Source organism: Aeromonas sp. L_1B5_3, from assembly GCF_963866575.1.
GTDB lineage: Bacteria > Pseudomonadota > Gammaproteobacteria > Enterobacterales > Aeromonadaceae > Aeromonas > Aeromonas jandaei.
The window spans coordinates 1-57671 of sequence record NZ_CAWMDN010000024.1 but is presented as its reverse complement, the minus strand read 5'-3'; the positions used below and the strand labels follow the sequence as shown (position 1 = coordinate 57671).

The window sequence follows — 57671 nt, the reverse complement described above, 5'->3', positions numbered from 1 at the left end:
CTTCGGCCCGCACGGTGGGCACGCCGACGATCTCGATGGGCATCGCCATGTCGGCCACCATCTTGCGAATGAGCGCCAGCTGCTGGTAATCCTTCTGGCCAAAGCAGGCCACATCCGGCTGTACCAGATTGAACAGCTTGGTGACGACGGTGCTGACCCCGCGGAAGTGACCCGGACGCAGCGCCCCCTCCAGCAGATTGGAGAGACCCGGCACCTCGACGAAGGTCTGGCTGGCCAGCCCCTGCGGATACATGATCTCCGGGGTCGGGGTGAACACCATATCGACTCCGGCCGCTTCCAGCGCAGCGCAATCCTGCTCCAGAGTGCGCGGGTAGTTGGCAAGATCCTCGGCCTTGTCGAACTGCATAGGGTTGACGAAGATGCTGACCACCACCTTTTCGGCGTGGCTGTGTGCCTCCTTCACCAGCGTCAGGTGGCCCTGATGCAGATTGCCCATGGTGGGCACGAATGCGATGGCACGCCCTTCACGGCGCCATTGGGAGATCTGCTCACGCAGAGCGGCAGGATTGTTAACAACCAACATCGGCAGTTCACCTTCAGATGAATCAAAAAGATACGGGTTACATCAGCCTGACAGGATGACGAAACGGGGGCACTGGCCCCCGCTCTCATCGATAGGGCATCACATCAGTTGAAGCAGTGTTCCGGGCCGGGGAAACTCCCCTCGCTCACCTGCTGCACATAGAGGCGCACGGCGGCGCGCACGTCGCCGGTCTCGGCCAGGAAGTTCTTGGTGAACTTGGGCACATAGCCGGAGGTGACGCCAAAGGCGTCGTGCATCACCAGAATTTGACCGTCGGTCGCAGGGCCGGCACCGATGCCGATCACCGGGATCCGCAGCGCCTTGCTGATCCGCTCGGCCAGCGCACTGGGCACGCACTCGAGCACCAGCAGCTGGATACCGGCCGCCTGCAGTTCGAGAGCCTGACGGTAGATCTCCTGGGCCTGAAACTCGTCGCGACCCTGCACCTTGAAGCCGCCAAAGACGTGGACGGATTGCGGGGTGAGGCCGAGGTGACCGCACACCGGCCCCCCGTTGCGGGTGAGGTGGCGGATGGAGTCGCAGAGCCAGTCGCCCCCTTCCATCTTGACCATGCGAGCACCGGCTGCCATCAGGCGGGCGGCGTTCTGGTAAGTCTGCTCGGGGGTGGCGTAACTCATGAAGGGCATGTCGGCGATGATCAGCGCATTGCTGGCACCGCGAGCCACACAGCGGGTGTGATAGACCATCTCATCCATGTTGACCGCCAGGGTATCCTGACCCCCTTGCAGCACCATGCCCAGCGAATCGCCGATGAGCAGCACATGGGCCCCCTCGTCGTCGAACAGCTTGGCAAAGGTGGCATCATAGGCGGTGATGGCGGTGAACTTTTGACCATCCTGCTTCATCTTCAGCAGGCTGGCGGTGGTGATCTTGCTCATAAAGGCTCCTGTACGTCTGCACTCGGCGCAATGATGGCGAGATCATTGCTCGGGCAGCGGGCAACCAGTTGTGCGAGCGGGGTGCCGCAGGGCAGCACCAGAGCGGGCGCGATTTCGGCCAGGGGCAGCAGCACGAACTCCCGCTCCTTCATGCCGTAATGGGGAACGATCAGGCGCTCGTGGTTGATCACCTGATCGCCAAAGAGCAGCAGATCGAGATCCAGGGTTCTGGGTCCCCACCGCTCCTCTTTGCGCACACGTCCCTGTTCCAGCTCGATTTTTTGTAGTTGATCCAGCAGCGCCAGCGGCGTCAGCCGGGTGTTGAGCCGGGCCACGGCATTGACGTAGTCCGGCTGATCAGCAGGCCCCATGGGGCGGCTGCTGTAAAACGACGAGGCCTGCACCAGCACAGATTCCGGCAAGGTCGCCAGCGCGGCGACCGCGCGGCGCGCCTGACCCAATGGGTCAGACAGGTTGGAGCCAATGGCGATGAAGACCTCGGTCATCACGTCTGTGATCACTCGGCCGCTTTCGGCTTGCGACGGCGCGGGCGGCGGCGATTGCGGCTGTTGCTGCTGCGCTTCTCGCCATCGTGGCTACGGCTCTCACCGCGCTCACCGCTGGCCGGGCGACGGGTCGCTTCCCGTTGCAGCTGCGGGCGCACATCCGGATTGGAAGCAACATAGCGCTCCCACCAGCTGGCCAGCTCGCCGAGACCGCGCTCGACCCGGTTGCGCAGCAACAGGAAGTCGAACGCCGCGCGGAACTTGGGATGCTCCATGGCGCGCTCGGGGTGCTTGCCCTGACGACGGGTCAGGCGCTGTTGCAGTGCCCAGATGTCGCGGACATCTGTCGTGAAACGGCGGGGAACGGCGATGATCCGCACCTGATTGTCGAGCACCTCGTTGATCGCCAGCATGAAGGCGTCATACCAGGGCAGGCCGCTCTCGTTCTCCAGCACCCGACCACGGGCCTCGACGCAGCCCCACAGCAGGGTGGCGTAGAGGAAGGCGGGGGTGACGCGTTTATCTTCACGAACGCGAGTGTCGGTATCGATCAGCGCCTGCTCGATAAACTGCTCGTAAGGCGAGTTGCCGTGCGGGGTAAACAGCGCAGCCACTTGCGGGAAGAGCTGCTGGAACAGGCCGTACTCGCGCAGCAACTTGTAGGTAGTCAGGGCATCGCCAGCCAGGAACAGCTTGAGGGTCTCCTCAAACAGGCGGGCCGCCGGAATATCCTGCAGCAGCGGCGCCAGCTCCCGGATGGGGGCAGCGGTGCGCGGGCTGATGGTCATGTCGAGCTTGGCGGCGAAACGCACGGCGCGCAGCATCCGCACCGGATCTTCGCGGTAGCGGGTTTCGGGATCGCCGATCAGCTCCAGCTTGCGCTCGGCCAAATCTTCCAGCCCGCCCTCAAAATCGTGCAGGGTGAAATCCTTGGCGCTGTAGTAGAGGGCGTTGACGGTAAAGTCGCGGCGCTCGGCATCCTCTTCGATGGTGCCGTAGACGTTGTCGCGCAGCAGCATGCCTTCATCGGACTGGGCCGACACATGTTTGCTGGTATTGACCTGATGGTGGTGACCGCGGAAGGTGGCCACTTCGATCACGTCACGACCAAAGACAATGTGGGCCAGGCGGAAGCGGCGGCCAATCAGGCGGCAGTTGCTGAACAGCGCCTTGATCTGCTCCGGCGTCGCATCGGTAGCGATGTCGAAATCCTTGGGCGTCTTCCCGAGCAGCAGATCCCGGACTCCGCCGCCGACCAGGTAGGCTTCATAGCCGCCCTTGTTCAGGCGATAGAGCACCTTGAGTGCATTCTCGCTGATCTCTTTGCGCGAAATCGGGTGCTGGTCACGACTCAGGGTTCGACGTTGTCCGGCAACACGGGCCGGAATGGGGGACTCCGCCGACTGCTCGCCCTCATCCTTGCCGAGCACTTTGCGGCAAAAGTTTGCGATCTGGGAAAAAATGGTACACCTCGTTATGACTTCAAATTGACGGGAGGCCAAAAAAATAGCGGCCTATCATAGCTCACGCCTAACCAAATGAAAAACCGTGACGGTAATTGATCCCGTTTGAATCGGCGTTGCCGGAAAAAATAGCGGTCTATTCCCATAGCTCACACCTGACCAAATGAAAAACCGTGACGGCAATTGATCCCGTTTGAATCGGCGTGGCCGGAAAAAATAGCGGCCATTCACTGAAAGCAAACCGGCCATTGCCCTTTTAGCGCCTGTCGGCACGGCAACAAGGCGGCTATGGCGCCAACCCCGCCACTATAAATTTAATTTATGGTTTTTCGTTAAATGACCCAATTCTACCTTATACCTAACCGGATCCGCGGCGCAGGGTCCGTTGCTCTCTCTTGCCTGCTCTCGAAAGCCAGCGCCCGATCCGCTCAAGCCGACTCGCGCAGCGTTTCACCTTGTCACCTTGCTTTTGGCTTTGGTTGCCAGATTTAGCCGGCAACCAACGGGATCTTCTCGCTGGCGGGCACCCGGGCCAGCTGCCAGTTGGCGATGCCCCAGCCGATGATCTCGTCGATCCGGCTTGCCATCAACTCGGGCGGCGGACACTGACCGAGAAAGTGCAGCGCCTGCCAGAGGGCCGGGCGCACCTCATCCAGCGCCAGTGCCGGCGCATGGTTCTGCTTGGAGAGCTTGTTGCCATCGGCCTGTACCACCAGCGGCAGATGCACCCAGTCCGGCACCGCGGCCCCCAGGGTCTGGTAGAGGGCAATCTGACGCACCGTCGGCTCCAGCAAGTCGGCGCCGCGCACTATCTCGGTGATGCCGCTGTCCATGTCATCCACCACCACCGCCAGGTTGTAGGCGTAGAGCCCGTCGCGGCGGCGGATGATGAAATCCTCCTCGGCGAGCGCCGCCGGCACCGCGATATGGCCCTGCAAGCGGTCATCGAAGTGGTAGACCGGATGGTGCTGGCGCAAGCGGGCGGCAGAGCCCTCTGCCGTCAGCCCCAGGGTGCGGCAGTGGCCGTTGTAAAAACCGCCGCTCGCCATGATTTCGCGCCGGGTACAGCGGCACCAGTAGAGATCGCCCGCCCGGTAGAGCTGGTCGATGATCTCGTCATAGCGGCCGTGGCGCGCGCTCTGGAACATCACCTCGCCATCCCACTCAAGACCGTATGCCTCAAGGGTTTTGAGAATAAGGTCGGCCGCCCCCGCCATCTCCCGCGGCGGATCGATATCCTCGATGCGCACCAACCAGCGCCCCTGTTGCGCTCTGGCCTGCAAAAAGCTGCCGAGGGCCGCAATCAGCGAACCGAAGTGGAGCGGGCCGGAAGGGGACGGCGCAAAGCGGCCCACATAGGGGCGAATTTGGGGGGAGGAAGGGGTATTCACAGCCATGACGGTTCGGATAAGCAGTTCAGTGAGGCGCATTTTGGGACGCCCCGCCCAAAAGCTCAATAAAAAAGGGAGCCCGCAAGCTCCCTTTTTCATATTGCAGCGGGTCGGTATCAACCGGCCATCTGCTTTTCCTTGATCTCGGCCAGCGTCTTGCAGTCGACACAGAGGTCGGCTGTCGGACGGGCTTCCAGACGGCGGATACCGATTTCGATACCGCAGTGCTCGCAGTAACCGAAGTCGTCATCTTCCAGCAGCTGCAAGGTCTTCTCGATCTTCTTGATCAGCTTGCGTTCACGATCGCGGGTACGCAGTTCGAGAGCGAACTCCTCTTCCTGCGCGGCACGATCCACGGGATCCGGGAAGTTGGCAGCCTCGTCCTTCATGTGATCAACGGTGCGGTCAACTTCCTGCATCAGTTGGTTGCGCCAGGCACCCAGGATCTTGCGAAAATGCGCCTTCTGTTGGTCATTCATGTACTCCTCACCCGGCTTTTCCTGGTAAGGCGCGACACCCGCAATGGCCAGGGGGCCCAGAGATTTCCTGTTTTCGCCTGTTGGCATGCCCTGTCTCCTAATTCAGCACGCTACCCGTGCCATCCATAAATTGAGGGCGACATCTATAGCAGAAGGGTAACGGGTAAGCAAACGAGCCGTACCAATAATGTTACCCACTCCAATATTTATGAACTCCCCTCGGGTAACAGGTGGCTGGATTCAAACGGGATAAATCCTTGTGCCACCATGCCTTGCACCCCAACATGGGGCCGATAGCATAAAATTTCAACCCCCGCCGCAATTGCCTGTTCAATTAGCAGACTATAGTGCGGATCTATGTGCGCTGCAGGGCGCATCCGGCTTATTCCGGAGTGCAACACCATAAATAGCAGCACGGCTCTGTGACCGGCCGCTTTCATGGCCATCAATTCACGTAAATGCTTGGCGCCACGGGCAGTTACCGCATCGGGGAAGTAGCCCATGCCGGCCTCTTCCCGCTCATCGAGCAGGGTGACCGATTTTACCTCGATGTAACAGTTGCCCTTCTTCTCATCTTCCAGCAAGAGGTCGATGCGACTGTTCTCTTCGCCATATTTCACCTCGGTGCGCAGTCTGGCATAGCCGCACAGCGGTGCGATGGCATCCTGCTCGATCAGCTCGCGGGCGATCTGGTTGGCGCGCGCGGTGTTGACGCAGATAAAGTGGCCGGCCGGGCTCTCGGCGATCTCCCAGCTATGGGGCAGCTTGCGCTTGGGGTTGTCGGAGGTCGAATACCAGACCCGGGTGCCCGGATCGGCGCAGCCGGTCATGGCGCCGGTGTTGGCGCAGTGGATGGTGATCACCTCACCATTGGCCAGTTCGACATCGGTCAGAAAGCGCTTGTAGCGGGCGACAAGTTGCCCGGATTGCAGTGGCGGATCAAATATCACGGGTTCGCCCTCCGCGCCTGTTCGTTGTCCCACTCATCCCGAGCCCCCTCATCCTTGGCTCTGGCCCGCAGCGGCCAGCAGGCAAGCGGCTGGTAGCGCACCCCATCCGGGGTCGAGATCGACTCATAGAGGCAAAATTGATCGGCCCTGAGCAGAAAATCGGGGGCCGGCAGGGTGGCTGGCGCCTCACCCGCCTTGCGCGACAGGGTGACGTGAGGGCGATATCCCTGCTCGCCATTGCCAAGCCCCAGCTTCTCGCCGTGACGACGCAGTGCCTTCGCCAGCACGGTCAGCTCGTTGGGCCACTCCTGCGGGCCAATCCAGCCTGCCTTGGCGCGGCTGAACCAGCCGGTCTCATCCAGCCTGATGGTGAGCGGCGGACAGTGCTGGCGCTCAACGGCGGCGATCAGGCGGCGGGTGGTCACCTCGTCCGCTTCACCGAGGAAGGCGAGGGTGAGGTGAAGATTGGCTTGCGGCACCGGTTGACCGGGCCAGGGGCGTTGATCACGCCAGCTGATGAGTTCGGGAGCGAGCTCCCCGACGGGCAGAGCAAAGAAGAGTTTGGCCATTCGGGTGAAGATGCCTTTATCCAGACAGAGAGGGTGGCCCATTCTATGGCAGCCATCTCCTCCTGTCTCGCCATCCGGGCCGAGGGCCATCTGCTCCCCTACATCTGCTCACGGTGGCCGTGCTGGCTGTGGCAGAATAGGCGCCGTTTTACCGGTTGCAACAGAAGGTGTTGATCGTTTTGTCCCCACTCCCCATCGTTTCGGTGCTGCCCGAACTCTTTGCCGCCCTCGACCGCCACAACAGCGTGATCCTGCAGGCGCCCCCCGGCGCGGGCAAATCGACCCTGCTGCCGCTGGAGCTGGTACGTCAGAACCGGCTGCCCGACCGCATCATCATGCTGGAACCAAGACGGCTGGCGGCGCGCAATATCGCCAGCTTTCTGGCACGCCAGCTCGGGGAGAAGGTGGGCGAGCGCATCGGCCTGCGGGTGCGCGGCGAGAGCCGCACCAGCTCCGCGACCCGGCTCGAGATTGTCACCGAAGGGGTGCTGACCCGGATGTTGCAGCAGGATCCCGAGCTCGGCGGCGTCTCGCTGGTCATCTTCGATGAGTTCCACGAACGCAGCCTGCACGCCGATACCGCGCTGGCCTTCGCCATCGAGAGCCAGCAGGGATTGCGGGATGACCTCAAGCTCCTGGTGATGTCCGCCACTCTGGATGGCATGGCGCTGGAAAAGCTGCTGCCGGATGCGCCGGTGATCCGCTCGGAAGGGCGCGGCTTTCCCATCGACTACCACTACCGCCCCGCCAATCGCCAGCAGTGGCTGGAGCCGCAAGTCGGCGCCGTGGTGCTCGAAGCGCTGGCCGAGCAAGATGGCAGCCTGCTGGTCTTTCTGCCGGGACAGGGAGAGATCGAGCGGCTGGCGCAGTGGCTGGAAGGACGGCTGCCGGATGACGTGACCCTCGCCCCCCTCTACGGCCGCCTCGACATGGCCGCCCAGCAAGCGGCCATCGAGCCGGCACCTGCGGGCCGCCGTAAGCTGGTGCTCACCACCAATGTGGCGGAGACCTCCCTCACCATCGAAGGCGTCTCTGTCGTGATCGACAGCGGGCTGGAGCGCCGTGCCTCGTTCGATCTGAAAAGCGGCGTCACCCGACTGGAGACCCGCCCCATCGCCAAAGCCTCCGCCACCCAGCGGGCGGGCCGTGCCGGTCGTCTCGGCCCCGGTGTCTGCTACCGGCTCTGGAGCAACGAAGTGCAGGAGCGGCTCGCCGAGCAGAGTCCGCCCGACATCCTCACTCAGGAGCTGACCGGTCTGCTGCTGGATGCCGCCCAGTGGGGGGCAAAGGTGGAAGATCTACCGCTGCTCGACATGCCGCCGGCGGCGGCCGTCGCCAGTGCCCAGCGGCTGCTGGTGGCCCTCGGCGCCATGAAGCCGGGGGGTGAGCAACAACTTACCCCGGCTGGCCGCGCCATGGCGGCCTTCGGTACCCATCCCCGGCTCGCCCGCATGCTGCTGCGCGCCCGCGAGCTGGAAGCTGAAGGTCTGACAGGGATTGTCGCCGATGCCGCATATCTGGTGGCGTTGCTGGAAGAAGATCTGCGAGGATCGGAGCGTCTCTCGGTGCTGTTCCACCGCTGTCAGGGAGCCCTGCGCCAGAGTGCGGCCCGCTGGTTTGAACGGCTCGGCGCTCGCCCGGCCAATCCACAGGGACAGTGGCTCGGGCTGCTCTGTGCCCTCGCCTGGCCGGATCGCATCGGCAAGCTGCGCAGCGGCAGCCGTTACCAGCTCAGCGGCGGGGTGAGCTGCGATCTGATCGAGGGTCACCCCTGTCAGGGTCAAAGTGCGCTGATTGCGGTGGAGATGGGTCAGAACGAACGCGGCAGCCGCATCTTTATCGCCGAACCGATAGAGCTGGATGAGTTGGCGCGTCTGCTGCCGGAGCTGGTAAGCGAGCGCCAGTGGTTCGACTGGGACGAGCGCGAGGAGCGGGTGCGCGCCGAACGCCAGCAGGTGATCGGCGAGCTGGTGCTGAGCCAGCGACCGCTGACGGACCTTTCGGATGAGCAGAAGGGGCGCTGCCTGCTGCAAGGCATCCGCCGCAAGGGGCTGTATGTGCTGCCGTGGGACGAGAGCAGTGAAGGGCTGCTGGCCCGTCTGCGCTGCGCCCGCGACTGGTTGCCCGATGAGGAGTGGCCAGCCATGGATGACGACAGCCTGCTGGCCACCCTCGAACAGTGGCTGCTGCCGGCGGTGAGCGGCATGACCCGACTGGAGCAGTTGAAAAAGCTCGATATGAGCGACATCCTGCGCCAATCTCTGCCCTGGCCACTGCCCAAACGGCTGGACGAGGCACTGCCCGGCCACTTTACGGCACCGACCGGCAGCCGGGTACGGATCCGCTATCAGCCGGGGCAGGCCCCGGTGATCCCGGTGCGAATTCAGGAGATGTTCGGTCAGGCGGCAACCCCCTGCGTGGCCGATGGCCGGGTGGCGCTGGTGGTAGAGCTGCTCTCCCCCGCCCAGCGACCGCTGCAAATCACCGCCGATCTGGCCGCTTTCTGGGCTGGCTCCTACGAGCTGGTGAAAAAAGAGATGAAGGGGCGCTATCCCCGCCACTACTGGCCGGACAATCCGCTGGAGGCGATGCCGACCAGAGTCACCAAGAAGAAGATGGGTATCTAGGTTCGATTGGCCAGGCCCGATCGGACGTTCGCGAATGCGACATAACAAGTAGAAAGGAAAGCAAAGAGGATTTATGGCAACCCAACGACGCAAGCGCGCCCCCAAGAAAGCGCCACCCAAGCGTACCATCTGGCGCAAGCTGTTCTGGCTTGGCTTCAAGCTCTCGCTGGTGGTAGCGGCCTTTATGGTGGTGTTTGGCATCTACCTCGATACCCAGGTGCGCGAGCGATTTGACGGCGAGAAGTGGCAGCTGCCGGTGATGGTCTACAGCCGTCCGCTGGAGCTCTATCCGGGTCAGCGCCTGTCGCGCGACCAGATGCTGCGCGAGCTCAACATGCTGAGCTACAAGCAGGTGCGCCAGCCCCATACTCCGGGCGAATACACCATCATCGGCAACCGCATCGAGCTTATTCGCCGACCATTTGCCTTCTACGATGGTACCGATGGTGCCCGCGGCCTGCGCCTCACCTTCAACGGCCCGCGCCTCGAGGGGATCCAGTCGCTGGAGAACCAGCGCCAGCTCGGTTACGCCCAGATGGACCCGGTGCTGCTCGATCGCCTCAACACCGAAGATCGGGAAGACCGCCTGCTGGTACGCCTCGCCGAGGTGCCGGACAGTCTGCTGGTGACCCTGCTCACCACCGAGGATCGCGACTTCTATCAGCATGGCGGCGTCTCCCCCATCGCCATCATGCGCGCCATGTTTGCCAACCTGATCGCCGGCCGCACCGTGCAGGGCGGGAGTACCCTCACCCAGCAGCTGGCCAAGAACTTCTTCCTGACCCGTGAGCGCAGCCTGTGGCGAAAACTGCAGGAAGCCTACATGGCGGTACTGATCGATTACCGCTACAGCAAGGACGAGATCCTGGAGTCCTACCTCAACGAGGTCTATCTGGGGCAGAACTTCTCGCAAGGGGTCTATGGCTTCGGCCTCGCCTCCTACTTCTACTTCGGCATTCCGGTCAACGAGCTGGATATTGATCAGGTCGCCCTGCTGGTCGGTCTGGTAAAAGGCCCCTCCTATTACGATCCCTGGCGCTTCCCCGATCGGGCCAAGGTGCGCCGCGATCTGGTACTGAAACTGCTGATGGATCACGGCAGCCTGACCCAGGCCGAATATGATCTGGCCAGCAAGCAGCCGCTCGGCATCATCGCCCGCGGCCAGATGAGCTACGGCCGCACCCCGGCCTTCATGGGGCTGCTCAAGCGCGAGATCCAGAGCCGCTTCGGCCCGGATCTGCTCAAGCAGTCCGGCCTCAAGATCTTCACCAGCCTCGACCCCATCGCCCAGCATGCCGCTGAACAGGCGGTCGCTTCTGGCCTCGCCGACATCGAAAAACTGCGCGGCAAGAAGAAGCTGGAAGCCGCCATGGTGGTCTCTGACTGGCACAAGGGCGAAGTGGTGGCGCTGGTCGGTGGTCGCGATCCTCGCTACGCCGGTTTCAACCGGGCGCTTGATGCCCGCCGCCAGATCGGTTCGCTGGTGAAACCTGCGGTCTACCTGACTGGCCTCTCCAACGGCCTGACCCTGGCGACCCCGCTCAAAGATCAGCCGATCCGCATTCGCGGTCAGGATGGTCAGGTCTGGACGCCGCAAAACTACGATCGCAAGTTCCGCCAGAGCGTGCCGCTGATGGATGCGCTGGCCAGCTCCCTCAACGTGCCGACCGTCAATCTTGGTCTGCAGGTGGGGCTGGAGAAGGTGGTCGACACCCTGCACAAACTGGGGGTGCAGCAGGAGATCCAGCCCTATCCGTCGCTGGTGCTGGGGGCCGTGGCGCTCTCGCCGATGGAGGTGAACCAGATGTACCTGCCCATCGCCAATCAGGGTCTGACCCAGCCGCTGTCGGCGATCCGCGCCGTGGTCAAAGGGGATGGCAGCCTGCTCTATCAGCATGATCAAACCGCCAAACGGGTTACCGACAGTCAGGCGAGCTGGCTCACCCTGTTCGCCATGACCAAGACGGTGAGTCAGGGGACGGCACGCTCGCTGGGTGCCAAGTTCCCGGGCGCCACCATGGCGGCCAAGACCGGCACCACCAACGAGCTGCGCGACTCCTGGTTTACCGGGCTCGACAACAACGAGCTGGTCAGCATCTGGGTCGGCCGCGATGACAACACCCCGGCGGGTCTCACCGGTGCCAGCGGCGCCCTGCAGCTCTTTACCGGCTACATGAGCCAGCGCGGCGTCAACAGCCTGAGCCTGCAGATCCCGGAAGGGGTTACCTGGGCTAACTTCTCTCGCACCAGTGGCACCCGGGTCACCAGCGACTGCCCGGGCAGCCTGCAGGTGCCGGCCAAGGTCTCGACCATGGGCTCACCGACCAGCTGCAGCAGCCCAGGTACGCCACGCAGCGCGCTGGACGACTGGTTCGGCGGCTTCTTCAACTGACCGAGGGAGACGGGTAGCCCGGGCTGCCCATCTCGCCATCCCGCTTACAAGGAGTCACCATGCACCAGCCGCTGTTTGAGGCCATCCACCACGTTGCCATCATCGCCAGCGATTACGCTCGCTCGCGCCACTTCTATCACGAGGTGCTGGGACTTCCCATCATTGCGGAGACCCTGCGCGAGGCGCGCCAGTCGTGGAAACTGGATCTGGCCCTGCCGGATGGCAGTCAGCTGGAGCTGTTCAGCTTCCCCATTACGCCCAAGCGCCCCTCTACGCCAGAGGCATGCGGCCTGCGTCATTTGGCCTTTCGGGTCGGCGACCTTGACCGCGTCATCACCCATCTGCATGCCCACCAAGTCGCTGTGGAACCGGTGCGGGTGGATGAGCTGACCGGCAAGCGCTTCACCTTTTTCGCTGACCCCGACGGCCTGCCGCTGGAGCTCTACGAAGCGCCGCGCTGAGTCCGCATCGGCCAAACAAAAAGCCGCCCGGCGAACCGGGCGGCTTTATTATTTATTGCTGGCGTTATATCAGGCGGTGGTCAGCATGGCGACAGCCAGTGCCATCACCATCATGCCGGCCCAGCCGATGGGCTTGAGGCGCTCGCGGAAGATGAGCAAGCCACCCAGCGCAGTACCGAGAATACCGATGGCGCCCCAGGTCGCGTAGGCCACGGCCAGGTCGATCTTGCCACCGCTTACAGCCTCCGAGAGCAGGGTAAAGGCCATCAGCACCAGCAGGATGCCGAGGAAACCCCACCTCTTGTAGCGAAAGCCGACCGAGCGGTTGATCGCCATGTTGGCGCCGATATCCAGCAGAGCTGCGCCAAAAACGATGATTAACGGGTGCATACAACCTCCTCGCCATTGCGGGCGTCATCGTGAGCACTTGTCGGCTCATCGTGGCACTCCCCCATGGTCACCATAACAATACCCACTATCGCCAGCCCCAGACCAACCAACTCCTGAGCACTCAGGTTGTAGTCAAGGAACATCACTGAGACGACGGTGATCAGCGCAATCCCCAGCCCCTCCCACAACGCAAAGGCAATACCAATGGAGATTGTTTTGGCGGCTTTGGCCAGTAGCAGATACGAGAGCGAAATCAGCACCCACATCGGCAAATAGTTGAGCCATCCGGCATCGTTCTCGGGGATCATCGCCATACTCGAGGTGCCTGCGACCTCGGTCACTATGGCGCCCGTCAAAAATATTCGAGCTAAAAGCATGCGACTGAATAACATAAAATTTCCTTTTGTTGCTGCGACGGGAGAGATGGTAGCTCGGACATTCTCTCCGGCGGGAGTCGCTAAGCGTCGACAATATCGACGCTACTCGTTTGCCTTGTCAGTCGGGGGCAGGGTAAGGTGAAGATGGGATCACTGTGTCATATGCCGTAAACCATGAAGCTTTATCAGATAGAACTCTTTGTCGAGTCTGCCAATAGTGGCTCCATCGCCAGCACTGCCCGCCGCCTTGGCAAGAGCCGCAGCGCAGTCAGTACCGCAATTGCGGCTCTTGAAGTCGAGCTTGGCGTCGAACTTTTTGAACGCGGTGCCAACCAGAGTCGGCTGACTGAAATCGGCGAGCTGGTGCTGGATGACTGCACCCGCCTGCTGCAGGCCGCCAACAGCCTGCAACAGAAATGCGAGCACTACGCTTCGGGGGCCGAAGTGGCACTGCGTATCGCCCGCGATGACGCAATTCCCGAGCAGGTATGGCGCGAGATGCTGGCTGGACTGCACAACCAGTTTCCCGGCACCAGCATCTCGCTGGTGCTCGCCTCCCCGCCCGAGCTGCCGGCGCTGGTCGAGGAGGGATTTGTCGATGCCGCTTTCGGCCTCATTACCGAAGATCAGGAGCGCAGCGGCCTCCACATCGATCTGCTCAACCCGATCCGCACCCTGATGGTGGTCGCCCCCAACCACCCGCTGGCGGCGCTGAAACGGGTGGTGCAGCAGGATCTCACCGATCACACTCAGGTCACACTCTCCTATGTGGATGAGTTTTCTGTAAAAAGCCTGCTGCCAGTGGGCGGCAAGCATATCGGTCTCTCCAGCTTCGAGTTGATGCGCAATGCGGTGCTGGACGGCCTTGGCTGGGCGGTGCTCCCCTCCCCCCTCATACAGAGCCAGCTGAGGCAGGGTTCGCTACTGACACTGAAACACAAGTTCAGCCTGCAGTGGCGGGATTACGGGGTCTATCTGGCGCAGAACGCCTATCACGGCAAGGCACTGGCCTGGCTGAAGAAGTCGATCCAGACGTATCTGGAACCGTTCGAGTAAGCGCAATGGCAGAGCAAGCTCACGATCTGCATTTAAGCTGATGCGTCTACCGAGCATGATCGTGCATACTGTTTACATACTCATTGAACGCCGGAGGCGTAACCGATATGAGCAGTGCCCAAGACAAGGACGACATTTGGCTGGATGACGACATCATCGAACTCGATGACGAAGAGGTCGTAACCCCCAAGGCACTCAACCCCTGGCAGGTGCTGATCGTGGATGATGAGCCCGACATTCATCATGCCACCCGGCTTGCCCTCTCCAATATTCAGTACAAATCCCGCCCGCTCGAACTGCTCAATGCCTACAGTGGTGCTGAAGCTGCCACCATGCTGGAGGCCAATCCCAAAATTGCCCTGATCCTGCTCGATGTGGTGATGGAGACAGAAGACGCCGGCTTGCGGCTGGTGCACAGGATCCGCAACGAAATGCATAACTCGCTGGTGCGCATCGTGCTGCGAACCGGCCAGCCCGGTCAGGCGCCAGAGCAGCGGGTGATCCTCGATTACGACATCAACGACTACAAGACAAAGACCGAGCTGACGGTGCAAAAGCTCTACACCACTGTCATTGCCTCCTTGCGCTCATATGAGACGCTGAGTGCCATCGACAAGAGCCGGCAAGGTCTTGGCAAGATCCTGGAAGGGGCGGGAGACCTTTACCATCTCCATTCGCTCAAGGAGTTTGCCTCCGGCGTGCTCAAGCAGATCAGCGCGATTCTGGACGTCGGCACCGAAGGGGCCATCTGTGCCGAGCGCCGCCCGGGGGAACAGAAACTGGAGATCCTGGCTGCCACCGGTGACTATGAAACCCTGCTGAGTCAGGGTAGTCTCACCGACTTCCCGACCCTCAACGAGTCGGTGACCAAGGCGCTGGCAGCCCGCTGCAACCGCTTTGAACACCCGCAGGACTCGCTCTATATCGCCGCCCAGAATGGCCGGGAGTTCGTGCTGAGCTTTACCCCTACCCAACCCCTCGATCCTTTAGAGTGCGATCTGCTGGATGTGTTCTGCCAGCGTATCTCCGCCGCCTACGACAACCTCTATCTCTACAACCAGTTGCTGCGTGCCCAGGAAGCGACCGTGGTGGCGCTGGCTGCGCTGGCGGAGTTCCGCGACTCGGACACCGGCGAACACGTCTTGCGCGTTCAAAAGCTCTCCGATGCCATCGTGGCCGAATTGAAGCAGATGGCGGCCTATCCCGAGCAGCTGACCCCGGAGTTTGTCGAAATGATCGGCATGGCCTCCATCCTGCACGATGTGGGCAAGGTGGGCAAGGTGGGCACACCGGACCATATCCTGCACAAGCCGGGGCGTTTCGATCCCGACGAGCGGGCCATCATGGAGCAGCATGCCGGCATCGGCGCCAACATACTGCACAAGGCGGGCGAAATGGTGGAAGGCACCAGCTACCTGTCGCTCGGAGCCGAGATTGCCCGTGGCCACCACGAGCATTTTGACGGCAAGGGTTACCCCGAACGGCTGGCTGGTCAGCAGATCCCGCTCTCGGCGCGGATTGTGGCGGTGGTCGATGTGTTCGATGCCCTGCTCAGCAAGCGCCCCTACAAGGAGCCCTGGACGCTGGAGCAGACCATGGAGTACATCCAGTCGCGCTCCGGCACCCAGTTTGACCCCCATGTCGTGGCTGCCCTCGCCCGACTGGTCAACGAATCGCGGCTTCCCTACTCGCTCTGAATCTCATGCCATACCGGTGACGCAACCCACCGGTATGGCATCAAAACAGCCAATTTGTTGCATTTTGCGCACACCTACTATCCCCCCGCGATAAACATCCCCTCTCTTTGGCGGCGATATCTGCTGAAATATGGTCATTTAACATCACATCGCTATAATGTCGGCCTGCAAACCCGATATTAAAACCAAGGAAATATCATGAGCCTGAACCTGGTACCGGCCGGCAAGAGCCTGCCCGACGATATCTACGTCATCATCGAAATCCCGCAGAATGCCGACCCGATCAAATACGAAGTCGACAAGGATAGCGGCGCGATTTTCGTGGATCGCTTCATGTCCACCCCGATGTTCTATCCGTGCAACTACGGCTACGTGAACGCGACCCTCTCGCTGGATGGTGACCCCGTCGACGTACTGGTTCCGACCCCCTACCCGCTGCTGGCGGGCTCCGTCATCCGCTGCCGCCCGGTTGGCGTGCTGAAGATGACCGACGAATCTGGCGAAGATGCCAAGATCGTTGCCGTACCGCACTCCAAGCTGACCAAGCAGTACGACCACATTCAGGATGTGAACGATCTGCCGGAACTGCTGAAAGCACAGATCCAGCACTTCTTCGAGCGTTACAAAGAGCTGGAAGCAGGCAAATGGGTCAAGGTTGAAGGTTGGGGCGACAAGGCCGCAGCCGAAGCCGAGATCAAAACCTCTGCCGAGCGTTACGCTGCCAAGTAAGCGCAACCCCTCAGATGAAAAAGGCGCCTTATGGCGCCTTTTTAGTGGGTTGTTGCGGCAAATTTTGGGGTGTTTCGCCAGCAGGATCCCCCTGAATATATATTTCACGACCATCTTGTTGCTGGTAGGGACGGTAATAATCGCTCCCACAGCGATACCCTCCCTCCTTCTGACTCACCAGCTCGCAATTGACCGGCAGCACCTCCAGCCACTTGATGGCCTGCTGGAAGCGCAACCACTCCTGCCACTCATGTTCGCGCGCCAGCTTGTCGCGCAGGGCAAAGGCATCGATACCGTCATCTCCCTTGCTGACGATGACAGGCCCCGCCACTGCCGGCAGGCTCATCACCACCAGCCATCCCAAGAGCCACAGCTTCATAACCCCTCCTCGTGACTTTTTTTCACAATTAAATTTAAAGCCACATCAGTCTGTTATCCGGTTCACAAAACGAAACATCGCCAAACTGGCCCCGCCTCACCTAGTTGTTAATTATCATCCCCGGCAGGAAACACCGCCATGAAGCCAATCGCCGCGCTGTTGCTCGCTTTGACCCTCTCTACCACAGCTCATGCCAGCGAGATCCAGATGAGCTGGCAGTGGCAATCGCCGGGCGGTCAGCACCAGCACTTTCAGCTGACTACGGATGATCAGACCCTGGCAGCGAGCCAGCACGAGATGCAACTGCTCGATGCCTCCCTCACCAAGCCGCTGGAGACCCTGTACGCCTACATCGGACCCAGGCTCTACAACAGCATCAATCTCATCAATCAGTACAGCCCCGAGACCGCTACCAAGTTTCGCTCGCTGGAGCAGGCCTTCACCCTGCACGATGACAGCATGGAGTCGCAACTCTTCTGGCAGGCGTACCAGCAGTATCAGGATGACGCTTTCTACCAGATGATGGTGGTGCCCTGCGTGCATCCCTCCAATCGCAAACTGCCCTGCGTGCGGCCCGACTACTCGCGGCTCTTCTACCACTTCAAGGATTCCCTCAAGCCGCTGGCCCGCCAGTTTGCCGCCAAGGATCTCGCCACCAGCGTCAGCCTGCTGCAGGAGTGGCTGAACGCCATCCCGACCCAGCCCGAGCAGATGGATCACTTCGCCCCTCCGCTGCAGGCGCTGCAGGAGAACAAGGCAGACAGCGACGAGAAGGCACTGCTGATGGCCAGCTTGCTGGCCGAGCTGGCGCCGCAATATGTGCTCAGCATCATCTATCCCGATATCAGCATCGGCAGTGTCTCGCCCGCCTGGCTCGCCATCACCGCCGACAGCGGCCTCAAGGGCGATACCCTGATGATCAACAACCAGCGTCAGGTATTGCTGACCGGATCTCCGCTGATGGTGCAGCAGATGGCGCTGGCCAGGATCCCCCTCGTCAGCCAGCCGCTCTACTGAACCCGAGAGCTCAGACCAGCTGCCAATTCATTGATTTTTATCGATGCCATGCCATCCTAGCCCACCTCGTCAAACAGACGGGGTGGTGGCACTTCCGAATCGCGATTCTATTTAACACTTTTTAAACAGATCCGATCAGTTTAGGATGAAGCTCGCCCATTCCCTCAATCTGAAACTCGTTATAACATAACAAATGGAGTGTCATCAGGATGAAACATCTCGTACTTACTTTGGCGCTGCTGCCCTGCCTCGCCTTCGCCAGCAACATCAAGGAAGCGAACCCGGTTCCGCTGGTCAATATCAGCGACAAGGGTGAGCTGGTACTCAGCGGCAAGGAGATCAGCTACCAGCCGTGGCAGAGCAAGGCGCTCACCGGCAAGGTCTTCCTGATCCAGCACATCGCTGGTCGCACCAGTGCCAAAGAGCTGAATGCACCGATGATCGAGGCGATCAAGGCAGCTCATCTGCCCCATGACAAGTACCAGACCGTCACCATCATCAACAGCAATGACGCCATCTGGGGTACTTCCGGCTTTGTGAAGAGCAGCGCTGAAGATACCAAGAAAGAGTTCCCCTGGTCCGCACTGGTGCTGGATGCCAAGGGTATGGCGCGCAACGCCTGGGATCTGGCGCCGGAGAGTTCAGCCATCATCCTGCTGGATAAAGAGGGCAAGGTGCTGTTTGCCAAAGATGGCCAGCTCGATGCCAACAACATCGCAACCGTGATGGGGCTCATCAAGTCCCATCTCTAATCAGAGTGAAAGGGCGCTGATGGCGCCCTTTCCATAAGGGTCTATGGGTCGTATCAAGCTGAAAATCTGGATCCTGCTGCTGGGCTGGTTGTTGCTACAACCCCTGCTCGCCCGGCATCAGCTTGACTCCGCCCTACCCGGTCACGACAACCACCACTGTCTGGTCTGTGCCCTCCATCTGGATGGCAAACAGGCGATCACCCCTGCCCCATATTGTTACGCTGATAAAACGGCCGACACGCCTGTTGTTGCACTCATGCAACACTCGGCAGATGCCACCCCTCCCCACAGCTACGCAATCCGTGCGCCACCGCTCTCCGCTTTTATCTATCCCTTTGTTTAAGTTATCTTTTTGTTATTAAAAGGATTCAAGATGAAAGCAGTTACCCTGTTGCTGGCGGTAGCCACCTTTGCCGCGCACGCCAATCACGATGAACACGAAAGTCACAGCCACGGCGCCCACGAACATGGCCACGGCCACCTCAATCTGGTGGTCGATGGCGACCAACTGATGATCGAGCTGCAAGCCCCTGCCGCCGATCTGGTGGGCTTCGAGCACGCAGCCAAGAGCGACGAAGAGAAGGCACAATATGCCAAGGCCATTGCCCGCCTCCAGCAGCCTGACACCCTGTTCCGCTTCGACCCGGCCGCCGGCTGCAAGCTGACCCAACAGGAGCTGCAGGCCGCCAAAGAAGATCACGACCATGACCATGACCATGACAAGGCTGCCAGCGGCGAGCATGAGCACCACCATGATCATGACGAAGCGGGTCACGCCGATATGGGCGCCATGTATACCTACACCTGCGCCACCCCGGCCAAACTCACCGGCCTTGAGGCGACCCTGTTCAGCGTCTATCCAAGCCTTGAGAAGCTGAGCGTGCAGGGGATCCTGCCCACCGGCCAGACCGCAGCCGAACTGACCCCGTCCGCCAACAAGCTGAGCTGGTAACGCCATGAAAAACGCCGTGGTTGAGATCCGCGATCTGGCCTTTGCCTGGCCGGGTCACGAGGTTGTACTCGACCTGCCCACCCTGACCATTGCAAAGGGCGAGCGGGTCTTTATCAAGGGGCCGTCGGGCTCCGGCAAATCGACGCTGCTCGGCCTGCTGGCCGGGATCCAGACCGCCAACCACGGCACCCTGGAGGTGCTGGGCCAGCCACTGGCCCAGCTCTCTGGCCGCGCCCGTGACCACTTCCGGGCGGCCAATCTCGGTTACATCTTCCAGCAGTTCAATCTGCTGCCGTTTCTCTCGGTGCTGGATAACGTCACCGCTGCGCTCACCTTCTCCCCCGAGAAGCGAAGCCGGCTGCAAGCCTCGCCACAACAGGAGGCGCGCCGCCTGCTGGCAGAGCTGCAACTGCCGGACGAAGCGCTGCATCGTCCCGTGCACGCCCTCAGCATCGGCCAGCAGCAGCGGGTCGCTGCAGCACGCGCTCTCATTGGCTCGCCACCGCTGGTGATTGCCGACGAGCCCACCTCGGCCCTCGACACAGACAACCGTGCCGCCTTTATCAAGCTGTTGTTCGAGGAGTGCGACAAGCAGGGTTCGACCCTCATCTTCGTCAGCCACGATCCTCATCTCGAACCCCTGTTCCCGCGGGTGGAGAACCTACAACAGCTCAACCGGAGGGCATCATGCTGACTCTCGCCCTGCAAAGTCTCTGGGCCCGCCGCCTCACCGCCGGGCTTACCCTGCTGGCCATCGCCATCAGCGTCACCCTGCTGCTCGGGGTGGAGCGGGTGCGCAATCAGGCGCGCGACAGTTTTGCCAATACCGTCTCAGGCACCGATCTCATCGTCGGCGCCCGCTCCGGTCAGGTGAATCTGCTGCTCTACTCGGTGTTTCGCATCGGCAACCCGACCAACAACGTGGGCTGGGACTCCTACCAGGCCATCAAGCAGCGCCCCGGCATCGCCTGGACCATCCCGCTCTCCCTCGGTGACTCCCACAAGGGATTTCGGGTGCTCGGCACCAACGGCGACTACTTCACCCACTTGAAGTACGGCCAGCAGCAGTCGCTGCAGTTGCGCGAGGGGCGACCGTTCGACACACCGTTTGAAGCGGTACTCGGCGCCCAGGTGGCCGAGAAGCTCGGCTATCACCTTGGCCAGTCCATCGTCATCGCCCACGGCGCCGGCAACACCTCGTTCAGCCAGCACGACAACCTGCCGTTCAAGGTGGTGGGCATTCTGGCACCGACCGGTACGCCCATCGATCGCACCATCCATGTGCCGCTGGCGGGGATCGAGGCGATCCATCTCGGGTGGGATACCGGCCGACACAGCAAGAACGTCACCCCTGAGCAGGCGCTGGCGCAGGATCTCACCCCGAAAACCATCACCGCCTTTATGGTGGGGTTGAGCAACCGGATTCTGGCGTTCCAGTTGCAACGCACCATCAACACCTATCCCAGAGAGCCGCTGATGGCGATCCTGCCGGGCGCCGCCCTGCAGGAGCTGTGGAGCCTGATGAGCGTGGCGGAAACCGCCCTGTCGGTCATCGCCGGTTTTGTGGTGGTGGCGGGCCTTATCGGCATGCTGACCACCTTGCTCGCCGGGCTTAACGAACGGCGCCGGGAGCTCGCCATCCTGCGCTCCCTCGGTGCCGGCCCTGCCCACCTGTTCCTGCTGCTGGCGCTGGAGGCGATGGCGCTGACCACGATTGGCATCGCGTTCGGGGTGGCGGTGCTCTACCTCGGGCAGGGGCTTGCTACCCCCTGGCTGCTCAGCCACTATGGCCTGCAACTGAGTCTGGGGCTGCCAAGCGCCTACGAGTGGCAGTTGCTGGGGCTGGTGTGGCTGGCGGGCATGGTGATCGGCCTGCTCCCGGCAGCCCGCGCCTACCGCTACAGCCTGAGCGATGGCATGAGTATTCGCGTCTAGCGAGACGCCCAAAAGAGAAACAGAAGGACAGATGATGAAGTGGAAAATAGTGGCGCTGCTCGCCAGCCTGCTGGCACTGCCCGCCATGGCCGCAGACGATTACAAGACCATCGACTGGGACGTGCTCATCCCGCAGGGAGAGAAGATCCAGCCGCCCCCGCCGATCAACCATGACGGCAATTTTGCCTCGGTGCCGCAACCTGTGGGTGGCGTGAACAAAAAGCTGAATGAGCAGAATGTACGACTGCCGGGCTTCGTGGTACCGCTGGAGGGGGATGCCAAGAAGATCACCGCCTTCCTGCTGGTTCCCTACTTTGGCGCCTGTATCCACGTACCGCCCCCGCCCACCAATCAGGTGGTCTATGTGAGCTACCCCAAGGGAGCGCCGGTGGATGACCTATGGGACGCCATCTGGGTCAAGGGCAAGATGCGCACCGTCAGCTCCAGCCACGAAATGGCCACCGCCTCCTACGCCATGGATGCGGTGGAGGTGAGCGTTTACGAGGAGTAATCCTCCCTTTGCAAAAAAAGCGGCCTCCACGGAGGCCGCTTTGTTATCTTCAAACCTGGCTTGGAGTAACATTCACCTCCTGCACCTGTGCGAATGGAGTCAGCATGGCCGATCTGCCCCCCCCCAAGAAAGAGAGTTCGATCCTGAGCAGTCAGGAGCAGACTCTGCGTCTGGCACGCAGCCGCGGCATCGACGGCATGCTCACCCGCAACACCGACAGCACCTTCGAACAGCGCGCCACCTTTCGCCATCTGGCGGATCAGGCCGCCCGCCAGCGCAATCTGGAAGCCATCATGGTGATGGCCTCCCGTCACTGCGAAGAGACCGCCGCCGGCGGCGAGATGGACAGCGACTGGCTGACCCGCTTCCTGCAACTGGCCGAAGATATCAGCATGGTGCCGATGCAGCAGCTGTGGGGGCGGATCTTCGCGCTGGAGGTTGCCACCCCGGGTCGCTTCTCCATCCGGGCGCTCTCCACCCTGAAGGAGATGACCCAGCGCGAAGCCCAGCTGTTCCAGCGCATCTGCTCCCTCACCTGCCACTATGCGGGCAGCGACGAGCAGCGCCTGCTGCTGGGGCTGCACAAGGGCGCCAGCCTGCTGAGCCGCGCCAAGGCAACCCGGCTGGGGCTCGGCAAATATCGCCTCCCCTACAGCGCCCTGCTGCAGCTGTTCGAGCTGGGTCTGCTGCACAAGGGCGAACTGGAGTCCGGCCCGCTGCCCGCCGATGGCGTGGAGCTGGAGTTTGGCAACCAGCGCTGGCGGCTGCAGCGCAAGCAGAACAACATCACCCTGCTCTACTACCGGCTCACCCCGGTGGGCAACGAGCTGGCCCAGCTGCTCACCGATGCGCCGCTGGATGAGTACCTGCAGGATCTGAAAACCGTGCTGGTGCAGGGGATGCAGATAGAGGTGCAGCAACAACCGAGCGAGCCGCCCCCCTCCACCACAGAGCCCACTCCCGCAAGCCATCCCTGAACCCGTTCCTGGATACCCCGGGGAGGCAAGCCCTCCCTTATTGCGAATAGGGCGATCTGCATTGGTCTCATATTCAAAATGATGTGCAAAATGCAGATCGCTCTCCCCTCTCCACCCCCATTTTTTGCAACTTGCAAAACAAAATCCCCACCACCACGCTCACCAGCCCTTTAATGACATAAAAATCATTAAAGGCGGCATATGGCCCATCCTTTGCACACACTCTTGATGTAGATCAAATTTTAGCCACCACAGTTCGGGAGCAACGCCATGAGAGTCAATCAACCGGTTACCCAGCGCGAACGTCTCTATCCGGATCACCAGAGCCTCATCTCCACCACGGATCTGGAGAGTCGTATCACCTACGCCAACGACGAGTTCTGCGAGATTGCCGGCTTCCAACTGGATGAACTGGTGGGGCAACACCACAATCTGGTGCGCCACCCTGACATGCCGAAACAGGCCTTCGCCGATCTGTGGAACCATATCAAAGAGGGCAAAGTCTGGATGGGGCCGGTGAAGAACCGCTGCAAAAATGGCGACCACTACTGGGTGAGCGCCTTTGTCACCCCCATCAAGGATGGCAATGGCCGGGTCGTCGAGTACCAGTCGGTACGCTCTGCTCCGAGTGAAGAGATCAAGCAGCGGGCCGAGAAGATCTATGCCGACCTGCGCAATGACAAGCTGCCGCTGGCGCTGAAACTGCCGACCTTCTCCCACACTCTGGCCATCAACCTCTGCCTGCTGCTGAGCGTGGTCGCCATGTTTGCGCTGGGCTACAACCACGATATGAACTGGCAACTCGCTCTGGCCGCCATTCCGCTGGCCGTGGCCGCCATCACCCTCAACGCCCTCTCCCGGCGCCTCGGCAAGCTCAACAAGATGGCCCGCAGCCGCTTCGACAACCCGCTGATGCAGCTGCTCTACACCAACAAGGTGGACAACATCGCCGCCATCGAGCTCTCGATGGTGATGAATCAGGCCGAGTTCAACGCCGTGCTGGCCCGTACCCAGCAGACCTGCAGCCGGATCCTGCAAGCCGCCGAGGGGGATCTGCGCAACGCCGAATCCATCACCGAAAACCTGCAGCAGCAACAGGCCGAGACCAATCAGGTAGCGACCGCCATCACCGAGATGTCCGAGTCCATTCGCGAGGTATCACAAAGCTCCAGCGACTCCTCCAGCCTGCTGGACGAGACCGCCGATCTGTTCAAGAGCGGCAACGACAGCGTCACCGAAACCGTCGCCGCCGTTGCCGGCATGAACAGCGAACTGACCACCTCCAGAACGGTTATCAGCGCGCTGGTCGGCCACTGCCGCGATATCGACGGCATCCTCGATGTCATCAACAACATCGCCAACCAGACCAACCTGCTGGCCCTTAATGCCGCTATCGAAGCCGCCCGGGCCGGTGAAGCGGGTCGTGGCTTCTCGGTGGTTGCCGACGAGATCCGCTCGCTCGCCATCAAGACCCAATCCTCTACCAGCGAAATCCAGAAGATGATCACCGAACTGCAGAACAGCTCCGGCGAGGCTGAGCAGGCGATGGAGAAGGGTTGCCAACTGGCCGAGAGCTGCCAGCAGAAGGCATCGGTCACCGGCACCATCCTGCAGCAAATCAACAACATGCTGCAGCAGGTTGCCTCCGGCAGCGGCCAGATTGCCCAGGCTGTGCTGGAACAGTCCCACGTCACCGACGAGATCAACCGCAACGTGCTCAGCATCAAGACCCTGGCCGATGACTCCAGCGTCGGCAGCCAGCACGCCGTCCACGGCATCACCCAGCTGGTGACCCAGCTGAGCGAGCTCAACCGTTTGGTACGCCAGTTCCAGAAAGGGGCTCCGGCAACCCAGAGCCGCTACGAGATGCCAGCCGCCCGCGTGGTGCCGGTTCGCTAAGCCAGATAAATACAAGCAATCACCGCAGAAAAACCATATGGGCCCTTGGGCCCATGTGGTTTTTTAATGCCTGCCAATAAGAGGACGAGACTGCCGTTACACCTTCCAATCTTCCTCTGCGCTGATGGGCGCCGCTGTTGAGCGACCATATCGCCGCCCGTAACAGAGTAGTTTGTTGATCTTGCTCAGGAAATTTTCCACATCCACTTTCTTCCATAGCCCCGTTCGGTAACATAGCCGCTTGGCAACCTCTTGTCGGAGTCAGCCATGAACCACGCCAGTGCTACATCGCAGGTAAAAGCAGCAAGCTGGAGGCTGGAATTCAGGGGCGGTAGCGTGGTTGTTGCTAGTTGACACAGAGCGTAGCAAAGCCCAACAGATGAGCATAATCACCGCAACCAGAGCGGAATAAACACGGGTTGGAGCGTTCGGTAAAACAGATGTGCAGATACGTTTCGCGGTAAACATTGGGCTTCACTTCGTTCAGCACCAACCTACGATTTTTAGCCCAACATACGAGATGGCGCAGAGCGTAGCCTAACATACTAGATATTGAGACAGGCCCTTGTTATCTGACAACCCCTTTGGGGATAGGTTCTAAGCCAAGTATCAATGAGCAAGTTTCAGAGTTATAACACCAGCCAAAATGAGCGTAACCCCCAAATAGCGGAGCAGCGATGTTGGATCGCCATATACCATAATTCCAATAAGAAAGGTTCCTACGGCACCGAGACCTGTCCAAACAGCATACGCAGTCCCGATCGGGATCTGCCGTTGCGCTAGAAACAACAACCCACCACTTGCGATCATGAATATAACTGCAATCAATATTCCAGGAACTGTTTTCCCCGGCACCTGTGCCATTTTCAACCCCACTGGCCATCCTATTTCAAGCAATCCAGCCGCAATAAGATAGATCCAGCTCTGCAGGCCAATCCCCATCATAAAACCCCTACATCTTTTAACTTCTTACTTATTTACAGTATTTTCCCCAGCCAAAATGTGAGCAATAACATGTTAATGCGATCCCCCCACCAACAAGCCCCCTTTGGAACCCACACCAATTAACTGCTGATGCTGACTCTCACAAACCCACAACAACACCATAAAAACGTTGATGTGACCCATCCAATCTTCAGCCCGTAGGTTCGAATAGCGCAGCGTATTCGGACAATCGCGAATAACCCCGCCGCGATATAAGCAAGGATCGGAAGTTCCCCTTGCGGGGTTGCTATCGACCGCCTTGGGGTGGGTCAAGACTTGCCGGTGCCACTATAAGCTGGATTTATGGGTTTTCCGATAATGACCCAACTTTTGCTTATAGTGGCTGCCGCCAGCCCAGCAGCGCCTGTGGTGGCCAGCCTTAATGGCCGCCTGGCGCTTGTTATAGGTTCTTCCGATCCAGCTACAGGTAGTTCCCCTGCCGCAGGGCGGTCAGCAACTCATCCACCAGCGCGGCAACCGGCTTGCCGGCGTTGAGCAGATGGATTTCCGGCTGCTCGGGCGCCTCGTAGGCGGAGTCGATACCGGTAAAGTTGCGAATTTCCCCGGCCCGCGCCTTTTTATAGAGCCCCTTGGGGTCGCGCTCTTCGCAGATGGCGAGTGGCGCATCGACAAACACCTCGACAAACTCCCCTTCCTCCAAGAGACTGCGCACCAGCTCCCGCTCGGCACGAAACGGCGAGATAAAGGCGGTGAGCACGATCAGGCCCGCATCCACCATCAGTTTTGCCACCTCGCCGACCCGGCGGATATTCTCCTGCCGCGCGGCATCATCGAAACCGAGATCGCCGCACAGGCCGTGGCGCACATTGTCGCCATCGAGCAGATAGGTGTGCTTGCCCTCGGCCGCCAGCGCCTGCTCCAGCGCCCCCGCCAGAGTCGATTTGCCCGCCCCCGACAGCCCGGTAAACCAGATCACCAGCGGTCGCTGCCCCTTGGCCTCGGCCCGGCTGGCCTTGTCCACCGCATGCGGGTGCCACACAACGTTATTCATCCTGACTCCTTCTTTTCGGCACAATCCCGCCCCTCACCCTGACCCTCTCCCAAAAGGAGAGGGAACACTCCCTGCCCCCTCTTTGTCCTCGGCGGGATCAGGCCCCTCACCCTAACCCTCTCCCAGAGGGAGAGGGAATATTTGCCTCTCCCAAGGGAGAGGCACCAGGCGCTATGACTTGCCGCTGTCGTTGCCGATGGCCAGCGCCTGCCAGTGGGGGAAGTGCTTGCGCACCAGCGCGTTGAGCTCGATTTCGAACTCGCTGTAGTGCCCTTTTACCGCTTTGGCGGCCAAGCCTTCCACTATCATGCCGGCGCCGACGGTGACGTTGGTCAGCCGATCGATAAGGATAAAGCTGCCGGTATCGCGGATCTCCTGATACGGGTCGAACGCCACCGGGTCGGTGAGGCTCAGCTCGCACAGGCCGATCTCGTTGAGCTTGAGCTCGCTGGCGGGCAGCTCGTCAAGCTTGTTGATCTCGATGCGGTGGCGGATGGCCTCCACCTGACCGCGACTCTTCTTGGTGGCCAGCTTGACGTCGTAGACCCGGCCCAGTTGCAGGGACTCCTCCCCCATCCAGACAATGTGGGCCAGCAGGTTCTGGGTCACTTGCGGACGGTTGGCGGCATCCACCAGCAGGTCGCCGCGGCTGATGTCGATCTCGTCGGCGAAGGTAACGGTGATGGCCTGACCCGGCAGGGCGTACTCCAGATCGCCGTCGAAGGTGACGATGCGGGTCACCGTACTCTCCTTGCCGGACGGCAACACAGCAAGCCGGTCGCCCACCCGCAGGATGCCGGAGGCCAAGGTCCCCGCGAAGCCGCGAAAATCGAGGTTGGGGCGGTTCACATACTGCACCGGCAGGCGTACCGGATGACGCTCCAGCTCGCGCTCCACCTCGGCGGTTTCAAGCAGGGAGAGCAGGGTTTCGCCCTGATACCAGGCCAGCTTGTCGCTTGGGTTGACCACGTTGTCGCCGTCCAGCGCCGAGACCGGCACGATATGGATGGTGTCGACGCTGAGCTTTTTGGCGAACTCGCGGTAATCGGCACTGATGCGCTCGAACACCTCCTGACTGAACTCCACCAGATCCATCTTGTTGACCGCCACCACGAACTGCTTGATGCCGAGCAGGCTGGCGATAAAGCTGTGGCGACGGGTCTGATCCAGCACGCCTTTGCGGGCGTCGATCAATATGATGGCCAGATCGCAGGTGGAAGCGCCGGTGGCCATGTTGCGGGTGTACTGCTCGTGGCCCGGGGTATCCGAGATGATAAATTTGCGCTTGGCGGTGGAGAAATAGCGGTAGGCCACGTCGATGGTGATGCCCTGCTCGCGCTCCGCTTGCAGGCCGTCGACCAGCAGCGCCAGGTCCAGCTTCTCGCCTGTGGTGCCGAGCTTCTGGCTGTCGGACTCCAGCGCTTTGAGCTGATCTTCATAAATCTGCTGGGAGTCGTGCAGCAGGCGACCGATAAGGGTGCTCTTGCCGTCATCCACGCTGCCGCAGGTGAGAAAACGCAGCAGACTCTTGTGCTGCTGGGCGTGCAGATAGGCTTCAATGCCCTGTTCGGTGATGGCGGTCTGAATATGGCTGTTCATGCTGACGACTCCTTAGAAATATCCCTGACGCTTCTTCTGCTCCATGGAGCCGGCCTGATCGTGGTCAATCAGCCGCCCTTGCCGCTCGCTCGAGGTGGTGAGCAGCATCTCTTCAATAATTTCCGGCAAGGTGGTGGCAGCGGACTCGATGGCTCCGGTCAGCGGGTAGCAGCCGAGGGTGCGAAAGCGCACCAGCTCCTGCTTCACCTCATCCTCGGCGGTCAGCGGCATGCGCTCGTCATCCACCATGATCTTGATGCCGTTGCGCTCCACCACCGGACGGTAAGCGGCGAAGTAGAGCGGCACTATGTCGATCTTTTCCAGATAGATGTATTGCCAGATATCCAGCTCGGTCCAGTTGGAGAGCGGGAACACCCGGATACTCTCCCCCTTGTTGACCTGGCTGTTGTAAACGCGCCACAGCTCCGGGCGCTGGTTTTTCGGATCCCAGCGGTGGGACTTGTCACGGAAGGAGTAGACCCGCTCCTTGGCGCGGGACTTCTCCTCGTCGCGGCGCGCGCCACCGAAGGCGGCGTCGAAGCCGTATTTGTTGAGCGCCTGCTTGAGCCCCTCGGTCTTCATGATGTCGGTGTGCTTGCCGCTGCCGTGCACGAAGGGGTTGATGCCCATGGCGAGGCCGTCCGGGTTCTTGTGGACGATGAGATCCAGCCCGTACTTTTTGGCGGTCTCGTCACGGAACTTGATCATCTCCTTGAACTTCCAGTCGGTGTCGACGTGGAGCAAGGGGAAGGGGATCTTGCCCGGATAGAAGGCCTTGCGGGCCAGATGCAGCATGACGGAGGAGTCCTTGCCGATGGAGTACATCATCACCGGGTTTTCAAATTCGGCAGCCACCTCGCGGATGATGTGGATGCTCTCGGCTTCCAGCTGCTGCAAGTGGGTCAATCTTTCACGATCCATGTTGGTCCTCGGGTCATTGCTTATGCGCCTGCTCGGGGCGCTTGGTGGTTCAGTGCGCGGCCGCACCGGCAGCCGCATCAAATAGCTCTTTGTGCTCAGGCCAGCTGCACCAGCTTGAGGTCGCAGCCATCGAGATCCGGGTTGGCGCGCTGCTGCTCGCCACTCTGCTCCCCAAACCAGGCGAGCCGCTCGCGCAGGGCTACTACCTCGCCGATGACAATAAGCGACGGGCTCACCGCCTGTTTGGCCAACTCGGCCAAATCGGCCAGAGTACCGGTCAACACCCGCTGGCGGGATGTGGTTCCTCGCTCGATGATGGCGATGGGAGTGGCTTGGCTGCGGCCGTGATCCACCAACTGCTGCTGGATGTGCTCGGAGCGCATCAGCCCCATGTAGATGACCAGGGTCTGACTGGTGGCGGCGAGCTGCGGCCAGTCGGGCTCCTTACCCTCTTTTTGGCAGTGACCTGTGATAAAGACGGCGCTCTGAGCGTAATCACGGTGGGTGAGTGGAATACCGGCATAGGCGGTAGCACCGGCAGCGGCCGTGATGCCGGGCACCACCGAGAAGGGGATACCTTCGTCGGCCAGCACTTCCAGCTCCTCGCCGCCACGGCCAAACATAAAGGGATCGCCCCCTTTCAGCCGCACCACCCGGTTGCCCGCCTTGGCGTAGTCCACCAGCAGGCGATTGGTCTCCTCCTGCGGCACGCTGTGGGCCCCCGCCTTCTTGCCGACCGACACCAGAGTGGCATCGCGGCGCACCAGATCGAGGATCTCGGCAGAGACCAGCTGGTCGTAGAGCACCACTTCAGCCTGTTGAATCTGTTGCAGCGCCTTGAGGGTCAAGAGGCCCGGATCGCCGGGGCCCGCGCCGACCAGCACCACTTCCCCCACTTCGCTTTTCGCCTGGTCGAGGCCATCGCTCAGCCACTGCTCGGCCCCTTGCCAATCCTCTTTCTCAATCAGGCTGGCGAGAGTGTTGGAGGCAAAGGCGCGCTCCCAGAAGCGGCGACGATCGGAAATCGAGGAGAGTACCCGCTTGGCCTTGTCACGCACCCGGCCGGAGAGCTCGGTAAGTCCGCCGAGATGGCGCGGCAGCAGGCTCTCCAGCCGCTCGCGCAGCAGGCGCACCAGCACCGGCGCCTTGCCGCCGCTGGAGACCGCCACCATCAGCGGCGAGCGATCGATGATCGAAGGGAAGATAAAGCTGGAGCGCTTGGGGTCATCCACCACGTTGACGAACAGACCCAGCTGATTGGCACTCTGATAAACGAGGGCGTTGACTTCGATGTTGTCGGTCGCCGCCACTACCAAAATCTGGCCTGCCAGATGGGCCGGGGTGAAGCGCTCGGCAAGATGGGTAAAACGACCGGAAAATTCCGAAAATTCCGGTTCAAGCTCCGGGGAGACGATGGTCAGTCGGGCACCGGCCGCCAGCAGCAGGCGCGCCTTGCGCAGGGCCACCTCTCCCCCGCCCACCAGCAGCACCGGGCGCCCGTCCAACTTGGCAAACATCGGCAAATAATCCATTTCGACCCATCCCTCGGAATACGACTAATATGGGGCGACTATAGGCAGGGCCACTTATCCCTCAAAATAATAAAAAATGCTTTTTAAGACACTTTGGTAATTAACAAAGCCATTTACTGACTAAAGAGAGCGAAAGTCGCTTGTAGTGCCAAAGGGCAAACCCTAGGCTATGGACTGTGTTTCATAAGGAGCTTAATGATGAACGAATCATTGATTGTGCTAGGGATTTTTGTATTTCTGGTCATCGCAACCCTGAGTGCCGGCATCAAGATAGTGCCACAGGGCTTCAACTGGACTGTCGAGCGCTTCGGCCGCTACACCCGCACCCTGACCCCGGGCCTCAACCTGCTGATCCCCTATGTGGATCGGGTCGGCCACAAGATCATCATGATGGAGCAGGTGCTGGACATCCCGGCACAAGAGGTGATCTCCCGCGATAACGCCAACGTCACCATCGATGCAATCAGCTTTGTGCAGGTGGTCGATGCCCGAAAAGCGGGCTACGAGGTCAACGATCTCACCAGTGCCATCCGCAACCTCACCATGACCAATATGCGTACCGTGCTCGGTGCCATGGAGCTGGACGAGATGCTCTCCCAGCGCGACACCATCAACGAGAAGCTGCTGCGCACCATGGATGCCGCCACCGCCCCCTGGGGCATCAAGGTGACCCGCATCGAGATTAAAGATGTACGCCCGCCGCTGGCACTGGTCGAAGCAATGAACGCCCAGATGAAGGCCGAGCGCCAGAAACGGGCCGAGGTGCTGGAAGCCGAGGGGGTGCGCCAGTCCAAGATCCTGAAAGCGGAAGGTGAGAAACAGTCCCAGATCCTGAAAGCCGAGGGTGAGCGTCAGGCCGCCTTCCTCGCCGCCGAAGCGCGCGAGCGGGCTGCCGAAGCGGAAGCCAAGGCGACCCACATGGTCTCCAAGGCCATCGCCGAAGGGGATCTGCAGGCCATCAACTACTTCGTGGCCCAGAAATACACAGAAGCGCTGGCCCGCATCGGTGAAGGGCCCAACAGCAAGGTGGTGATGATGCCGCTGGAAGCGGGCAGCCTGATTGGCGCCGTGGCCGGCATGGCCGAGCTGTTCAAGGATGGCAAGGGCGGCAAGTCATGATCACCCTGTTCGAGGGGCTGACCCACTGGCACTGGCTGGGGCTCGGCTTCGTGCTGCTGGCCATCGAGGTGTTGGGGTCGGTGGGTTTTCTGCTCTGGACCGGCATAGCCGCGCTGGAGGTGGGCCTGCTGCTGCTAGTCTGGCCCTTCGGCTGGCAGGCGCAACTGCTGCTGTTCGCCCTGCAATCCCTGCTCACCACCTGGGTCTGGTGGCGCTGGCAACACAATAGGGATCGCTCGGGAAAAGATGCCGCCGCCCCCATCAACGAGCGGATGCAGAGCTATCTGGGCCACGAGCTGACCCTGATCGATGATGTCGTGCAGGGCACCAGCCGGGTGCATCTGGACGATACGGTCTGGACGGTGCGCTGCAGCCAGCAACTGCCGGCAGGCACCCAAGTCAGGGTGGTGGGAGCCGACTCCCATATCCTGCTGGTTGAACCGCTCTCCTGACCGCCCGCAAGCCCTAAAAAAGCCCGCGATATCGCGGGCTTTTGTTTGCATCACCATCAGGTGCGCAGCCGATCCAGCTGGCTGGCCAGTGCCGTTGCCGCTTGCTCCAGCGTTTCGCTGAGCTGATGACTGGCATTGGCCTCCTGACCAATCACGTTGGCGGTGTCGCCGATACGCATCAGGTTCTGGTTGATGTCGTCGCTGACGGCGCTCTGCTGTTCGGCCGCCGTAGCGACCTGGCTGATATGGTCGTGGATCTGCTGGATCTGGGAGACGACCAGATTGAGCGCCTCGAATGCCTGCTCGGTTCCCTGCACGGTAGAGCTGGAGCGCTCGATGCCGGTATTCATCAGGCGCTGGCTACTGTTCACCTCGGCCTGCAAGCTACCAATCAACTGACCTATCTCGTCGGTTGACGCCCTAGTCTTGGTCGCCAGTGCCCGCACCTCGTCAGCAACAACCGCAAAGCCGCGCCCCATATCGCCAGCGCGGGCCGCCTCGATGGCGGCGTTCAGGGCCAGCAGGTTGGTCTGCTCGGCGATGGCACGGATCACATCGAGGATCCGGCTGATATTGGCGCTGCGCTGGGCCACCAGTGCCACCGCCTTGTCAGCCTCGTGCATATCCTCAACCAGGGTATGGATCTCCTGCCGCGCATTGCTCAAGGTCTGCTGGGCACTGTTGATGTGATGGGTCGCAGCCTCCGACTCCTCGGCTGCCTGCTCGGCATAGCCTGCGACGCTGACCGCGGTAGTGCTCATCTCGTGCATAGCGCTGACCACGCTCTCCAGCTCCAGATGCTGTTCATCCAGACTCTGGCGCATGGTGTTGGCAGTCTGCTTCATGCCTCTGGCCTGATCGTTGACCTGCTGGCCTATCTCCTTGCTGCTCTGCACCATACCGCGCAGCTTGCCAAGGAAAGCGTTGAGATGCCTTCCCAGCTCTATCAGTTCTGCGTGGGTATCAATCTCGATCTTCTGGGTCAGGTCTCCCTCATTGCTGGAGAGATGGGATACATGACGGCTGATCAGAGCCAGCGGCGCAGTAATAGTCTGGATAAACCAGATCAGCAGGCCAAGCACCAGCAGCGTGATAACTCCCATGGCCATCACCTGCTGCTGCTGGGCATTCTGCAGCAAGGCGCCCAGATCGTTACTGATGCTGCGCGCCTTGCTCAGCGCCAGCGCCTTGGGCACCTTGATCATCAGCCACCACTGGGCATTGGCGACATCGACCCGGATCGGCTGCTCGAGGATAAAGTCACTGTCACTGCTGACCGGCTGGCCAGTCGGCAGGGCTAGGCCCACCTCCTTGAGCGGACGACCCAGCTTGTTGGCGTAGCGGTTGCTGCCCACAATCAACCCCATCTTGCTGACGATGGTGACATCCGCCTTGTTGTCATAAAGGCTCTTGCCCAGCGTTTCGGCCAGTTGCTGGAAGATGGGCAGGTTCATATCGACCCCGGTCAGACCGACAAATTTGCCGTCGTGGAGAACAGGCACGGTCAGACTGGTCATCAGCATCTTGTTGCCCGGGCTTATCTCGTAGAGGTAGGGCTCCATCAGGCAGGGTTGGCGGGTATCGCGGCCACAGAGATACCACTCGCTGTTGCGGATGCCAAATTCGTTGACGGATGTATCGAATTTGGCCTCGCTGGCAGCCGCATCGATCGGCTGCTGGGTAACGGCGCCCCCCTGCCCCTTGGTGAAATAAACCTCCAGGCTCCCCTTGCCCGCCACCGAGTGGCTGGCTCCGGCCACCCAGTTGGCATCCTCGCCATCGTAGCCGTTCGGTTCAAACTGGGCATAGATGGAGCTGATCCCGCTCGCCTGCTGCAAGCTGCTGCCGAGCAGCGACTCCACCTGTGGCCGCGAGAGACGTTGTTCCGGTTTGGCCATGGCCGCTTCAATCTGGGCAGTGACCGTCAGGGGGATCTGGTAGGAGTTCTGCATCAGAGAGGAGATCTGGATGGCATAGCGCTCAGCCTGATATTGCAGGCTGTGGGAGACTTCCTGCTCCAGCGCATCGCTGGTCTGGGTCATCACCATGGTACGAAGAGAACTGAAAGAGGCCGATTGCAACAAGGTCATGGCCAGACCGGTCAGCAGAAAGAGCCCCATGGTCAGACACAAGAGCTTGAACTTGAGTGAACGTTGCTTCATGCGGCAACTCCTTATGGCAAGAGTAACAACGAATAAGTTGAGTATATTCCCCTACTTGCCACTCACCCGATTTGTTGATGGGTTTGCAGCCGGCTTCTGGTTATAATTTTTGCCTTCCCGAGCGTTGATGGAACAGTCGCAAATGAGCAATGCACTGAGCAGTATCCCACCGGTAGTCGAAATGGACTACCCCTTTCCGGCCAAACCGCAGCCCCTGAGTGCCGAGCAGAGAGCCGCCCTGACGACAGAGATCAAGGCACTGCTCAAGGAGCGCAAAGCGGTGCTGGTAGCCCATTACTACACGGATCCCGAGATCCAGGCGCTGGCCGAAGCCACCGGCGGTTTTGTTGGTGACTCGCTGGAGATGGCCCGTTTTGGCCGCGATCACGAGGCGCAGACCCTGATCGTCGCCGGGGTGCGCTTTATGGGCGAAACCTCCAAGATCCTGAGCCCCCACAAGCGGGTACTGATGCCGACGCTGGAGGCCGAATGCTCGCTTGATCTGGGCTGCCCCATCGAGCAGTTCTCCGCGTTCTGCGATGCCAACCCGGATCATACCGTGGTGGTCTATGCCAATACCTCGGCCGCCGTCAAAGCGCGGGCTGACTGGGTCGTTACCTCCAGCATCGCGCTCGAGATCGTCGAACACCTCGACAGTCTGGGTCACAAGATCATCTGGGGCCCGGATCGCCATCTGGGTGCCTATATCGAGAAGAAAACCGGCGCCCAGATGCTGCGCTGGCAGGGCCACTGCATCGTCCACGACGAGTTCAAGGCCCGCGCCCTGCGCGAGCTGAAAGAGCAGAGTCCGGACGCCGCCGTGCTGGTTCACCCGGAATCCCCCGCCTCGGTGATCGAGCTGGCCGACGCGGTCGGCTCCACCAGCCAACTGATCAAGGCAGCCAAAGAGCTGCCCCAGCAGAAACTGATCGTGGCGACCGACCGGGGCATCTTCTACAAAATGCAGCAGGCTTGTCCGGAGAAAGAGATGGTGGAAGCCCCGACCGGTGGCGATGGTGCCACCTGCCGCAGTTGTGCCCACTGCCCCTGGATGGCGATGAACGGTCTGGTGGCGATCAAGGAGGCGCTCACCGATGGTGCCGAGCGCCACGAGATCCATGTCGATGAAGCGCTGCGGGTTAAGGCCCTCATCCCGCTCGACCGCATGCTCAATTTCGCCGCCGAACTCAAATTGAAAACCCAGGGCAACGCCTGATTGCCGGAATAACGAGATGCAAAGAGGGCTCCCGCGGGAGCCCTCTTTATTTAGCTGAACCTCATCCTGCTCAGATGATCACGGTAGAGAAGCTGTGCTCCTCATCCGGTGCGACGGTCACCCCCGCATCGCCGGCAATGGCAGCTTCGACACAGAGCATGGTGCGATAGCCGTCATCGCTCATATCGGCCATGGCGGTAGCCCCTTCCAGCCAGGGGGTCCAGACCACTGTGCTGTCATGGTTGCCACTCACCACCCGGATCTCGCGATCGCCATCCTGTACGCTCACCAGCGCCTCAGGCTGCCAGTAGACCCGATCCAGCGGCCCGTTCAGGGTCAACGCCCCCTGCTGCTGGCCATTCAGACCGGTCAACTTGTCGGCATAAGGCTCGCCAAGGCCGGTGACGCTCACCGCCTCCGGTGCGCTGATCTGCAAATAGGTGTGCAGCGCCCCGCTATAGACCAGCAGCTGGCTACCGGTATTGCGAGTGGTCAGCACCAGCGAGAGCTCCTTGCCGACCAGCACATCCAGCTCCAGCTCGAAGGCGTGATCCCACAGGCCGCGGGTAGCATCGCTGTCGCGCAGAGAGAGATGGACGAGCGTGCCGTCGGCATGGTCGGAGACCCCGTCCAGCATCCAGAGGGTGGTGCGGGCAAAACCGTGGGAGGGTTTGCCGCTACCGACACGGGCCGGCGCCGGGCCAAACCAGGGCCAGCAGAGCGGAATACCGCCACGGATCGGTTTGCTGCCATCCAGCACCGCCTTGTCGCTCAACCAGATGGAGGCTGGCTCGCCATGGCGCTGATAGGTGAGCACGTGACCGCCGAACAGGCTGATCTCGGCCTTGGCATAGTCGTTGTTGACGGTGAGAACGGGCAGGCCGGCTGCATTGTTGGCGAGCTGGCAGCTGGCTGTCAGGGGACGAATGGATTGCATGAGGACTCCTGTCATCAGGGAAACCGGAAAACAAAAAGGCGGCCCATGGCCGCCTTTTTCAAGCTACGCGATTGCGCATCCCAAATTACTTGGTGATGTGAGCGATCAGGTCCAGAACTTTGCTGGAGTAGCCCATTTCGTTGTCGTACCAAGATACAACTTTAACGAACTTGTCGGTCAGCTGGATACCAGCTTTGGCGTCGAATACGGAGGTCTGACGCTCACCCAGGAAGTCGGTAGATACAACTTCGTCTTCGGTGTAGCCCAGAACGCCCTTCATGGAGCCTTCGGAAGCAGCTTTCATCGCTTCGCAGATTTCTGCGTAGGTGGCAGCTTTCTTCAGGTTAACGGTCAGGTCAACAACAGACACGTCCGGAGTCGGAACACGGAAAGCCATACCGGTCAGCAGGCCTTTCAGTTCCGGGATAACTACGCCAACAGCCTTGGCAGCACCGGTAGAGGACGGGATGATGTTCTGAGCCGCGCCGCGGCCACCGCGCCAGTCTTTGGCAGACGGACCATCAACGGTCTTCTGGGTAGCAGTGGTAGCGTGAACGGTGGTCATCAGACCGGATTCGATACCGAAGGTGTCGTTCAGTACTTTGGCGATCGGAGCCAGGCAGTTGGTGGTGCAGGAAGCGTTGGAAACGATGTCCTGGCCAGCATAGGTAGCGTGGTTAACGCCCATTACGAACATCGGGGTCGCGTCTTTGGACGGGCCAGTCAGAACAACTTTCTTGGCACCGGCAGCGATGTGCTTGCGAGCAGTCTCGTCGGTCAGGAACAGACCGGTAGCTTCAGCAACAACGTCAACACCGATTTCGTTCCAACGCAGGTTGGCCGGGTCACGCTCAGCGGTAACACGTACGGTTTTGCCGTTTACAACCAGGTTGCCGTCTTTAACTTCAACGGTACCTTTGAAACGACCGTGGGTAGAGTCGTACTTCAGCATGTAAGCCATGTAGTCAACATCGATCAGGTCGTTGATACCAACAACTTCGATGTCAGAACGCTCGCAAGCCAGACGGAATACGAAACGACCGATACGGCCAAAACCGTTAATACCTACTTTGATAGTCATATTTAGTTACCTAACTGTTCAGTAGTCAAAGAAAATTCCGCTTGTAAATTTACTAGAACTCTCTGGTGAGTCAACCAACATTCTGTCTGAAATTGCGCTATATCATGAAAAACTGTGAAATTTATTTTCTGTTTATGTAACTGATTACCACGTTTTGTCGAAAAAGAGGTCAGTTGTTGCATCGCCCGGAGATCGACAATAGTGCCTGCCACGTCACACAACCGTGATGATGGATATGTAAAAATGTGCGCGGTTTAGCATGGCCCATAGAGCCACTGTTCAAGTACCACCCCATAAAAATCAAACAAAATAGTATAGATAGAATCCACAGCGGGAATTCTCAAACTATGACCACCCTGATTGAACAGCTGGCTGCCGCAAAAGGCATTGCCAGCGAGTATGTCGATGCCTGGGGCCAGCCGGCTCAGGTATCCGAAGAGAGCAAGGCCGCCATGCTGGGCGCCATGGGCTATCGCGTCGATGACGAAGCAGCCCTGATGCAGCAGCTGGAAGAGGAACATCGCCAGCACTGGCTGCGAGCGCTGGATCCCGTCATGGTGGTTCGCACCGGTGACGCCGTCACGCTCGAAGTCCGTCTCCCCATCGAATTCGTCAATGACGCCCTCACCTGGCAGCTCAAGCTGGAACAGGGCGGCGAGCTCTCCGGCCAGTTCACCCCCATCGAGGGCGAGCTGGTTGGCGTGGCCGAATTTGAAGAGATGGAGTGCCAGGCCTACCGCGTGACGCTGGAGATGGCCCCTGAACTGGGTTATCACGAGCTGGTGTTGCTGGAAGATGGCAACGACGAGCCGCTGGCCACCATGCGCCTCATCGTTGCACCCAAGGCGTGCTACAAGCAGGCACCTATCGCCAATGGTCGCAAGGTGTGGGGCCCGAGCGTGCAGCTCTACTGCCTGCGCAGCCGCCACAACTGGGGTATCGGCGATTTCAGCGATCTCGGCCAGCTGGTCGAGAAAGCGGCCGACTGGGGGGCCCACTTCGTCGGCCTTAACCCCATCCACGCCCTCTATCCGGCCAACCCGGAGAGCGCCAGTCCCTACAGCCCCTCTTCCCGTCGCTGGCTCAACGTGGCCTACATCAATGTGGAAGCGGTGCCCGAATTCCAGAGCAATGCGCGCCTGAAAGCTGACGTGGCGAGCCCCGCCTTCCAGCAGCATCTGGCCGATCTGCGCGCCAAGGAGAACGTTGATTACACCGGCGTCATCGAGACCAAGATTGGCATGCTGCGTCAGGTGTTCGACGATGCCACCCTGAGCGCCGAGCGTCAGGCCACCTTCGATGCCTTCGTCGCCGCCGGTGGCGACAGCCTGCAACAGCAGGCTGCTTTCGATGCCCTGCAAGCCTATTTCTATGGCAAGGGCGAGAATGCCTGGGGCTGGCCGGTATGGCCGGAGCAGTTCCGCGACTACCATAATCCCGCCGTTGCGAAGTGGATGGCCGAACACCAGCAGGATGTGAACTTCTACCTCTACCTGCAATTCCTGGCCGACGAGCAGCTGGCACAAGCCGATGCCCGTGCCAAGGCTGCCGGCATGGTGATGGGTATCTACCGCGATCTGGCGGTTGGCGTCTCCGAAGGCTCCACCGAGATCTGGGCCAACCAGGATCTCTACTGCCCGAAAGCCTCGGTCGGTGCGCCGCCCGATATCCTCGGCCCGCTCGGTCAGAACTGGGGCCTGCCCCCGATGAACCCGAACAAGCTGTTTGAAGCGGCCTACCAGCCGATGGTGGATCTGTTCCGTGCCAACATGCGCTCCTGTGGTGCACTGCGCATCGACCACGTGATGGCGTTGCTGCGCCTGTGGTGGGTACCGCCCGGAGAGTCTGCCGCCAAGGGCGCCTACATCTACTATCCGGTCAACGATCTGCTGGGCATCCTGGCCCTCGAATCCCACCGCAACCAGTGCCTGCTGATCGGCGAAGATCTGGGTACCGTGCCGGAAGGGATCGACGTGACCCTGAAGGAGAACGGCGTCCACTCCTACAAGGTGTTCTTCTTCGAGCGCTCCAAGGCCGATGGCGGCTTCATCTCTCCGGCCCACTATGCCGAGCAGGCGATGTCTGCCCTGACCACCCACGACATGCCAACCCTCAAGGGCTTCTGGCACTGCGATGATCTGGCGCTGGGCCGCCAACTGGGTTTGTATCCAGATGAAGATGTGCTGAAGAGTCTGTATGCTGATCGCCACCAGGCCAAACAGCGGATCCTCGACAGCCTGCATGGCCACGGTGTCATCCCCGAGAGCATCAGCCATGACGTGAACTGGGTCGGTATGAATACCGAACTCAACCACGGTCTGCAGATCCACATGTCCCGTGGCAGCTGCGCCCTGTTCAGTACCCAGCTGGAAGACTGGCTGGAGATGGACAAGCCGGTCAACGTACCGGGCACCAGTTACGAATATCCCAACTGGCGCCGCAAGCTCTCTACCGACCTGGAAGATATTTTTGCCAATGAGGCTCTCAAGGCACTGGCCGGCAAGATGAGCCGCGCCCGTGATGAGGCCAGTCGTTGAGCGGTTGTCCGCTACAGCCGACTCACCTAAATCCGCTCCGGCCTTGGCCGGAGCGGACGCTCTGTCATGAAAGGAAATCTCGATGCTCGTTGAACGTTTGGTTGCTGCCCGCTGTTCCGATCCCTTCTCACACTTAGGCCTGCAGGCCAATCCGGATGGGCCCGGCCTCAAACTGACTGCCTGGTTGCCTGATGCCGTTGAAGTTCGCGTCAAGGATCTCAAGTCGGGCAAAGTTGTTGCCACCCTGGCGCCCACCGATGAATCGGGTCTTTTTGAAACTGTTTTCACCCGCCGCAAGAACGCCTTCCCCTACCAGTTGCTCGTCAGTTACGCAGAAGCGACTGCCGAAGTCATCGATCCCTACCAGTTTCAGGATGCCGCCTGGGCAGGCCTGGCCGAACTGACCGCCCAGCCGGAAAACCTCTACCACACCCTTGGCGCCCAGCTGCGCATCGTGGATCATCTCGGTCAGCAGGTGGAAGGGGTCCGTTTTGCGGTCTATGCGCCGAGCGCCACCTCGGTGAGCCTGATCGGCGATTTCAACTTCTGGGATGGCCGCCGTCATCCGATGGAGCGCAGCCAGTGTGGTCACTGGGTGCTGTTCGTGCCGGGCATCAAGGCCGGGGATCGCTACAAGTTCGAGCTCAAGGATCCCATGGGCAACCGGCTGCCGCACAAGAGCGACCCGGTCGGCTTCTACTGCGAGCAGTATCCCTCATTCGCCTCTGTGGTTTATGACCACGACCAGTACCAGTGGCAGGATGCCGCCTGGCGCGAGAGCCAGCTCAACGACAAGCGCGAGCAGCCGCTCTCCATCTATGAGCTGCACGTCGGCTCCTGGAAGCGTCACCCCAACGGCGACAGCCTGAGCTGGCGCGAGCTGGCGGTGGAGCTGGTCGCCTACATCAAGGAGATGGAGTACACCCACATCGAGCTGCTGCCGGTCTCCGAGCACCCCTTCAGCGGCTCCTGGGGCTACCAGCCGGTGGGCATGTTCTCCCCCACCAGCCGCTACGGTACGGCCGATGATTTCAAATACTTCGTCGATCAGTGCCACCAGGCCGGCATCGGCATCATTCTGGATTGGGTACCCGCCCACTTCCCGTCCGATGCCCACGGGCTGGCCCGCTTCGACGGCACCCCGCTCTACGAGTACGAGGATCCACGCCGTGGCTGGCACCCGGACTGGAACTCCTACATCTACGACTTCGGCCGCAATACCGTACGCCAGTTCCTCGTAGCGAGCGCCCTGTTCTGGCTCGACAAGTTCCACATCGACGGCCTGCGGGTGGATGCAGTCGCCTCCATGCTCTATCTGGACTATTCGCGCAACGCCGGCGAGTGGGTACCGAACGTCGATGGCGGCAACCACAACTACGAGGCGATCAGCCTGCTCAAGTGGACCAACGAGGTGGTCTATCGCAAGTACCCCCACGCCATGACCATCGCCGAGGAGTCCACCGCCTTTGCCGGCGTCTCCCGTCCCACCTTCCTCGGTGGTCTCGGCTTTGGCTTCAAGTGGAATATGGGCTGGATGCACGACACCCTCACCTACATGCAGAAAGAGCCGATCCACCGTCGCTACCACCACAACGACATGACCTTCTCCATGGTTTACCACTATGACGAGAACTTCATCCTGTCGCTCTCTCACGACGAGGTGGTGCACGGCAAGCACTCCATGCTCTACAAGATGCCGGGCGACGAGTGGCAGCAGGCCGCCAACCTGCGCGCCTACATGGGCTTCATGTACGGCCACCCGGGCAAGAAGCTCAACTTCATGGGCACCGAAATTGCCCAGAGCAACGAGTGGAACCACGATGCCCAGCTGCCCTGGCACCTGCTGCAATATCCCAAGCACGGAGGCCAGCAGCGGTTGATCCACGATCTCAACCACCTCTACCGTCATGAGCCTGCCTTGTATCAGGCGGACTATGAGCAGAACGGCTTCCGCTGGCTGGATCACAACGATGCCGACAACAGCATCTTTGCCTGGCTGCGGGCGGATAAAGAGGGCAAACAGGCCATCATGGTAGCGTGCAACTTCACGCCGGTGCCGCGCATCGAATACCGGATTGGTGTACCGGCGGCGGGCCACTATCGGGTGGTGCTCAATACCGACAGCGAGTATTACTGGGGCAGCAACTATGATGTGGGTCTGGTCTTCGCGGCCGAGCCGACCCCCTGGCAGGGGATGGCACACAGCATAGTGCTGGATCTGCCGCCACTGGCGACCTTGTTCATCAAACAGGAGTCCTGATGCTGGTAATGGAAAAAGGGTCGGGCTACCCGCTGGGGGCCCGTCTTGACGAGAACGGTTGCAACTTCTGCGTCTGGGCTCCCCAGTCGGACAAGGTGGAACTCTGTCTGTTCGACGAACAGGAGCAGGAGCTGGCGCGCCTCGAGCTGCCCGGCCGCCGTGGCCAATATCGTTTTGGCTATGTAAGCGGCGTGCAAGCCGGCCAGCGCTACGGCTACCGGGTTTATGGCATCCCCCAGGAGGGGATGCTGTTCGACCCGCAAAAGCTGCTGATCGACCCTTATGCCCGGGCGGTGAGCCGCCCCACCTACTGGGACAACGCCCTCTATCAGGGTGACAGCGCCGCCATGATCGCCAAGTCGCTGGTGGTGGATGACGCCTTTGACTGGCAGGGGGTGAGCAAACCGGCCATCTGCCACTCGCGCACCATTCTCTACGAGGCCCACGTCAAGGGCTTCACCCGCCAGCACCCGGGGATCCCCAAGGAGCTGCAGGGCACCTATCTTGGCATCAGCCACCCGCTGATGATCGAACACATGAAGTCCCTCGGCATCACCTCGCTGCAGCTGATGCCGGTGGCCGCCTTCATGTCGGAGCCCCGGCTGGAAGAGCTGGGACTGACCAACTACTGGGGCTACAACCCCATCGCTTTTTTTGCCCCCGAGCCCCGTTACGGCACCAGACAAGACGATGCCGTGACCGAGTTCAAGACCATGGTGCGCGAGCTGCACCGGGCCGGGCTCGAGGTGATTCTGGATGTGGTCTACAACCACACCGCCGAGTCGGGCTTCGACGGCCCCATGCTCTCCTTCAAGGGCTTTGACAACGCCGGTTACTACGCCTTCGAGGCGGGCTCCCACGGTCCCGATTACACCCGTCACGCCAACGTCACCGGCTGTGGCAACAGCGTCAATCTGGATCACCCCAACACCCTGCGACTGGTGCTCGATGCCCTGCGCTACTGGGTGACCGAGATGCAGGTGGATGGCTTCCGCTTCGATCTGGCGGTGACGCTGGCCCGCGAAGCGGGCGAGTTCGACCCCATGGGCGCCTTCTTCAAGGCGGTGATGGCCGACCCCGTGCTGTCACAGGTCAAACTCATCGCCGAACCCTGGGATATCGGCCCCTTCGGTTATCGCCTCGGCCAGTTCCCGAGCCAGTGGCTGGAGATCAACGACCGCTACCGTGACACGGTGCGCTCCTTCTGGCGCGGCGATGCGGGCAAGATGGGCGACTTTGCCACCCGACTGGTCGGCTCGCGGGATCTCTTCCCGAAGAACTGGCGCTCGCCCCACACCAGCGTCAACTACCTCTGCTATCACGACGGCTTCACCCTGGAGGATCTGGTCTCCTACAACCAGCGCCACAATCAGGCCAACGGCGAGGATAACCGCGACGGCCACGGCAACAACCTCTCCAGCAATCACGGCGTCGAGGGGCCGACCCTGGATCCACGCATCAACAACCTGCGCCAGCAGCAGAAGCGCAACCTGATCGCCACCCTGCTGCTGTCGCAAGGCACCCCGCACTTCCTTGCCGGCGACGAGATGGGCCGCAGCCAGCTTGGCAACAACAACGCCTACTGTCAGGACAACCAGATCAGCTGGGTCAACTGGCAGTGGCGGCCGGAGGATGAGCGGCTGTTCGCCTTCACCCAGCAGATGATGGCGCTGCGGGCGGAGTCCACCGTCTTCTCCAACCTGCAACTGAGCGATGACAGCTGGCACGGCACCGCCACCAGCTGCCATCAGGTCAACTGGTATCACCCGGATGGCCACCAGCTCACCGATCAGGATTGGCACGCCCCCATGGGGCAGGCGTTTGCCATGGATATCGGCATGATCAACTGCGTTGGCGAGCGCTGGTACGTGCTGTTCAATGCCAGCGACTACGACATCCAGTTCCGCCTGCCACCGCCGGGGGAAGGGCTGGAGTGGATCCAGACCATCGACACCGCCACCAACGACGGGCTGCCGTTCCTGCCCGACGATATCAAGCGGCAGGTGGCGGTCGGCCGCGCCCACTCCCTCAAGCTGCTGGAACGGGTGGCGCTGGCCTGCACGGCAGAGGATGCCCAGCCACCGGAGCAGGCGCAGCTGCCGGCATCCAGTGCGGATATGGCTGAAACCCCGATCACAGATCCGGGCAAACCATAACAAGCATGCTGGAGTCAGCTTTACGGAGCCGCTATGCTGGGCTCCGTTATTGATGGCAAGGAGTCGGTATGAGCAGTAACAACCCGGAACAGTGGCGCAGCAAGCTGAGCGCCGAGCAGTTTCATGTCTGCTGGGAAAAGGGCACCGAGCGCCCCTACAGCGGTGCCCTGCTCCACAATCGCAAGAGTGGCGACTACCTCTGCGTCTGCTGCAAGAGCGTGCTGTTCCACTCGGATGCGAAGTTTGACTCCGGCTGCGGCTGGCCCTCGTTCGACCGCGCCATCGAGGGAACCGTTACCTACACCGAGGACAACAGCCATGGCATGAAGCGAGTGGAGATCACCTGCAGCCAGTGCGGCTCCCACCTCGGTCACGTCTTCCCCGACGGCCCGACCGATACCGGCCAGCGCTACTGTGTCAACAGCCTGAGCCTCGACTTCGAGCCGGACGCCTGAGCCCGACCAGATACAGAAACGGCGCCTCCATCATGGAGGCGCCGTTTTTTATCTGCCTGAGAGGATCGGAGGGAGCCCTCTGTAAGCGGCGATCACCGCCCCCGGAGCCTGCCGCACCGCCAAGCCGACACTATAAATTTGATTTATGAGTTTTGGTGGAATGGCCAAACTTTTACTTATACCAAGCCACTCATAGCTTCTCTCACCTTTCGCGGCATGTTGGCAGCCGCCACAGGCCTGCGCCCGATCCGCTATGGGCGATTAACAGCGAAACGGCAGGCGGCATCCATTGAAAAGCGCAGCAGGGAACATTCCCGTCACGCCTGCAACAGGGCCGCCAGCACCAGCAACCCTGCGATGGCCGGCACCGGCAGCTTCACCACCCGCAGCAGATAAAAGCCGATAACGGCCAGCGCCAGATCGGTGGGTGCCAGCACGGCGCTCTGCCACACCGGCTGGTAGAGCGCGGCCAGCAAAAGCCCCACCACGGCGGCATTGATGCCAGCGACGGCCCCCGCCAGACGGGGCCTTGCCAGCCACTGCTGCCAACAGGGCCCCACCGCCCAGAGCAGCAGAAAGCCGGGCGCAAAGAGTGCCAGCGTCGCCGCCAAGGCCCCGAGCAGCGGCGTCCCGGGCAACAGCTGGGCGCCAAGGTAGGTGGCAAGGGTAAACATGGGGCCCGGCACCAGCTGGGCCAGACTGTAACCGGTCAGGAACTGCTGTTCGCTGAGGGTGTGACCCACGCTCTCGGCCAGCAGCGGGAGCACCACGTGGCCACCGCCAAAGACCAGCGCGCCGGCGCGATAGAAGTCGGCCACCAGCTGACCAACGGGGCCACCCAGCAGCGGCAGGCCAAAAAAGAGGGCGGCAAAGAGCAGCAGAAGCAGCCAGTTTGGCTGACTGGTGGTGGCCAATCGTGGCTCGGCGGCACCTTGTGTCCCCTCCCCACTCTGAAAGCGGGCCGAGAGCAGCGCGGCGAGCGCCAGCATTCCCAGCTGGGTCAGCAGGCCGGGCTGCCACCAGAGCGCGGCGGCGGTCGCCACCATGATCCCCTGAGCCAAGCGGTTGCTGCAGAACTGGCGACTCATGGCGAGCACGGCATCGGCCACCACGATCAGCGCCAGCACTTTGAGGCCGTGCAGGGCGCTCGCCAGCCAGAGGTTGCTGCCCACCCGCGCCACCCCGAGGGCGGCCGCCAGCAGCAGAATAAAAGAGGGAAGGGTGAAACCGACAAAGGCGGCCAGCGCCCCGCCAAGACCGGCACGATGGCGGCCGATGGCAAAGCCAAGCTGGCTGGAGGCTGGCCCCGGCAGCAGCTGGCAGAGCGCCAGCAGGCGGGCAAACTCACCCTGTTCCAGCCAGCCCAGGCGCTGGACAAAGGTGCGCTGGAAATACCCGATATGGGCGGCCGGGCCGCCAAAACTGACGCATCCCAGCCACAAAAACCGCCAAAAGACCTCGCCCACGCTGCTGCTCCCGTCCCTTTCACGCCGATGGAGAGGAGATAATATGACAGCGCGATGATCTTTTTATGACAATCAGGCTGATCCGGCCGACACCATGGCCACATCACTTGGCAGATAGCAGCGCCCCGCCAGCCAGCAGGCGATCGACTGGCGACTGGCATCGAAGTGGGGCTCGGGCAACGCGCGCGGATCGCACCAGACCCACCCCTCGCACTTCTCCGGCTCCAGCAGCTGCGGTTCGCCATCGGCCCGGGCGTGCAGGGTCACCGAGATATAGTGCAGGCCGCTCTCGCGCCAGGTCTCCAGATTGTTGGTCACCGCCACCACCTCGGGCGCGCTGATCGCCAGCCCGGTCTCTTCGGCCACTTCGCGGATCGCCGCCGATTCGAAGCTCTCACCCAATTCGAGATGACCGCCCGGAATGGACCAGTAGGGGGCGTGGCTCCCCTTGCGCTTGCCAAGCAGCACCAGACCGTCGCGGTTGGTCAGGATGACGCCGACACCGACGCGGGGATAGGGGGTGGACATGAGCAAGCCTCCTCGATGGCGCAATGAAAACGGCCTACCTTAGGCCGGATAAACGGGCAGGACAAGCCTGCCGGAGGCGCTGCACGCCATAAACCGCAAAAACGGCCCGCAGAGAGATACGCCAACAACGACCGCCGCCACGGAGCAAGCCGCCAGAGAGTGTGATCTCTGCGCCATAAAATGACGAAAGTGGTACCGGATATCGATTTTTTAGCGATCCCGGTTCCACTTTGCGGTTTTGTTCATAGAGCGCTCAGTTTTCTCTTCCCATACTGGCCCCACAGTTCCAAAAGAGGAGAGACAAGATGGAGTCATCATTGGTCGGGCTCTCCATTCTGTGGGGGCTAGCCAGTTTTGGTGTTCAGGGGGATTTCATCGAGAGCCGTGATTCCGTTGCGCCATCCTGGCAAACCGGATCCAGAGTGGAGATGGAAGGTTATCTGATTGAATCGCTTGGCGAAAATCGCTGGCTGTTCGACAACGGCAGCGAGAGTCTGCAGGTCTCCCTGCCCGATGGGGCCTGGGTGCCCGCCGGCGAACGGCTGCGGGTGAGCGGTGCGCCGCAACAGGATCAGAGTGGCTGGCTGCTGCAGGTGGAGCAGGTCCGCGAAGTGGCCGTCTGACCGGCAACCGGTTAAACAAAGAGGAGGCATTGGCCTCCTCTTTTGCTTTTGGTCGCCCCGCCGTTAGCCGAGGTGGTTGAGCGGCAGCGCCGTCTTGTGCTTGATGCGGCGCAGCACGAAGCTGGATCGCACCCCGGTCACCCCCGGAATATGGGTCAGCTTGTCCAGCAGGAAGTGCTGGTAGTGCTCCATGTCGCGCACCACTACCTTGAGCTGGTAGTCGGCATCGTTGCCGGTGATGAGATCACACTCGAGCACTTCGGGCAGCTCGCTGATGGCACGGTCGAAGTTTTCGAACCGTTCCGGCGTGTGGCGGTCCATGGAGATATGAATGTAGGCGGTGAGGGTGAGACCAAGCTGGCGGGCATTGAGCAGGGTGACGTGGGTGTCGATGAGACCGGCATCCTCCAGCGCCTTGACCCGACGGGAGCAGGGTGACGGCGAGAGCCCCACCAGCTCGGCCAGTTCGAGATTGCTGATGCGGCCATTCTCCTGCATCAGTTCCAGAATGTGTCTGTCTATGCGATCCAGTTTCAGCATTACCCCTTCCTCGTTGCAATGACTAATCCACTTTTCCTAGGTTAAGGGTGAACTATTGCAAAAACAACCGAAATAAGTGGCTACTTTGCAACCACTCACTGGCACGGGAGGGATACTATGGTTACATCTTCCGGTGGCAAGACAGATACCTGACCGGGTCTCTGTGGCGAAGGACCTTACCGGGTCAAGAGCCCCATCAGCCGTCTCACCTTATCGGGCAACGACGGGCTGGAACGAGAGCATCCACTCCCCCGAAGGCAACAAAGCAGGCATCCCGGCGCCTGCTTTGTTGTTTTTGGAGGGTTGCCAACGGCGCTATCAGAGCGCGGTCGGCGTGATGCGATAGAGGCAGCGGTGCGCACCATCCAGCAGATACTGCTCCCGCTCCACCGTCGCCGGTGCCAGCAGCTGGCGAAACAGCGCCAGCTCGCTGCGACAAAAACCGCGGCAGCTGCGCGCCGCCGCACAGATGGGGCAGTGACTCTCCCACAGCAGCCAGCTGCCATCCTCCTCACGGCGGATCTCCGCCATGTAGCCTTCGCGGCTGCGCAGCTCCCTGAGCGCCTCCAGCCGACCGGACAACCCCTTGTTGCCCAGCGTCTGCTGATAGCGCGCCTGCATCTGCTGCTCCCGCTGCAGGATCAGCCGCTCCATCCCCTCCTCTCCAAACAGCTCGCGCACGTTGTCGATCAACTGCACGGTCAGGTCGCTATGGCTGTCGGGGAAGCGCTGCCAGGCCTGCTCGGTGAGCTGCCACAGTCGCACGGGACGACCGCGTCCGCGCGCCTCGTCGCTGAATGTGACCCACCCCTCCTGCTCCAGTGCGAGCAGGTGCTGGCGGGCGCCCATGGAGGTCATCTGCAACTGCTCCCCCAGCGCGGCGGCGCTCTGCGGGCCATGGCTCTTGAGCAGAAACAGGATCTTGTCGGTGCTTGCGTTCATGACCCCATTATGGGGAGCCCCCTTTATTAAATCAACAATTCACTTTACTTAATACCGATTATCACCCAGCATAAATAAACCAATTACTTTACTTAATAGGTGCAACATGGCGAAACAACGGCACAAAAACCCACTCTGGGTGCTGGTGATGACGGTCACGCTGGCGGTCGCCGGCTTCAGCCTCCCCTCCCCGGTATTGGCCCCCTTGCTGCTGGATCCGGCGCAGGGGATGCTGACGCCGGAAGCCTCCGACTGGAGCCGCAAGGTGTGGCTGGGGGTCATCATGGGGCTCTATCCCCTGTTCCAGCTGGTGGGCAGCCCCTGGCTCGGGCGGCTCTCCGACCGCTACGGCCGCAAGCCACTGCTGCTGCTCTCGCTGGCTGGCGTGCTGACCGGCTATGCCCTGATGGCACTCGGCATCGCCTGGCGCTCCCTCCCCCTGCTGCTGCTCAGCCGGGTGGTGGAGGGGCTGTGCAACGGCAACATCGCCATCGTGCAGGCGATGGCGGCGGATCTCGCCGGCAAGGAGCACAAGGCGCGCAGCTTCGCCTGGATCAATATCGGCATGAATCTGGGCTGGGTGGTGGGGCCGGTGATCGGGGGCTACGCCGCGGTGATCTCGGGGGATTACAGTCTGGCGGCCTGGCTGGCCGTCGCGATGACCCTGCTCAACCTGCTGCTGGTGCTCTGGCTGGTGCCTCATCGCCCGCCGGTGGCGGCCGCCCGGCAGGCACCGACCCTCTCCAGCCGCCAGCTGTTGCTGCAACCGGCCCTGCTCCCCTACTTCGCCCTCACTCTGGTCAGCTATGGCGCGGTGCAGCTCTACTTCACCTACTTCAATATCTGGCTGGTGGAGCGGCTGGCCTGGGATCCGGCCCAGCTGGCGCAGGCGGCGGTGCTGGTGAGCCTGCCGATGATGGCGGGCTCCTGGCTCGGCTCCCGCATCGCCCGCCACTGGCGCGGCAGCTCTCTCGGCATCGTCGGCCATCTGGTGATGGCGACCGGCATGCTGCTCTTTATCCTGCCGAGCCACTGGTGGGGACTGGCGCTCACCTTCATTCCGGCCGGCATCGGCATGAGTCTGGGGGAGCTGGCCACCTCGGTGGCGGTCTCCAACCGCAGCCATGCCGAGCAGCAGGGACAGGCGATGGGGCTCTACCGCGCCCTCGCGGTGGGCAGCGAGATCCTGGCGGTCGTGCTGGGCAGTCTTGTGCTGCTGGCAGGGAGCGAGTGGCCCTTCTACCTCGCCACCCTGTGCGCTCTTGCCAGCGCCGCCGGTTTCTATCTGCTGCGCCAGCGTGCCGATCGCCGCCAGCAGTTGGCCAGCTGCGCCTGAGCCGGCAAAAGATCACAGTTCGGCGCTCCGCCATGCGGCAAAACTTGCATCGGGGCGCCGGGTCTGGGACGGTAAGGCTCTTGCTGGTTTGTTCGATGCTGGAGGAGTTATGAGTGAGTACAAGGCCATCGCCCTCGATATGGATGGCACCCTGCTGACCCGGGATCACAAGATCTCGTCGGCCACCCGGGCGGCACTGGCGCAGGCGCGTGCCCACGGCATCAAGGTGCTGCTGGTCACCGGGCGCCACTTCATGACGGCGCGCCCCTTTCACCACGAGCTGGCGCTCGATACCCCCATCATCTGCAGCAACGGCGCCTGCCTCTACGACCCGACGACAGATCGCATTCTGGCTGGCGATCCGCTGGCAAGCGCCCCGCTCAACGCCCTGCTGGCACAAGTCGAAGCGCAGCAGATGGGCGCCCTGTTCCACCTGAGCGAGGGGATCGGCTACATCGGCTGCGAGGAGCATGTCACCCGCATCCGCCACTGGTCGGCCAATCAGCCGGACCACCTGAAGATCGCCATCCACCCGGTCGAGGAGCTGGCAGGCTGGCTCGACAACCCGGTCTGGAAGCTGGAGCTGTTCAATCAGGATCCGGCGCGCCTGCACCGTTTTATGGACGAAGAGCGAGACCTCATCCCCTTCACCCGCGACTGGGCAGCCCCCTACGCGGTGGAGCTGGTACAGCCCGGTTGCAGCAAGGGCAACCGGCTGGCCCAGTGGGCCGCCAGCGAGGGCATTGCGATGGAGCAGGTGGTGGCGTTCGGTGATAACAACAACGACATCAGCATGTTCGAGCAGGTGGGGCTGGCGGTAGCGATGGGCAATGCGGCGCCGCAGATCCAGCACCATGCCGATCAGGTCACCGCCGATCACAACGAGGATGGCATCGCGCTGGCGCTGCAGCGCTGGGTACTCCCCTGAGCGAACAGGATGCAAGATGGCCAGCCGCAATGGCTGGCCACAAGAGATGGCTTAATTGCCGAAGGAGAACTGGATCACCCGATCCGGATAGCGCAGCCGGTCATATTCGCGGCGCAGGGATTCATAGTGGCGAATGGCGCGATTGCGCTTGGCGCGGTAGTAGTCGCGCTGCTCGCTGTTGGTCTCGTTGCGGATGCTGCGCTCGAGATCGTCGATATCCCGCTCGGTGCGCTCCAGCTCGTCGCTGATCTCCCGCAGCCGAGTCGCCAGCTGGTACTCTTCATAGCCGCGCTGGTACTGCTTGAGGAAGCTGGCGTCATTGGGACAGACACCGCGATACTCCTGCCCCTCCTTGCCCTTGCTGTAGGCCAGCTCGGGAATGCAGTAGAGCTCCAGCCCCTTGTCGTAACCCCGTTTCCACTCCGCCTCGTCCACCTTGAGGCCATACTCGCCGCAGGTGGAGACGTAGTCCCGCGCCTGATTGCGGGTCTTGCCCTGTTCACCATCCTGATAGCCAAGGTTGTACCAGCTCATGGTGCGGCACTCATCTTCCGACAGGGAGCTGCATCCGGCCAGCAGCAGTGGCAGGGTGAGCAACAGGATCTTCGAGGACATGGACAGACTCCGGAAAAGACAGTGGCTGGCATTCTAGTGAGGATGGGCAGGCAGGACAAGGGAGCCACTCTCGCCACTATCCGCCTCTTTTATCTGATGTTTTTATCACTATCAGGCAGGGGGCGGCCGCTGGAGGCCGCGTCCCTTTCCTTGTTACGGCTTGCAGGGTAAACTGCGCCATCTTTTAACTGGCGCGCAACAAAAACAATGAAAGTCCTGACCGTCGATTACCGCTCACCCGATGCGGCCCAACGCTTCACCGAATCCCTGCGTACTACCGGCTTTGGCGTGTTGACCAACCACCCCATCCCGAAAGAGCTGGTGCAATCCATCTACGACAACTGGTATCGCTTCTTCATGAGCGAGCAGAAACAGGATTTTCTGTTCAACCGCGAAACCCAGGATGGCTACTTCCCGCCATCGGTGTCCGAGGTGGCCAAGGGCCATAGCCAGAAAGACATCAAGGAGTACTTCCACATCTACCCCTGGGGCCAGATGCCGGCAGAGCTGAAAGAGCAGGCGATGGAGTACTATCGCCTGGCCAACGGTCTGGCCGCCGAGCTGCTGGGCTGGGTCGAGCAGCATACCCCGGCCGATATCGCCGCCAACTACAGCTGCCCCCTCTCCTCGATGATCGACGATAGCCAGAAGACCCTGCTGCGGGTGCTGCACTATCCGCCGTTCAACGGCACCGAGGAGCCGGGTGCCATCCGCGCCGCCGCCCACGAGGATATCAACCTGCTCACCATCCTCCCCGCCGCCAACGAGCCCGGTCTGCAGGTGAAGGGTTCCGACGGCGAGTGGATGGATGTGCCGTGCGACTTTGGCACCCTCATCATCAACATCGGTGACATGCTGCAGGAGGCCTCCCGCGGCTACTACCCCTCCACCACCCACCGCGTCATCAACCCGACCGGCGGCAGCACCAGCAAGTCACGTATCTCACTGCCTCTGTTCCTCCATCCGCGGCCCGAGGTGGTGCTCTCCGAGCGTCATACCGCCCACAGCTACCTGATGGAGCGGCTGCGCGAGCTGGGCGTCATCTGACCCGACCCGCCAGTCTGACATCAATCCAAAACCGGAGCAAAAATGCTCCGGTTTTTATTTGTTGGCACAATCACACAATTAATCGAATTTTATTAGGCAATCGTGCCAATAAATCGTATTTACGGCTGACAAGCTGCGTAGTGATTGCGGCCCCCTTTCCGTAATATGGGCGCCATTCTGGCCCAGCCATGGGCCCTCGATTGGAGTTCAAATGATGCAGTCCCAATGGTCCTCCCGCCTCGGCTATATTCTCGCCGCCGCCGGCTCCGCCGTCGGTATCGGCGCAATCTGGAAGTTTCCCTACGTCACAGCCGTCAACGGCGGTGGCGCCTTTTTGCTGGTCTTTCTGCTGTTCAGCTTCACCCTGGGGGTTGCGGTGCTGATGGGCGAGACCCTGCTTGGCAGCATGAGCCGTCGCGGCGTTGCGGGTGCGTTTGGCGAGCTGCTCGGCAAGCGCTGGAGCTGGGTCGGTGTGATGGGGGTGCTGAGCACCCTGCTGATCTTCTGCTTCTACAGCGTGGTGGGCGGCTGGACCCTGGGTTATACCGGCATGGCCGCTGCCGGCCAGCTCAATCATGGGGATGCGGCGGCCCTCACCGCCCGCTTCAATGACTATGTCAGCGGTGACGTCTGGCCTATTCTCACTCATCTGCTGTTTGCGGCACTGACCTGGATGGTGGTGCAGGGCGGGATCCAGAAAGGGGTGGAACGCACCCTGCGCTGGATGATGCCGGCCCTGTTCGTGATGATCCTGATGCTGGTCGCCTTTGGCCTCACCCTGCCCAACGCCATGGCGGGGGTACGCCACTTCCTGATGCCCGACTTCAGCAAGCTGGGGATGTCCGGCGTGCTGGATGCCATGGGGCTGGCCTTCTTCTCCCTCTCCATCGGTCTGGGTATTCATACCACCTACGGCGCCTACCTGCCCTCCAGTGAAGGGGTTGGTCGCTCCAGCCTCTGGGTGGTGCTGCTGGCCAGCATGGTGGCGGTACTGGCGGGCTTGATGATCTTCCCGGTGCTGGCATCGACCGGTATCGACCCTGCTGCGGGCCCGGGCCTCACCTTCATGACCATGCCGGCGGTATTCCAGCTGTTGCCCTTCGGTCAGGGCCTGGCGGTGATCTTCTTCTCCCTGCTGGTCTTTGCCGCGCTCTCCTCCGCCATTTCGCTGCTGGAGCACCTGCAGTGCTTCCTGTGCGAAACCTGGGGCTGGTCGCGTCGTAACGCTTGCAGCGCCATCACCCTGTTCGTCATGGTGTGCGGCATTCCGGTCAGCCTGTCGTTTGGCCCGCTGCAACATGTCACCCTGTTTGGCAAAACCATCTTCGAACTGCTCGACTTCATCACATCCAACCTGATGATGCCGCTGTTCGGCCTGATGCTGACGCTGCTGTTGGGCTGGAAACTGGGACGCAAGGCGCTGCCGCAAGGGCTCTCTGCCCACTGGCATCACCTGCTGATGAACTGCTGGCGCTGGATTGCTCCGCTGCTGATCGGCGGGATCCTGGTTCGCGGTCTTATCTGAGGATCAGTGATGATGGGTGGGCTCACCGGCCCGCCCATCTATGGCTCTCACCTTGTCCAGGGCTCGTTGCCAACGGACTATCTCACCATCGTCAGTGGCTCTGGAGAAGGCGATGTAGAGGCCAGCCTCATGGAGCAGCACGCCACTGCTGGCCACGCTGTGACGGGATAACCCCATCTTGTCGAGGGTGGCATCCATGACTCTCTCCGCCATCGGCAAGGCATCTATCTTGCCCAGCATCAGCCGCTCGATGGCCTCTGTCACCGTTTTGTAGCGCACCAGATTGGTGTAGCCCTCGTGGGCCAGCCGCACATCATCCGCATTGCCAAGCACCACCCCGACTCTCGGCAGTTGACGCAGCTGGGCCAGTTCGGTCAGCGGCCGGGCACTGCCCGGCGCCTGATAGATAAAGACCCGGTTGATAAAAAGCGGGCCCACCCATTTGAACAGCGCCTCCCGCTCCGGGATCCGCTGCACCACAAAGAGCGCGTAACCCGGCTCGACCTGAGTCAGCGCCAGCGCGCGCTTGAGCGGATAGAGCCGGACGGGATAATCACTACCCAGCTCATGCTGCACCTGCTGCACCAGTCGAATGGCCAGACCGTCGAGCTTGCCGTCGCGGGACTCCGTAAAGGGGGGCAGATCATGACTTAGCAGCGTTAATCCCGGCTGGGCCGACAAGCTCAGACTCAACAACAGCCAGGGCAAAACCATCCATCTCATACGACATCCTGTCTCATGTTTGGCACCTGCCGGGTCAGCTGATGACCGCAAGTTCCACAAGAAGCTAGCTGGATTATCGCCCAGTAACGGGTGAAAGGGGATAAAAGATAGGGCACACCAGCTCCGCCTCTGCGGTGAATCATGAATGCAGCCTATCGCCATCAAAAAAAATTTATTTTATGTGTCAATTTTTCTTTCCATGGTTTAGGCTGTCCCCTCATTCACTATTCAGGCTGTCACCCATGTCTGCCATCCTCGTGCTGTTTGGTCGATTTTTTATCTCGCAAGAGAGGTGACCTTGCACGCACAGTTTTCTGAATGTTCATTGCAAAGGTCGCCTCGGGCGGCCTTTTTGTTGTCTGTCGTTTATTGCTACAGAGGAGTATTGCTTCGATGTCGTGTTACCCGGAGGTTGTATGAGCCAGGTTCAGTGGTCTTCCCGTCTCGGTCATGTGTTGGCCGCAGCAGGCACAGCGATTGGCCTTGGTGCCATCTGGAAGTTTCCCTATGTGACCGCCACCAATGGCGGCGGCGCCTTCCTGCTGGTGTTTCTGCTGTTCAGCTTCACCCTGGGTGTGGCGGTACAGGTCGGCGAGACCCTGCTCGGCAGCCATAGCCAGCGCGGGGTGCTCGGCGCCTTCCGCAAGCTGGTGGGGCCGAACTGGCGCTGGATGGGGTATATGGGGATCCTCTGCGGCTTCTTTATCTACAGCTTCTACAGCGTGGTGGGCGGCTGGACCGTGGGTTATGCCGCATTGGCGATGGCAGGCAAGCTCAACCTGAGCGAGGGAAGTGCCCTCACCGCCCTGTTCAACGGCTATGTCAGCAACCCCTGGTGGCCGGTGCTGACCCATCTGATCTTTGCCGGGCTAACCTGGTGGTTCGTGCAGGGCGGCATTCAGAAAGGGGTGGAGCGGGCGCTGCGCTGGATGATGCCGGCGCTGTTCATCATGATGTTGCTGCTGGTGGGGGTAGGCCTCTCCATGCCCGGCTCCATGGCGGGTGTGCGCCAGCTGCTGTTGCCGGACTTCTCCATGCTGACCGGCCAGAGCGTGCTGGATGCGCTGGGATTGGCCTTCTTCTCCCTCTCCATCGGGCTCGGGGTACACACCACCTATGGCGCCTACCTGCCCAATAGCGACGGCGTGGTGCGCTCCGGCGTCTGGGTCGTTACCCTGGCCAGCCTGATCTCGGTACTGGCTGGGCTGATGATCTTCCCGGCACTGGCCTCCACCGGCATCGACCCGACTGCCGGGCCCGGGCTCACTTTTATGACCATGCCCGCCGTCTTCAGCCATCTGCCGTTCGGTCAGGGGCTGGGGGTGGTCTTCTTCCTGCTGCTGCTGGTCGCCGCCCTCTCCTCCTCCATCTCCATGCTGGAGCATCTGGTGCGCTTCACCACCGAGGAGTGGGGCTGGTCACGCCGTGGTGCCTGCCGGGTATTGACCCTGCTCATCATGGCCTCCGGCATTCCGGTGAGTCTGTCGTTCGGCCCATGGAGCGATCTGACCCTGTTTGGCAAAACCATCTTCGAGCTGCTCGACTACCTCACCTCCAACCTGATGATGCCGCTGTTTGGCCTGGTACTGACCCTGCTGCTGGGCTGGCGACTGGGTGATGTCATTCTGCCTGCAAGCCTGTCACCCGCCCTGCGTCTGGCACTCCTCTGGTGCTGGCGCGTGGTGGCGCCGCTGCTGATCAGCGGGATCCTGATCCGCGGGATCATGTAACGTCGACCATCCCGATGAGGGCAGGCTCTGGCCTGCCCTTTTTCTTGCCGCTCGCCAGAAGCGACAGTCAAGGTTCGGCAATAAGATGAGCAGGCATCAACAGACCAAGAGCGGGAATGGAAAGGGCGCTTGGATAAGACGGGAGCAGACAGGATAGGTTAAGAGATCGAGCAATAGAAAATGCTGAACACTGAATTTCAGGCAAAAAAAATCCCCATCTTAGTGGGGACTTTCTCTGCAACCGCAGCTGATATCTCAGCCTCGCTTGCCAATATGGTGGTCGTTACTGGGAT

The 57671-nt window shown here is 61.1% G+C and carries 53 protein-coding genes (1 of these 53 running past the window's edge); 28 read left to right on the top strand and 25 right to left on the bottom strand.

Going from position 1 to position 57671, the window contains the following annotated elements; translation table 11 throughout:
* From panC to thpR, 8 genes are all read right to left on the bottom strand, one after another.
* Positions 1–544, bottom strand: the 5' portion of a protein-coding gene (panC, locus tag AACR93_RS02455) for a pantoate--beta-alanine ligase (protein WP_043849920.1). Its footprint begins 314 nt before the window's first position; only the first 544 of its 858 coding nucleotides appear in the window; the start codon lies at positions 542–544; its stop codon lies off the left edge, out of view.
* Positions 545–648: 104 nt separating this feature from the next.
* The gene (panB, locus tag AACR93_RS02450) at positions 649–1443 is read right to left on the bottom strand and encodes a 3-methyl-2-oxobutanoate hydroxymethyltransferase (RefSeq protein ID WP_043849919.1); all 795 of its coding nucleotides are present in this window, start codon (positions 1441–1443) and stop codon (positions 649–651) included.
* Positions 1440–1949, bottom strand: coding sequence for a 2-amino-4-hydroxy-6-hydroxymethyldihydropteridine diphosphokinase (gene folK / locus AACR93_RS02445; RefSeq protein WP_043849918.1), 510 nt, complete (start codon positions 1947–1949; stop codon positions 1440–1442). The genes panB and folK overlap by 4 nt, the downstream gene beginning before the upstream one ends.
* A gap of 11 nt (positions 1950–1960) precedes the next feature.
* The gene (gene pcnB / locus AACR93_RS02440) at positions 1961–3451 is read right to left on the bottom strand and encodes a polynucleotide adenylyltransferase PcnB (protein ID WP_043849917.1); all 1491 of its coding nucleotides are present in this window, start codon (positions 3449–3451) and stop codon (positions 1961–1963) included.
* A gap of 449 nt (positions 3452–3900) precedes the next feature.
* Positions 3901–4809 carry a tRNA glutamyl-Q(34) synthetase GluQRS gene (gluQRS, locus tag AACR93_RS02435; protein WP_043849973.1) on the bottom strand — a complete coding sequence of 303 codons (909 nt, stop codon included), beginning with the start codon at positions 4807–4809 and terminating at the stop codon, positions 3901–3903.
* 110 nt (positions 4810–4919) lie between these two features.
* Positions 4920–5369, bottom strand: a complete 450-nt coding sequence (gene dksA / locus AACR93_RS02430; RefSeq protein WP_005335644.1) for an RNA polymerase-binding protein DksA — start codon at positions 5367–5369, stop codon at positions 4920–4922.
* Between the two features lie 119 nt (positions 5370–5488).
* Positions 5489–6232 (bottom strand): DNA/RNA nuclease SfsA, encoded by a 744-nt coding sequence (sfsA, locus tag AACR93_RS02425; RefSeq protein WP_043849916.1) that lies wholly within the window; start codon positions 6230–6232, stop codon positions 5489–5491.
* Positions 6229–6801, bottom strand: a complete 573-nt coding sequence (gene thpR, locus AACR93_RS02420) for an RNA 2',3'-cyclic phosphodiesterase (protein ID WP_043849972.1) — start codon at positions 6799–6801, stop codon at positions 6229–6231. The genes sfsA and thpR overlap by 4 nt, the downstream gene beginning before the upstream one ends.
* A gap of 179 nt (positions 6802–6980) precedes the next feature.
* On the opposite strand from thpR, the gene hrpB reads away from it, so the two are divergent.
* From hrpB to gloA2, 3 genes are all read left to right on the top strand, one after another.
* A complete protein-coding gene (gene hrpB / locus AACR93_RS02415; RefSeq protein ID WP_043849915.1) occupies positions 6981–9428 on the top strand; it encodes an ATP-dependent helicase HrpB in 2448 nt (815 codons plus the stop codon).
* 73 nt (positions 9429–9501) lie between these two features.
* Positions 9502–11820: a penicillin-binding protein 1B gene (gene mrcB, locus AACR93_RS02410; protein ID WP_041210229.1), complete on the top strand. Its 2319-nt coding sequence runs from the start codon at positions 9502–9504 to the stop codon at positions 11818–11820.
* Between the two features lie 59 nt (positions 11821–11879).
* Positions 11880–12281 carry an SMU1112c/YaeR family gloxylase I-like metalloprotein gene (gloA2, locus tag AACR93_RS02405; RefSeq protein ID WP_043849914.1) on the top strand — a complete coding sequence of 134 codons (402 nt, stop codon included), beginning with the start codon at positions 11880–11882 and terminating at the stop codon, positions 12279–12281.
* A gap of 69 nt (positions 12282–12350) precedes the next feature.
* Here the strand turns inward: gloA2 and AACR93_RS02400 are convergent, their stop codons facing one another.
* Together AACR93_RS02400 and AACR93_RS02395 are read right to left on the bottom strand one after the other, a co-directional pair.
* Entirely contained in the window at positions 12351–12671 is a 321-nt protein-coding gene (locus tag AACR93_RS02400; RefSeq protein ID WP_033113059.1) for an SMR family transporter, read from the bottom strand.
* On the bottom strand, positions 12659–13063 hold the full coding sequence (locus tag AACR93_RS02395; RefSeq protein ID WP_082044052.1) for an SMR family transporter: 405 nt from the start codon (positions 13061–13063) through the stop codon (positions 12659–12661). The genes AACR93_RS02400 and AACR93_RS02395 overlap by 13 nt, the downstream gene beginning before the upstream one ends.
* Before the next feature lie 159 nt (positions 13064–13222).
* On the opposite strand from AACR93_RS02395, the gene AACR93_RS02390 reads away from it, so the two are divergent.
* The 3 genes from AACR93_RS02390 (at position 13223) to ppa (ending at position 16530) form a co-directional block, all read left to right on the top strand.
* The gene (locus AACR93_RS02390; protein WP_043849913.1) at positions 13223–14104 is read left to right on the top strand and encodes a LysR family transcriptional regulator; all 882 of its coding nucleotides are present in this window, start codon (positions 13223–13225) and stop codon (positions 14102–14104) included.
* Positions 14105–14211: 107 nt separating this feature from the next.
* Entirely contained in the window at positions 14212–15801 is a 1590-nt protein-coding gene (locus AACR93_RS02385) for a DUF3369 domain-containing protein (RefSeq protein ID WP_043849912.1), read from the top strand.
* Positions 15802–15999: 198 nt separating this feature from the next.
* Positions 16000–16530: an inorganic diphosphatase gene (gene ppa, locus AACR93_RS02380; protein WP_005335667.1), complete on the top strand. Its 531-nt coding sequence runs from the start codon at positions 16000–16002 to the stop codon at positions 16528–16530.
* Between the two features lie 28 nt (positions 16531–16558).
* Here the strand turns inward: ppa and AACR93_RS02375 are convergent, their stop codons facing one another.
* Positions 16559–16909: a hypothetical protein gene (locus AACR93_RS02375; RefSeq protein WP_043849911.1), complete on the bottom strand. Its 351-nt coding sequence runs from the start codon at positions 16907–16909 to the stop codon at positions 16559–16561.
* A gap of 138 nt (positions 16910–17047) precedes the next feature.
* Between AACR93_RS02375 and AACR93_RS02370 the strand changes: the two genes are divergently transcribed.
* The 9 genes from AACR93_RS02370 to AACR93_RS02330 all read left to right on the top strand — a co-directional run bounded on the left by AACR93_RS02370 (position 17048) and on the right by AACR93_RS02330 (position 24952).
* Positions 17048–17926: a hypothetical protein gene (locus tag AACR93_RS02370; protein WP_041210235.1), complete on the top strand. Its 879-nt coding sequence runs from the start codon at positions 17048–17050 to the stop codon at positions 17924–17926.
* Between the two features lie 209 nt (positions 17927–18135).
* Complete coding sequence (locus AACR93_RS02365; RefSeq protein ID WP_041210236.1) at positions 18136–18678, top strand: YtfJ family protein; 543 nt, start codon at positions 18136–18138, stop codon at positions 18676–18678.
* 43 nt (positions 18679–18721) lie between these two features.
* Positions 18722–19021: a DUF2607 family protein gene (locus tag AACR93_RS02360; protein WP_043849910.1), complete on the top strand. Its 300-nt coding sequence runs from the start codon at positions 18722–18724 to the stop codon at positions 19019–19021.
* Between the two features lie 30 nt (positions 19022–19051).
* Positions 19052–19630 carry a DUF2796 domain-containing protein gene (locus AACR93_RS02355; RefSeq protein ID WP_043849909.1) on the top strand — a complete coding sequence of 193 codons (579 nt, stop codon included), beginning with the start codon at positions 19052–19054 and terminating at the stop codon, positions 19628–19630.
* Positions 19631–19634: 4 nt separating this feature from the next.
* Positions 19635–20324 carry an ABC transporter ATP-binding protein gene (locus AACR93_RS02350; RefSeq protein ID WP_041210239.1) on the top strand — a complete coding sequence of 230 codons (690 nt, stop codon included), beginning with the start codon at positions 19635–19637 and terminating at the stop codon, positions 20322–20324.
* A complete protein-coding gene (locus tag AACR93_RS02345; RefSeq protein WP_043849908.1) occupies positions 20318–21565 on the top strand; it encodes an ABC transporter permease in 1248 nt (415 codons plus the stop codon). Before AACR93_RS02350 ends, AACR93_RS02345 begins: the two co-directional genes overlap by 7 nt.
* 31 nt (positions 21566–21596) lie before the next feature.
* Positions 21597–22076, top strand: a complete 480-nt coding sequence (locus AACR93_RS02340) for a DUF3299 domain-containing protein (RefSeq protein ID WP_041210241.1) — start codon at positions 21597–21599, stop codon at positions 22074–22076.
* 104 nt (positions 22077–22180) lie between these two features.
* Complete coding sequence (locus AACR93_RS02335) at positions 22181–23053, top strand: TIGR03899 family protein (RefSeq protein WP_043849907.1); 873 nt, start codon at positions 22181–22183, stop codon at positions 23051–23053.
* A 270-nt stretch (positions 23054–23323) separates the two neighbouring features.
* The gene (locus tag AACR93_RS02330) at positions 23324–24952 is read left to right on the top strand and encodes a methyl-accepting chemotaxis protein (protein WP_043849906.1); all 1629 of its coding nucleotides are present in this window, start codon (positions 23324–23326) and stop codon (positions 24950–24952) included.
* 609 nt (positions 24953–25561) lie between these two features.
* Here the strand turns inward: AACR93_RS02330 and AACR93_RS02325 are convergent.
* From AACR93_RS02325 to cysG, 5 genes are all read right to left on the bottom strand, one after another.
* Positions 25562–25897, bottom strand: a complete 336-nt coding sequence (locus tag AACR93_RS02325; RefSeq protein WP_082044051.1) for a DMT family transporter — start codon at positions 25895–25897, stop codon at positions 25562–25564.
* Positions 25898–26357: 460 nt separating this feature from the next.
* Positions 26358–26948: an adenylyl-sulfate kinase gene (cysC, locus tag AACR93_RS02320; protein WP_043849905.1), complete on the bottom strand. Its 591-nt coding sequence runs from the start codon at positions 26946–26948 to the stop codon at positions 26358–26360.
* 171 nt (positions 26949–27119) lie between these two features.
* Positions 27120–28547, bottom strand: coding sequence for a sulfate adenylyltransferase subunit CysN (cysN, locus tag AACR93_RS02315; protein ID WP_043849904.1), 1428 nt, complete (start codon positions 28545–28547; stop codon positions 27120–27122).
* Between the two features lie 12 nt (positions 28548–28559).
* Complete coding sequence (gene cysD / locus AACR93_RS02310) at positions 28560–29492, bottom strand: sulfate adenylyltransferase subunit CysD (RefSeq protein WP_331428976.1); 933 nt, start codon at positions 29490–29492, stop codon at positions 28560–28562.
* A 71-nt stretch (positions 29493–29563) separates the two neighbouring features.
* Complete coding sequence (gene cysG, locus AACR93_RS02305; protein ID WP_043849902.1) at positions 29564–31000, bottom strand: siroheme synthase CysG; 1437 nt, start codon at positions 30998–31000, stop codon at positions 29564–29566.
* Positions 31001–31198: 198 nt separating this feature from the next.
* Here cysG and AACR93_RS02300 point away from each other — a divergent pair, with 198 nt between their 5' ends.
* Complete coding sequence (locus AACR93_RS02300; protein ID WP_041210247.1) at positions 31199–32119, top strand: SPFH domain-containing protein; 921 nt, start codon at positions 31199–31201, stop codon at positions 32117–32119.
* Positions 32116–32571, top strand: coding sequence for an NfeD family protein (locus AACR93_RS02295; RefSeq protein ID WP_043849901.1), 456 nt, complete (start codon positions 32116–32118; stop codon positions 32569–32571). The genes AACR93_RS02300 and AACR93_RS02295 overlap by 4 nt, the downstream gene beginning before the upstream one ends.
* A 56-nt stretch (positions 32572–32627) precedes the next feature.
* On the opposite strand, the gene AACR93_RS02290 is transcribed toward AACR93_RS02295, so the two are convergent.
* Positions 32628–34733, bottom strand: coding sequence for a methyl-accepting chemotaxis protein (locus AACR93_RS02290; protein WP_043849900.1), 2106 nt, complete (start codon positions 34731–34733; stop codon positions 32628–32630).
* Between the two features lie 142 nt (positions 34734–34875).
* On the opposite strand from AACR93_RS02290, the gene nadA reads away from it, so the two are divergent.
* On the top strand, positions 34876–35949 hold the full coding sequence (gene nadA, locus AACR93_RS02285) for a quinolinate synthase NadA (protein WP_043849899.1): 1074 nt from the start codon (positions 34876–34878) through the stop codon (positions 35947–35949).
* Between the two features lie 70 nt (positions 35950–36019).
* Here nadA and AACR93_RS02280 read toward each other — a convergent pair whose 3' ends face one another.
* Positions 36020–36886, bottom strand: coding sequence for a D-hexose-6-phosphate mutarotase (locus AACR93_RS02280; RefSeq protein ID WP_043849898.1), 867 nt, complete (start codon positions 36884–36886; stop codon positions 36020–36022).
* Between the two features lie 85 nt (positions 36887–36971).
* Complete coding sequence (gap, locus tag AACR93_RS02275; RefSeq protein WP_033113224.1) at positions 36972–37967, bottom strand: type I glyceraldehyde-3-phosphate dehydrogenase; 996 nt, start codon at positions 37965–37967, stop codon at positions 36972–36974.
* 347 nt (positions 37968–38314) lie between these two features.
* Between gap and malQ the strand changes: the two genes are divergently transcribed.
* From malQ to msrB, 4 genes are all read left to right on the top strand, one after another.
* Positions 38315–40504 carry a 4-alpha-glucanotransferase gene (gene malQ / locus AACR93_RS02270; RefSeq protein WP_043849897.1) on the top strand — a complete coding sequence of 730 codons (2190 nt, stop codon included), beginning with the start codon at positions 38315–38317 and terminating at the stop codon, positions 40502–40504.
* Positions 40505–40586: 82 nt separating this feature from the next.
* Positions 40587–42764, top strand: coding sequence for a 1,4-alpha-glucan branching protein GlgB (gene glgB, locus AACR93_RS02265; RefSeq protein ID WP_043849896.1), 2178 nt, complete (start codon positions 40587–40589; stop codon positions 42762–42764).
* On the top strand, positions 42764–44920 hold the full coding sequence (gene glgX / locus AACR93_RS02260; protein WP_043849895.1) for a glycogen debranching protein GlgX: 2157 nt from the start codon (positions 42764–42766) through the stop codon (positions 44918–44920). Before glgB ends, glgX begins: the two co-directional genes overlap by 1 nt.
* A gap of 68 nt (positions 44921–44988) precedes the next feature.
* Positions 44989–45375: a peptide-methionine (R)-S-oxide reductase MsrB gene (gene msrB / locus AACR93_RS02255; RefSeq protein WP_033113220.1), complete on the top strand. Its 387-nt coding sequence runs from the start codon at positions 44989–44991 to the stop codon at positions 45373–45375.
* Positions 45376–45692: 317 nt separating this feature from the next.
* On the opposite strand, the gene chrA is transcribed toward msrB, so the two are convergent.
* Positions 45693–46841, bottom strand: a complete 1149-nt coding sequence (gene chrA, locus AACR93_RS02250) for a chromate efflux transporter (RefSeq protein WP_043849894.1) — start codon at positions 46839–46841, stop codon at positions 45693–45695.
* Between the two features lie 72 nt (positions 46842–46913).
* On the bottom strand, positions 46914–47369 hold the full coding sequence (locus AACR93_RS02245) for a nucleotide triphosphate diphosphatase NUDT15 (protein ID WP_043849893.1): 456 nt from the start codon (positions 47367–47369) through the stop codon (positions 46914–46916).
* A gap of 305 nt (positions 47370–47674) precedes the next feature.
* On the opposite strand from AACR93_RS02245, the gene AACR93_RS02240 reads away from it, so the two are divergent.
* Positions 47675–47992, top strand: a complete 318-nt coding sequence (locus tag AACR93_RS02240; RefSeq protein WP_041210257.1) for a hypothetical protein — start codon at positions 47675–47677, stop codon at positions 47990–47992.
* 63 nt (positions 47993–48055) lie between these two features.
* Here the strand turns inward: AACR93_RS02240 and AACR93_RS02235 are convergent, their stop codons facing one another.
* On the bottom strand, positions 48056–48532 hold the full coding sequence (locus AACR93_RS02235) for an Lrp/AsnC family transcriptional regulator (protein ID WP_005304871.1): 477 nt from the start codon (positions 48530–48532) through the stop codon (positions 48056–48058).
* 318 nt (positions 48533–48850) lie between these two features.
* Complete coding sequence (locus tag AACR93_RS02230; RefSeq protein ID WP_043849892.1) at positions 48851–49474, bottom strand: helix-turn-helix transcriptional regulator; 624 nt, start codon at positions 49472–49474, stop codon at positions 48851–48853.
* A gap of 106 nt (positions 49475–49580) precedes the next feature.
* Between AACR93_RS02230 and AACR93_RS02225 the strand changes: the two genes are divergently transcribed.
* Together AACR93_RS02225 and AACR93_RS02220 are read left to right on the top strand one after the other, a co-directional pair.
* On the top strand, positions 49581–50810 hold the full coding sequence (locus AACR93_RS02225) for an MFS transporter (protein ID WP_043849891.1): 1230 nt from the start codon (positions 49581–49583) through the stop codon (positions 50808–50810).
* A 109-nt stretch (positions 50811–50919) separates the two neighbouring features.
* On the top strand, positions 50920–51738 hold the full coding sequence (locus AACR93_RS02220) for a Cof-type HAD-IIB family hydrolase (protein ID WP_043849890.1): 819 nt from the start codon (positions 50920–50922) through the stop codon (positions 51736–51738).
* 51 nt (positions 51739–51789) lie between these two features.
* Here AACR93_RS02220 and AACR93_RS02215 read toward each other — a convergent pair whose 3' ends face one another.
* Positions 51790–52353 carry a DUF2799 domain-containing protein gene (locus tag AACR93_RS02215; protein ID WP_042030775.1) on the bottom strand — a complete coding sequence of 188 codons (564 nt, stop codon included), beginning with the start codon at positions 52351–52353 and terminating at the stop codon, positions 51790–51792.
* A 207-nt stretch (positions 52354–52560) separates the two neighbouring features.
* On the opposite strand from AACR93_RS02215, the gene AACR93_RS02210 reads away from it, so the two are divergent.
* Together AACR93_RS02210 and AACR93_RS02205 are read left to right on the top strand one after the other, a co-directional pair.
* A complete protein-coding gene (locus AACR93_RS02210) occupies positions 52561–53400 on the top strand; it encodes an isopenicillin N synthase family dioxygenase (protein ID WP_043849889.1) in 840 nt (279 codons plus the stop codon).
* 211 nt (positions 53401–53611) lie between these two features.
* A complete protein-coding gene (locus tag AACR93_RS02205) occupies positions 53612–54925 on the top strand; it encodes a sodium-dependent transporter (RefSeq protein ID WP_041210263.1) in 1314 nt (437 codons plus the stop codon).
* A gap of 3 nt (positions 54926–54928) precedes the next feature.
* On the opposite strand, the gene AACR93_RS02200 is transcribed toward AACR93_RS02205, so the two are convergent.
* The gene (locus tag AACR93_RS02200; protein ID WP_043849888.1) at positions 54929–55648 is read right to left on the bottom strand and encodes a substrate-binding periplasmic protein; all 720 of its coding nucleotides are present in this window, start codon (positions 55646–55648) and stop codon (positions 54929–54931) included.
* Positions 55649–56064: 416 nt separating this feature from the next.
* On the opposite strand from AACR93_RS02200, the gene AACR93_RS02195 reads away from it, so the two are divergent.
* Entirely contained in the window at positions 56065–57378 is a 1314-nt protein-coding gene (locus AACR93_RS02195) for a sodium-dependent transporter (RefSeq protein ID WP_043849887.1), read from the top strand.
* Positions 57379–57671: the final 293 nt, after the last annotated feature.

Coding starts and splice junctions, on each gene's coding strand:
- panB (WP_043849919.1), bottom strand. CDS start 1,443: ATGAGCAAGATCACCACCGCCAGCCTGCTGAAGATGAAGCAGGATGGT.
- folK (WP_043849918.1), bottom strand. CDS start 1,949: ATGACCGAGGTCTTCATCGCCATTGGCTCCAACCTGTCTGACCCATTG.
- gluQRS (WP_043849973.1), bottom strand. CDS start 4,809: ATGGCTGTGAATACCCCTTCCTCCCCCCAAATTCGCCCCTATGTGGGC.
- dksA (WP_005335644.1), bottom strand. CDS start 5,369: ATGCCAACAGGCGAAAACAGGAAATCTCTGGGCCCCCTGGCCATTGCG.
- thpR (WP_043849972.1), bottom strand. CDS start 6,801: ATGGCCAAACTCTTCTTTGCTCTGCCCGTCGGGGAGCTCGCTCCCGAA.
- mrcB (WP_041210229.1), top strand. CDS start 9,502: ATGGCAACCCAACGACGCAAGCGCGCCCCCAAGAAAGCGCCACCCAAG.
- gloA2 (WP_043849914.1), top strand. CDS start 11,880: ATGCACCAGCCGCTGTTTGAGGCCATCCACCACGTTGCCATCATCGCC.
- AACR93_RS02400 (WP_033113059.1), bottom strand. CDS start 12,671: ATGCACCCGTTAATCATCGTTTTTGGCGCAGCTCTGCTGGATATCGGC.
- AACR93_RS02395 (WP_082044052.1), bottom strand. CDS start 13,063: ATGTTATTCAGTCGCATGCTTTTAGCTCGAATATTTTTGACGGGCGCC.
- AACR93_RS02390 (WP_043849913.1), top strand. CDS start 13,223: ATGAAGCTTTATCAGATAGAACTCTTTGTCGAGTCTGCCAATAGTGGC.
- AACR93_RS02385 (WP_043849912.1), top strand. CDS start 14,212: ATGAGCAGTGCCCAAGACAAGGACGACATTTGGCTGGATGACGACATC.
- ppa (WP_005335667.1), top strand. CDS start 16,000: ATGAGCCTGAACCTGGTACCGGCCGGCAAGAGCCTGCCCGACGATATC.
- AACR93_RS02375 (WP_043849911.1), bottom strand. CDS start 16,909: ATGAAGCTGTGGCTCTTGGGATGGCTGGTGGTGATGAGCCTGCCGGCA.
- AACR93_RS02370 (WP_041210235.1), top strand. CDS start 17,048: ATGAAGCCAATCGCCGCGCTGTTGCTCGCTTTGACCCTCTCTACCACA.
- AACR93_RS02365 (WP_041210236.1), top strand. CDS start 18,136: ATGAAACATCTCGTACTTACTTTGGCGCTGCTGCCCTGCCTCGCCTTC.
- AACR93_RS02360 (WP_043849910.1), top strand. CDS start 18,722: ATGGGTCGTATCAAGCTGAAAATCTGGATCCTGCTGCTGGGCTGGTTG.
- AACR93_RS02355 (WP_043849909.1), top strand. CDS start 19,052: ATGAAAGCAGTTACCCTGTTGCTGGCGGTAGCCACCTTTGCCGCGCAC.
- AACR93_RS02350 (WP_041210239.1), top strand. CDS start 19,635: ATGAAAAACGCCGTGGTTGAGATCCGCGATCTGGCCTTTGCCTGGCCG.
- AACR93_RS02345 (WP_043849908.1), top strand. CDS start 20,318: ATGCTGACTCTCGCCCTGCAAAGTCTCTGGGCCCGCCGCCTCACCGCC.
- AACR93_RS02340 (WP_041210241.1), top strand. CDS start 21,597: ATGATGAAGTGGAAAATAGTGGCGCTGCTCGCCAGCCTGCTGGCACTG.
- AACR93_RS02335 (WP_043849907.1), top strand. CDS start 22,181: ATGGCCGATCTGCCCCCCCCCAAGAAAGAGAGTTCGATCCTGAGCAGT.
- AACR93_RS02330 (WP_043849906.1), top strand. CDS start 23,324: ATGAGAGTCAATCAACCGGTTACCCAGCGCGAACGTCTCTATCCGGAT.
- AACR93_RS02325 (WP_082044051.1), bottom strand. CDS start 25,897: ATGATGGGGATTGGCCTGCAGAGCTGGATCTATCTTATTGCGGCTGGA.
- cysC (WP_043849905.1), bottom strand. CDS start 26,948: ATGAATAACGTTGTGTGGCACCCGCATGCGGTGGACAAGGCCAGCCGG.
- cysN (WP_043849904.1), bottom strand. CDS start 28,547: ATGAACAGCCATATTCAGACCGCCATCACCGAACAGGGCATTGAAGCC.
- cysG (WP_043849902.1), bottom strand. CDS start 31,000: ATGGATTATTTGCCGATGTTTGCCAAGTTGGACGGGCGCCCGGTGCTG.
- AACR93_RS02300 (WP_041210247.1), top strand. CDS start 31,199: ATGAACGAATCATTGATTGTGCTAGGGATTTTTGTATTTCTGGTCATC.
- AACR93_RS02295 (WP_043849901.1), top strand. CDS start 32,116: ATGATCACCCTGTTCGAGGGGCTGACCCACTGGCACTGGCTGGGGCTC.
- AACR93_RS02290 (WP_043849900.1), bottom strand. CDS start 34,733: ATGAAGCAACGTTCACTCAAGTTCAAGCTCTTGTGTCTGACCATGGGG.
- nadA (WP_043849899.1), top strand. CDS start 34,876: ATGAGCAATGCACTGAGCAGTATCCCACCGGTAGTCGAAATGGACTAC.
- AACR93_RS02280 (WP_043849898.1), bottom strand. CDS start 36,886: ATGCAATCCATTCGTCCCCTGACAGCCAGCTGCCAGCTCGCCAACAAT.
- gap (WP_033113224.1), bottom strand. CDS start 37,967: ATGACTATCAAAGTAGGTATTAACGGTTTTGGCCGTATCGGTCGTTTC.
- malQ (WP_043849897.1), top strand. CDS start 38,315: ATGACCACCCTGATTGAACAGCTGGCTGCCGCAAAAGGCATTGCCAGC.
- glgB (WP_043849896.1), top strand. CDS start 40,587: ATGCTCGTTGAACGTTTGGTTGCTGCCCGCTGTTCCGATCCCTTCTCA.
- glgX (WP_043849895.1), top strand. CDS start 42,764: ATGCTGGTAATGGAAAAAGGGTCGGGCTACCCGCTGGGGGCCCGTCTT.
- msrB (WP_033113220.1), top strand. CDS start 44,989: ATGAGCAGTAACAACCCGGAACAGTGGCGCAGCAAGCTGAGCGCCGAG.
- AACR93_RS02245 (WP_043849893.1), bottom strand. CDS start 47,369: ATGTCCACCCCCTATCCCCGCGTCGGTGTCGGCGTCATCCTGACCAAC.
- AACR93_RS02240 (WP_041210257.1), top strand. CDS start 47,675: ATGGAGTCATCATTGGTCGGGCTCTCCATTCTGTGGGGGCTAGCCAGT.
- AACR93_RS02235 (WP_005304871.1), bottom strand. CDS start 48,532: ATGCTGAAACTGGATCGCATAGACAGACACATTCTGGAACTGATGCAG.
- AACR93_RS02230 (WP_043849892.1), bottom strand. CDS start 49,474: ATGAACGCAAGCACCGACAAGATCCTGTTTCTGCTCAAGAGCCATGGC.
- AACR93_RS02225 (WP_043849891.1), top strand. CDS start 49,581: ATGGCGAAACAACGGCACAAAAACCCACTCTGGGTGCTGGTGATGACG.
- AACR93_RS02220 (WP_043849890.1), top strand. CDS start 50,920: ATGAGTGAGTACAAGGCCATCGCCCTCGATATGGATGGCACCCTGCTG.
- AACR93_RS02215 (WP_042030775.1), bottom strand. CDS start 52,353: ATGTCCTCGAAGATCCTGTTGCTCACCCTGCCACTGCTGCTGGCCGGA.
- AACR93_RS02210 (WP_043849889.1), top strand. CDS start 52,561: ATGAAAGTCCTGACCGTCGATTACCGCTCACCCGATGCGGCCCAACGC.
- AACR93_RS02205 (WP_041210263.1), top strand. CDS start 53,612: ATGATGCAGTCCCAATGGTCCTCCCGCCTCGGCTATATTCTCGCCGCC.
- AACR93_RS02200 (WP_043849888.1), bottom strand. CDS start 55,648: ATGAGATGGATGGTTTTGCCCTGGCTGTTGTTGAGTCTGAGCTTGTCG.
- AACR93_RS02195 (WP_043849887.1), top strand. CDS start 56,065: ATGAGCCAGGTTCAGTGGTCTTCCCGTCTCGGTCATGTGTTGGCCGCA.